The 57,671-nt window shown below is 54.7% G+C and carries 48 protein-coding genes (1 of these 48 running past the window's edge); 33 read left to right on the top strand and 15 right to left on the bottom strand.

Going from position 1 to position 57,671, the window contains the following annotated elements; all coding sequences use genetic code 11:
* Positions 1-59: the 3' portion of an NAD-dependent DNA ligase LigA gene (gene ligA / locus FDP13_RS11335; protein WP_143839469.1), read on the top strand. 1,993 nt of this gene lie to the left of the window's left edge; only the last 59 of its 2,052 coding nucleotides appear in the window; its start codon lies off the left edge, out of view; its stop codon occupies positions 57-59.
* A gap of 6 nt (positions 60-65) precedes the next feature.
* Positions 66-287, top strand: coding sequence for a DUF3820 family protein (locus tag FDP13_RS11330; protein WP_027711038.1), 222 nt, complete (start codon positions 66-68; stop codon positions 285-287).
* 224 nt (positions 288-511) lie between these two features.
* Here FDP13_RS11330 and FDP13_RS11325 read toward each other — a convergent pair whose 3' ends face one another.
* From FDP13_RS11325 to garD, 4 genes are all read right to left on the bottom strand, one after another.
* Positions 512-874, bottom strand: coding sequence for a FlxA-like family protein (locus tag FDP13_RS11325; RefSeq protein ID WP_033577763.1), 363 nt, complete (start codon positions 872-874; stop codon positions 512-514).
* A gap of 427 nt (positions 875-1,301) precedes the next feature.
* Positions 1,302-1,631 (bottom strand): FlxA-like family protein, encoded by a 330-nt coding sequence (locus FDP13_RS11320; protein ID WP_143839468.1) that lies wholly within the window; start codon positions 1,629-1,631, stop codon positions 1,302-1,304.
* A gap of 159 nt (positions 1,632-1,790) precedes the next feature.
* A complete protein-coding gene (locus FDP13_RS11315) occupies positions 1,791-3,326 on the bottom strand; it encodes a PAS domain-containing methyl-accepting chemotaxis protein (RefSeq protein ID WP_143839467.1) in 1,536 nt (511 codons plus the stop codon).
* Between the two features lie 545 nt (positions 3,327-3,871).
* Positions 3,872-5,461: a galactarate dehydratase gene (garD, locus tag FDP13_RS11310; RefSeq protein WP_370512555.1), complete on the bottom strand. Its 1,590-nt coding sequence runs from the start codon at positions 5,459-5,461 to the stop codon at positions 3,872-3,874.
* A 724-nt stretch (positions 5,462-6,185) separates the two neighbouring features.
* On the opposite strand from garD, the gene FDP13_RS11300 reads away from it, so the two are divergent.
* The 6 genes from FDP13_RS11300 to FDP13_RS11275 all read left to right on the top strand — a co-directional run bounded on the left by FDP13_RS11300 (position 6,186) and on the right by FDP13_RS11275 (position 13,323).
* Positions 6,186-7,538 (top strand): MFS transporter, encoded by a 1,353-nt coding sequence (locus tag FDP13_RS11300; RefSeq protein WP_033577766.1) that lies wholly within the window; start codon positions 6,186-6,188, stop codon positions 7,536-7,538.
* Positions 7,539-7,558: 20 nt separating this feature from the next.
* The gene (locus FDP13_RS11295) at positions 7,559-8,920 is read left to right on the top strand and encodes an enolase C-terminal domain-like protein (protein WP_033577767.1); all 1,362 of its coding nucleotides are present in this window, start codon (positions 7,559-7,561) and stop codon (positions 8,918-8,920) included.
* Positions 8,921-8,935: 15 nt separating this feature from the next.
* On the top strand, positions 8,936-10,276 hold the full coding sequence (gudD, locus tag FDP13_RS11290) for a glucarate dehydratase (protein ID WP_033577768.1): 1,341 nt from the start codon (positions 8,936-8,938) through the stop codon (positions 10,274-10,276).
* 70 nt (positions 10,277-10,346) lie between these two features.
* On the top strand, positions 10,347-11,117 hold the full coding sequence (garL, locus tag FDP13_RS11285) for a 2-dehydro-3-deoxyglucarate aldolase (protein WP_027711045.1): 771 nt from the start codon (positions 10,347-10,349) through the stop codon (positions 11,115-11,117).
* Between the two features lie 68 nt (positions 11,118-11,185).
* Entirely contained in the window at positions 11,186-12,076 is an 891-nt protein-coding gene (gene garR, locus FDP13_RS11280; protein ID WP_033577773.1) for a 2-hydroxy-3-oxopropionate reductase, read from the top strand.
* 104 nt (positions 12,077-12,180) lie between these two features.
* Positions 12,181-13,323 (top strand): glycerate kinase, encoded by a 1,143-nt coding sequence (locus FDP13_RS11275; protein WP_027711047.1) that lies wholly within the window; start codon positions 12,181-12,183, stop codon positions 13,321-13,323.
* 110 nt (positions 13,324-13,433) lie between these two features.
* Here the strand turns inward: FDP13_RS11275 and barA are convergent, their stop codons facing one another.
* The gene (barA, locus tag FDP13_RS11270; RefSeq protein WP_143839466.1) at positions 13,434-16,220 is read right to left on the bottom strand and encodes a two-component sensor histidine kinase BarA; all 2,787 of its coding nucleotides are present in this window, start codon (positions 16,218-16,220) and stop codon (positions 13,434-13,436) included.
* Between the two features lie 60 nt (positions 16,221-16,280).
* On the opposite strand from barA, the gene rlmD reads away from it, so the two are divergent.
* The 7 genes from rlmD (at position 16,281) to FDP13_RS11235 (ending at position 27,317) form a co-directional block, all read left to right on the top strand.
* Positions 16,281-17,615, top strand: coding sequence for a 23S rRNA (uracil(1939)-C(5))-methyltransferase RlmD (gene rlmD / locus FDP13_RS11265; protein WP_033577771.1), 1,335 nt, complete (start codon positions 16,281-16,283; stop codon positions 17,613-17,615).
* A gap of 9 nt (positions 17,616-17,624) precedes the next feature.
* Positions 17,625-19,862 carry a GTP diphosphokinase gene (relA, locus tag FDP13_RS11260; protein ID WP_012768573.1) on the top strand — a complete coding sequence of 746 codons (2,238 nt, stop codon included), beginning with the start codon at positions 17,625-17,627 and terminating at the stop codon, positions 19,860-19,862.
* Positions 19,863-19,929: 67 nt separating this feature from the next.
* Complete coding sequence (gene mazG / locus FDP13_RS11255) at positions 19,930-20,727, top strand: nucleoside triphosphate pyrophosphohydrolase (protein ID WP_012768574.1); 798 nt, start codon at positions 19,930-19,932, stop codon at positions 20,725-20,727.
* 226 nt (positions 20,728-20,953) lie between these two features.
* Positions 20,954-22,591, top strand: a complete 1,638-nt coding sequence (gene pyrG / locus FDP13_RS11250) for a glutamine hydrolyzing CTP synthase (RefSeq protein ID WP_012768575.1) — start codon at positions 20,954-20,956, stop codon at positions 22,589-22,591.
* A gap of 97 nt (positions 22,592-22,688) precedes the next feature.
* Positions 22,689-23,987 carry a phosphopyruvate hydratase gene (gene eno, locus FDP13_RS11245; protein WP_012768576.1) on the top strand — a complete coding sequence of 433 codons (1,299 nt, stop codon included), beginning with the start codon at positions 22,689-22,691 and terminating at the stop codon, positions 23,985-23,987.
* Between the two features lie 522 nt (positions 23,988-24,509).
* On the top strand, positions 24,510-26,084 hold the full coding sequence (locus tag FDP13_RS11240) for an MFS transporter (RefSeq protein ID WP_012768577.1): 1,575 nt from the start codon (positions 24,510-24,512) through the stop codon (positions 26,082-26,084).
* A gap of 93 nt (positions 26,085-26,177) precedes the next feature.
* Positions 26,178-27,317 (top strand): glycoside hydrolase family 105 protein, encoded by a 1,140-nt coding sequence (locus tag FDP13_RS11235; RefSeq protein ID WP_027711054.1) that lies wholly within the window; start codon positions 26,178-26,180, stop codon positions 27,315-27,317.
* 69 nt (positions 27,318-27,386) lie between these two features.
* Here FDP13_RS11235 and FDP13_RS11230 read toward each other — a convergent pair whose 3' ends face one another.
* Positions 27,387-28,361 carry an MBL fold metallo-hydrolase gene (locus FDP13_RS11230; RefSeq protein WP_033577772.1) on the bottom strand — a complete coding sequence of 325 codons (975 nt, stop codon included), beginning with the start codon at positions 28,359-28,361 and terminating at the stop codon, positions 27,387-27,389.
* A 559-nt stretch (positions 28,362-28,920) separates the two neighbouring features.
* Between FDP13_RS11230 and queE the strand changes: the two genes are divergently transcribed.
* On the top strand, positions 28,921-29,592 hold the full coding sequence (gene queE / locus FDP13_RS11220) for a 7-carboxy-7-deazaguanine synthase QueE (protein ID WP_012768580.1): 672 nt from the start codon (positions 28,921-28,923) through the stop codon (positions 29,590-29,592).
* Positions 29,593-29,628: 36 nt separating this feature from the next.
* Here the strand turns inward: queE and queD are convergent, their stop codons facing one another.
* Positions 29,629-29,997, bottom strand: coding sequence for a 6-carboxytetrahydropterin synthase QueD (gene queD, locus FDP13_RS11215; RefSeq protein WP_033577332.1), 369 nt, complete (start codon positions 29,995-29,997; stop codon positions 29,629-29,631).
* A gap of 129 nt (positions 29,998-30,126) precedes the next feature.
* A complete protein-coding gene (locus FDP13_RS11210) occupies positions 30,127-31,461 on the bottom strand; it encodes a glycoside hydrolase family 28 protein (protein WP_143839465.1) in 1,335 nt (444 codons plus the stop codon).
* Positions 31,462-31,997: 536 nt separating this feature from the next.
* Between FDP13_RS11210 and FDP13_RS11205 the strand changes: the two genes are divergently transcribed.
* Positions 31,998-33,287 carry an ABC transporter substrate-binding protein gene (locus tag FDP13_RS11205; RefSeq protein WP_012768583.1) on the top strand — a complete coding sequence of 430 codons (1,290 nt, stop codon included), beginning with the start codon at positions 31,998-32,000 and terminating at the stop codon, positions 33,285-33,287.
* Between the two features lie 17 nt (positions 33,288-33,304).
* Here the strand turns inward: FDP13_RS11205 and FDP13_RS11200 are convergent, their stop codons facing one another.
* Positions 33,305-35,014 (bottom strand): hypothetical protein, encoded by a 1,710-nt coding sequence (locus tag FDP13_RS11200; protein ID WP_143839464.1) that lies wholly within the window; start codon positions 35,012-35,014, stop codon positions 33,305-33,307.
* Between the two features lie 400 nt (positions 35,015-35,414).
* On the opposite strand from FDP13_RS11200, the gene cysJ reads away from it, so the two are divergent.
* From cysJ to rpoS, 15 genes are all read left to right on the top strand, one after another.
* Positions 35,415-37,238, top strand: coding sequence for an NADPH-dependent assimilatory sulfite reductase flavoprotein subunit (cysJ, locus tag FDP13_RS11195; RefSeq protein ID WP_143839463.1), 1,824 nt, complete (start codon positions 35,415-35,417; stop codon positions 37,236-37,238).
* Positions 37,238-38,953 carry an assimilatory sulfite reductase (NADPH) hemoprotein subunit gene (gene cysI / locus FDP13_RS11190; RefSeq protein ID WP_033577328.1) on the top strand — a complete coding sequence of 572 codons (1,716 nt, stop codon included), beginning with the start codon at positions 37,238-37,240 and terminating at the stop codon, positions 38,951-38,953. Before cysJ ends, cysI begins: the two co-directional genes overlap by 1 nt.
* Before the next feature lie 12 nt (positions 38,954-38,965).
* Entirely contained in the window at positions 38,966-39,697 is a 732-nt protein-coding gene (locus FDP13_RS11185) for a phosphoadenylyl-sulfate reductase (RefSeq protein WP_143839462.1), read from the top strand.
* A gap of 329 nt (positions 39,698-40,026) precedes the next feature.
* A complete protein-coding gene (cysG, locus tag FDP13_RS11180) occupies positions 40,027-41,448 on the top strand; it encodes a siroheme synthase CysG (protein ID WP_143839461.1) in 1,422 nt (473 codons plus the stop codon).
* Between the two features lie 10 nt (positions 41,449-41,458).
* Positions 41,459-42,367 (top strand): sulfate adenylyltransferase subunit CysD, encoded by a 909-nt coding sequence (gene cysD / locus FDP13_RS11175; protein WP_012768589.1) that lies wholly within the window; start codon positions 41,459-41,461, stop codon positions 42,365-42,367.
* An 11-nt stretch (positions 42,368-42,378) separates the two neighbouring features.
* On the top strand, positions 42,379-43,806 hold the full coding sequence (gene cysN / locus FDP13_RS11170) for a sulfate adenylyltransferase subunit CysN (RefSeq protein ID WP_027711064.1): 1,428 nt from the start codon (positions 42,379-42,381) through the stop codon (positions 43,804-43,806).
* Position 43,807: 1 nt separating this feature from the next.
* On the top strand, positions 43,808-44,422 hold the full coding sequence (cysC, locus tag FDP13_RS11165) for an adenylyl-sulfate kinase (RefSeq protein ID WP_012768591.1): 615 nt from the start codon (positions 43,808-43,810) through the stop codon (positions 44,420-44,422).
* Between the two features lie 160 nt (positions 44,423-44,582).
* Positions 44,583-44,933 (top strand): DUF3561 family protein, encoded by a 351-nt coding sequence (locus tag FDP13_RS11160; RefSeq protein WP_012768592.1) that lies wholly within the window; start codon positions 44,583-44,585, stop codon positions 44,931-44,933.
* Between the two features lie 220 nt (positions 44,934-45,153).
* The gene (gene ftsB / locus FDP13_RS11155) at positions 45,154-45,507 is read left to right on the top strand and encodes a cell division protein FtsB (protein WP_033577323.1); all 354 of its coding nucleotides are present in this window, start codon (positions 45,154-45,156) and stop codon (positions 45,505-45,507) included.
* Between the two features lie 2 nt (positions 45,508-45,509).
* Positions 45,510-46,217: a 2-C-methyl-D-erythritol 4-phosphate cytidylyltransferase gene (gene ispD, locus FDP13_RS11150; protein ID WP_033577322.1), complete on the top strand. Its 708-nt coding sequence runs from the start codon at positions 45,510-45,512 to the stop codon at positions 46,215-46,217.
* Between the two features lie 24 nt (positions 46,218-46,241).
* Positions 46,242-46,739, top strand: coding sequence for a 2-C-methyl-D-erythritol 2,4-cyclodiphosphate synthase (gene ispF, locus FDP13_RS11145; protein ID WP_012768595.1), 498 nt, complete (start codon positions 46,242-46,244; stop codon positions 46,737-46,739).
* Complete coding sequence (truD, locus tag FDP13_RS11140; protein ID WP_143839460.1) at positions 46,733-47,791, top strand: tRNA pseudouridine(13) synthase TruD; 1,059 nt, start codon at positions 46,733-46,735, stop codon at positions 47,789-47,791. Before ispF ends, truD begins: the two co-directional genes overlap by 7 nt.
* Before the next feature lie 116 nt (positions 47,792-47,907).
* Positions 47,908-48,534 (top strand): protein-L-isoaspartate(D-aspartate) O-methyltransferase, encoded by a 627-nt coding sequence (locus tag FDP13_RS11135; protein WP_012768597.1) that lies wholly within the window; start codon positions 47,908-47,910, stop codon positions 48,532-48,534.
* Between the two features lie 321 nt (positions 48,535-48,855).
* A complete protein-coding gene (gene nlpD, locus FDP13_RS11130) occupies positions 48,856-50,070 on the top strand; it encodes a murein hydrolase activator NlpD (protein ID WP_012768598.1) in 1,215 nt (404 codons plus the stop codon).
* 53 nt (positions 50,071-50,123) lie between these two features.
* The gene (gene rpoS / locus FDP13_RS11125) at positions 50,124-51,116 is read left to right on the top strand and encodes an RNA polymerase sigma factor RpoS (RefSeq protein ID WP_012768599.1); all 993 of its coding nucleotides are present in this window, start codon (positions 50,124-50,126) and stop codon (positions 51,114-51,116) included.
* A 76-nt stretch (positions 51,117-51,192) separates the two neighbouring features.
* On the opposite strand, the gene proS is transcribed toward rpoS, so the two are convergent.
* The 6 genes from proS to metN all read right to left on the bottom strand — a co-directional run bounded on the left by proS (position 51,193) and on the right by metN (position 56,808).
* Positions 51,193-52,911 carry a proline--tRNA ligase gene (proS, locus tag FDP13_RS11120; RefSeq protein WP_143839459.1) on the bottom strand — a complete coding sequence of 573 codons (1,719 nt, stop codon included), beginning with the start codon at positions 52,909-52,911 and terminating at the stop codon, positions 51,193-51,195.
* 115 nt (positions 52,912-53,026) lie between these two features.
* Positions 53,027-53,734: a tRNA (N6-threonylcarbamoyladenosine(37)-N6)-methyltransferase TrmO gene (gene tsaA, locus FDP13_RS11115; protein WP_012768601.1), complete on the bottom strand. Its 708-nt coding sequence runs from the start codon at positions 53,732-53,734 to the stop codon at positions 53,027-53,029.
* Positions 53,731-54,138, bottom strand: coding sequence for an Rcs stress response system protein RcsF (gene rcsF, locus FDP13_RS11110; protein WP_012768602.1), 408 nt, complete (start codon positions 54,136-54,138; stop codon positions 53,731-53,733). The genes tsaA and rcsF overlap by 4 nt, the downstream gene beginning before the upstream one ends.
* 114 nt (positions 54,139-54,252) lie before the next feature.
* The gene (locus FDP13_RS11105; protein ID WP_012768603.1) at positions 54,253-55,068 is read right to left on the bottom strand and encodes a MetQ/NlpA family lipoprotein; all 816 of its coding nucleotides are present in this window, start codon (positions 55,066-55,068) and stop codon (positions 54,253-54,255) included.
* A gap of 62 nt (positions 55,069-55,130) precedes the next feature.
* A complete protein-coding gene (locus tag FDP13_RS11100; protein WP_012768604.1) occupies positions 55,131-55,784 on the bottom strand; it encodes a methionine ABC transporter permease MetI in 654 nt (217 codons plus the stop codon).
* On the bottom strand, positions 55,777-56,808 hold the full coding sequence (gene metN, locus FDP13_RS11095) for a methionine ABC transporter ATP-binding protein MetN (RefSeq protein ID WP_012768605.1): 1,032 nt from the start codon (positions 56,806-56,808) through the stop codon (positions 55,777-55,779). The genes FDP13_RS11100 and metN overlap by 8 nt, the downstream gene beginning before the upstream one ends.
* A 180-nt stretch (positions 56,809-56,988) precedes the next feature.
* Between metN and gmhB the strand changes: the two genes are divergently transcribed.
* Positions 56,989-57,555, top strand: a complete 567-nt coding sequence (gene gmhB / locus FDP13_RS11090) for a D-glycero-beta-D-manno-heptose 1,7-bisphosphate 7-phosphatase (RefSeq protein WP_033577318.1) — start codon at positions 56,989-56,991, stop codon at positions 57,553-57,555.
* Positions 57,556-57,671 lie beyond the last annotated feature (116 nt).

The following is a 57,671-nucleotide window of genomic DNA, read 5'->3' as shown; positions in this document are numbered from 1 at the left end:
CGCAAGAGCTGGGTATTGACGTCATTGATGAAGCGGAGATGATGCGTCTGCTGGGGTGAGTCCGTATGGAAAAAGAGGATCTGCTGGCAATCGCCAATACGCCGATGCCGTTCGGCAAATATAAAGGCCGAATGCTCATTGATTTGCCGGAAGAGTATCTTTTATGGTTCGCCCGCAAGGGCGAATTTCCGGCAGGGCGGTTAGGCGAGTTGATGCAGATTACGCTTGCGATCAAGATGGAAGGGCTGCAAGGCTTGGTGAAGCCTCTGCGTCGCTCCTCATCCTGATCCTTTGTTATCTGCGCATACTGTAGTTTTGGCGTGAGTTTTGGCGCGTTGCCGGGCAAGCGCTGATGTTCGGCGACCGCACAGGTTCCTGCTTTCCGGCGTCTCTGGCCTCAATCATTCGCGTTACCCGCCGGACGTGTTTCCTGAAAACAAAAAAGCATCATTAATCAGAATGATAAATGATGCTTTCGTTCATGCCAGGCGATAATCAGCCGAATACAGGATTAGATGTAAATATTGACGCTGTTCTCGTCCGTCGGCATATTGACGCCTTCCTGAGGCTGGCTCGACGACAGAGCGGAAGAGGCTTCCGACAGCTGATTCTGCTGTGATTTTTGCTGCTGCAACTGCTGGATTTGTGCCTGAAGCTGCTGAATTTGCGCCTGAATCATAGCTTGCTGTTGTGTAATTATTTGACGCTCTTGATCGGTCGTCGCTTCTTTCGCTTGCTGGGTCAACTGAAGTGATTGCTTGGTCAGCGCTTGAATTTCCTCGCGTAACTGGGAAATCTGCTGATTAATACCGGTGCTACTGCTGCCTGATGATGCCGAGGCGGCTGCTGTTGCTGAGCCTATAGAGCTTGCCATAAATTCCTCCTGAAAATAGCCATAATAGCTACGCTGTTATCGGCGTCACGCTGCAATGGCTTTAATGAGCTTTTCACTTTCTTGACAAATTCGTCTTGATAGTAACATGTCGAAACTAACTGAGCGACCGACCATTAGCGGGTATTCTCCAGCCTGGCGGGCACTGAGCACAGATAAATGCGTTATGCCGCGACTTGATAGGGATAGCGCCCTTTATGCATCAAGTTTCATATTCATCATTGGGCTATTTTATCATTGGGCCATGCCCGACAGGCTACCGTTGGTGACATTCACATGAGTAAATGCCGATTTATCATTCATCCCAATCACTTATCCAACTTGTTGAGCATTCACCACTAGCCGGAAAAGCAAAACCCGCTGAGTTGGCAGCGGGCTGGGTTATCGTGTCATTTCTCTGGCAGACCGATCAGATATAAATATCGATCGCATGTTCGGCCGAGGGGCGATTAACGCCTTCAACCGGCCTGACCATCGGTTTGCTTTCCTGCGGCGGCACCTGCTGGCTTTGCAACTGAGCAATCTGGCCTTGCATGACAACAATCTGAGCTTGCATTGATTGTTGTTGCCCGTTAATCGTCGTTTCCTGCTGTTTTTTGGTACTTTCGCCCGATGTCTCGGCGGCTTTCAGGTTTTGCAGATTACGTTCGGAAACCTTTTGTTCAGTATTGGTTTCGACGCTGGTGGATGCTGGCACCGGCATCACTGCAAACGCAGAGCTGGTAATTGGACTCAGCATACATCCTCCTGATTAGGTCGTCTTTGCAGGGGGATGTCCCTGCTATCTCTATTATCGGCACCTGGCGCGATTCTATGAGTAAGTATTAACCAAAAAGTCAGCTCTGGCTACTCTTTGCACAGGATACAGAGGTAAAGAATTGTATCTTTATGCCTGACATCATTTCCCGTAGACATTAATTGCATCGGTTAATCGCAGCGCCTGTTGGCTGAGGCTGGTGGCGAATTCGGCTGACTGATCGACCATGCTGGTGTTGCCGGCGGTCATCTGCTCAATCTGGGCGATAGAACCATTGATCAGTGTTAACGCTTCGGTTTGTTCCCGGGTGGCGTTGCTGATCTCGCCTATCATCGCGGCGACCTGCTGCACATCATTGATAATGTCCTGAATATGCAGCCCGGCGTTGTCCACCAGTGCGCTACCGGTTTCAACGCTGGCCATGTTGGCATCGATCAATGTCTTGATTTCGCGCGCGGCGGAAGCGGAATGCTGCGCCAGATTGCGAACTTCCGCCGCCACAACCGCAAAACCGCGTCCTTCTACGCCGGCGCGCGCAGCTTCTACCGCCGCATTCAGCGCCAGAATGTTGGTCTGAAAAGCAATACTGTCGATGACGCCGATGATGTCGACGATTTTGCGGCTGGCATTTGAGATAGCCTCCATCATACCCACGGCTTCGGCCATGATATCGCCGCCTTTACGGGCGGCATGACTGGCATTTTGCGCCATCAGCGTCGCTTGGGTAGCGGTATCGGCGCTTTGGTGTACCGCTACCGTAATCTGTTCGATAGCCGCCGCCGTTTGCTGCAGATTGGCGGCGGTTTCCTCGGTACGCGTGCTCAGGTCGCCGTTGCCGTCGGCCAATTGCTGACTGACGCTGTTGATACCCGCCACCTGCGTACTGACATCGTTGACCAATGAATGCAGATTCAGACCGAATTGGTTGACGACCCGCAGTAACAGACCGATGTCGTCTACCCGGTTGAGATGGACACCGTCCGCCCGACGGCCGGACACGACTTGTTGTGCCTGACGGAGAATCAAACGCAACGGACGGGCGATTTGCTGTTGCAGAAATTGGTCCAGCAGCACCATGAGCAGCAGCGTTGCGATAATAGACGGTATTGTACCGATGCCCAATAACGTGAGGGCCAGAGGCATCAGCCCGCCAAGCAGCACCGCCAGCCGTAACCGCCAGCGTACCGATAAGCGCTGAAATAACGATAATATCGAGAAGGGCCCGGTGCGGACCACCAGCCCTTTATAAAACCGGATATGGCGCGCCTGCTTTTTCTGTACCGCTTCATACAGCGGTTCGGCGGCACGAATTTCTTCCGCCTTGGGGGTATTGCGAACCGAAATATAGCCGGTCAACCGATTGTGATGATAAACCGGTGTGACGTTGGCGCGAACCCAATAGTGATCGCCGTTCTTGCGGCGGTTTTTTACCAGCCCTGTCCAACTGTCCCCTTGTTGCAAGGTGTACCACATATCGGCGAACGCTTCGGTGGGCATATCAGGATGGCGCACAATATTATGCGATGTGCCTATCAGTTCATGTTCATCAAACCCACTGATATGGATAAACGCCGAATTGGCGTAAGTGATGTGGCTTTTAACATCTGTGGTCGACATTAATGTCGTGTTGTCATCCAACAGGTATTCCTGTTGTGTAATAGGTGTATTAACCCTCATTAGAAATCCCGATGCTATGTGTCAGTCATGCCATGTGTCAGTAATATGCCGTGAGAATAGAAGGGCTAACGTGCGGCACGTGAGCGCCTTTCCTTGCAACTCGAATTATTTAGGGTATGTCACGGCGATAAAGAGACGAAAAAAGGGCGCTTAAAATGATAAAGCATCCTTAAGTAATATTATTCCTTTTTTGTAGGGAGGAATTTATGCTTTGACCCTTTGAATTGTCAATCAAATCATTTTTTGAACAGCGATTTTTTTACCCGGTTTAACTTTATTAAATATTGCTCGATTTTTTATTAAAGTCATCATTACAATAAAAAACTTTTCATTAACATAAATAACGAAAAAGTGCTTTATGGAATAAAAGAAAATAGGCCCGATTATTTAAAGGGGATAATGGGCGGTAATGAAAAAAGTACGGTAATTTTTGTGGATGATGAATCAAATAATTTGCGTGTGATGGCGGGATGTTTATTTAAAATTTTCGCCATCGAATGTTTTATCCGATGGCGAATAAGTCGGTTTGTTAATGTGGAAATCGATCAGGTAACCGGCGCCGGGTTAAACACCGACAGGGCGTTATGCAGGCCCCATTGATCAGACCAGGTCTTTTTCTTACCACTGGCGATATCCAAAATAAAGTGGAATAACTCCCAGCCCACATCCTCAATACTGGCTTCGCCGGTGGCGATGGTGCCGGCATTGATGTCCATCAGGTCATGCCAGCGTTCCGCCAACGCCGAACGCGTCGCCATTTTGATAACCGGCACGGCTTTCAAACCGTAAGGCGTACCGCGTCCGGTGGTAAATACCTGCACCGTGATGCCGGAAGCCAACTGCTGAGTGCCGCACACAAAATCGCTGGCCGGAGTCGCTGCGTAAATCAAACCGCGTTTGGTCGGGCGCTGACCGGGCGACAGCACTTCAACAATCGCGCTGGTGCCGGATTTGGCGATGGAGCCCAACGCTTTTTCCACCACGTTGGCCAGGCCGCCTTTTTTGTTGCCGGGCGACGGGTTGGCGCTGCGATCGGTCTTGCCGCTGTCCAGATAATCGTCATACCAGGCCATCTCTTCCAGCAGGCGTTTACCGACGTCTTCATTAATGGCGCGCGGCGTCAGTAAATGGATGGCGTCGCGGACTTCGGTGACTTCGGAAAACATCACTGTGGCGCCGCAGCGTACCAACAAGTCGGAAGCAAATCCTACCGCCGGGTTGGCAGTCACGCCGGAAAAGGCGTCGCTGCCGCCGCACTGCATACCGACGACCAGCTCAGACGCCGGTATCGTTTCGCGCTGACGGCGGTTGAGACGCTGCAGATGTTTGTCCGCCATGCTCAGGATATCGTCCACCATCGATTTGAATCCGACATGGTGTTCATCTTGCAAACGCACAATGCTGGTATCATCAAGCGAAATGGCTTGTACGTCAGGTGTGCCTTGCAGCAGGCGTTCCGGCTGAAGTTTTTCGCAACCAAGGCCGACTACCAGCACTTCGCCGCCGAAATTCGGGTTTAACGCCAGATTGTGAATGGTGCGGATCGGCACGACCGCCGCCGGGGCATTGATCGCCACGCCACAGCCATAAAGATGGTTCAGCGCCACGACGCCGTCTACGTTGGGGTAGCGAGGCAACAGGTCGCGTTCTATCAGACTGACGACATAATCCACCACACCGGCAACACAGTGCACGCTGGTGGTGATGCCGAGCAGGTTTTTGGTGCCGACGCTACCATCCGGATTGCGGTAGCCTTCGAAGGTAAAACCTTCCAGCGGCGGCAACGCCGGCGGAACCCGGGTGGCCAACGGTAGCGTCTCCAGTGCCGGCGCGCTGGGTAATTCCACCAGCGATTCGTCGATCCAACTGCCGCGTGCGATGTCTCTGAGCGCGTAACCGATGATTTCACCGTAACGTACGATCGGCGCACCAAGAGCGATATCGCTCAACGCGACCTTGTGGCCTTGTGGCACATGCTCTTTCAGTTCCAGACCGCAACTGAATCGAGTACCGGCTTTCAGGCCGTTATTGTTGACGACAATGGCAACATTGTCAGACTCATGGACCTTGATATAAAGCGGCCGCTCACTGGCCACACTCGTTGTTGTATTATCTGACATGGCGCTAACCTTCATATGTTATACCCGTCATCAGCTTTGCTGAAACTTGAATGATTTAGGGTATTTAACGCTGGTTAAAATTATATACCCGTCATACTTCAAGTTGCAGGTTCGTTGGCTTTCCTCGCTCACCCCAGTCACTTACTGATGTAAGCTCCCGGGGATTCACTGCGTCGCCGCCTTCCTGCAACTCGAATTATTTTGGGTATAACGCGCGGTTTATTTTCGCTGTTACTGCTAATAATGACTTTGCTCGGCATCAGTATAGGTGAGCTTTCTACCGACAGGCATTATGCAATTGACCGACATCCTGATGCGCTGTGCTTAATTTCTCTGGCGAAGAAACAATATGCAGTGAGACTTGTCACATTATTCCGTCAGCCTGCCTTCCTCTGCATTCTTTCTGGTTTTTCTCATCGCTGCGTTTTGTGATCGAAATGGCAAAGAGCGATGTTTTCGTGAAATGACTCCCAATGTGTTAGGCGATTGCCATAATCCATGTTGTTTGGGGTGGTGATCGTTGGGCGCTTGTCCAGTGAGGCGCCTCTCTTCGCTCTTTATAATTGTTGCCAGAAGTCGAAGAGGTCTCGTGGTTTATTTTTGCTGTTCTGTTTTTCCTTTGCTCAGGTTTCAAACCATTACCGACTCTTGATTTCATTCTGGTAACTCAACCCTACATTGTATTGTGTGGTTATTCGGAATGAATGAGCTAACCGCTATCTGAAAGTAGGAGTTCATCATGAATACCGTCAGCACAGCAGCCGGCGTACTACAAAAGAAAACCAACGCCCGTTACTGGATTGTCGTGATGCTGTTTATCGTCACGTCATTCAACTATGGCGACCGCGCCACGATTTCCATCGCCGGCTCCGCCATGTCCAAAGATATTGGTCTTGATGCCGTCGGCATGGGCTATATCTTCTCTGCATTTTCATGGGCTTATGTAATAGGCCAAATCCCCGGTGGCTGGCTGCTTGACCGTTTTGGTTCCAAGCGCGTCTACTTCTGGAGCATTTTCACCTGGTCGCTGTTTACCCTGTTGCAAGGGTTCGTCGACATCTTCCACGGTTCGGCGATCGTCATTTCGTTGTTTATGCTGCGTTTTATGGTGGGGTTGTGTGAATCCCCGTCATTCCCCGGCAACAGCCGTATTGTGGCAGCCTGGTTCCCGGCGCAGGAACGCGGCACCGCCGTTTCCATCTTCAACTCTGCTCAGTACTTCGCCACCGTTATCTTCGCCCCGATCATGGGCTGGCTGACGCATGAAGTGGGTTGGGCGCACGTGTTCTGGTTCATGGGTGGTCTCGGTATCATCATCAGTTTCCTGTGGCTGAAAGTCATTCACGACCCGAAAGATCATCCGCGTGTGAACAAAGCTGAACTGGAATACATCGAAGCGGGCGGCGCGCTGGTCAACATGGATGCGGTAGCGGCGAAAAAAGAGGTCGCTCGCGGCGAGAAATGGCACCAGATTAAACAATTACTGAGCTCACGCATGATGATGGGCGTGTATCTCGGCCAATACTGCATCAATGCGCTGACCTACTTCTTTATTACCTGGTTCCCGGTGTATCTGGTTCAGGCACGCGGCATGTCGATTTTGAAAGCCGGGTTTGTGGCATCGATTCCGGCCATCTGTGGGTTTGTCGGCGGTGTGCTGGGCGGTGTGATTTCCGATTACCTGATGCGCCGTACCCAGTCTCTCACTATCGCCCGTAAGACGCCGATTGTGCTGGGAATGTTGCTCTCTATGTCGATGGTGATTTGTAACTACGTCACCACGGAGTGGGTGGTTATCGCAGTCATGGCGATGGCGTTCTTCGGTAAAGGCATCGGCGCGCTGGGTTGGGCGGTGATGGCGGATACGGCGCCGAAAGAAATCAGCGGCCTGAGCGGTGGTTTGTTCAATATGTTCGGCAATATCTCCGGCATCGTTACGCCTATCGCCATCGGCTACATCGTCGGTAGTACCGGTTCTTTCAACGGCGGCCTGATTTATGTTGGTGTTCATGCGCTGGTGGCGGTTCTGAGCTTCCTGTTCATTGTGCAGGACATCAAGCGTATCGAGCTGAAACCTTATAAACCCAACTGATGTAGGGTAAGGACGAGAACATGAGCAGTACGCAAGATACCCCTGTCATTACCGACATGAAAGTCATCCCTGTCGCAGGTTATGACAGCATGTTGCTCAATATTGGCGGTGCGCACGGGGCGTATTTCACCCGCAACATCGTGATTCTGAAAGACAACGCCGGTCACACCGGCGTTGGTGAAGCACCGGGCGGCGAGGTGATCTACAACACGCTGACGGCGATGACGTCACAGGTGGTCGGGTCTCAGGTAGCGCGCATGAACCACCTGGTACACCAGGTACACAAAGGCAACCAGTCTTCGGATTTCGACTCGTTCGGCAAAGGCGCCTGGACGTTCGAATTGCGGGTCAACGCTGTCGCCGCACTGGAAGCCGCCCTGCTGGACCTGCTGGGGCAGCACCTGAATGTGCCGGTGGCTGAGTTGCTGGGGCCGGGCAAACAGCGCGACGAAGTCACGGTACTGGGCTACCTGTTCTATATCGGCGATCGCACTAAAACCGATTTGCCCTATCTGGAAGGTGAGCAGGGTAAACATCCGTGGTATCACCTGCGCCATCAGAAGGCTATGGACAGCGAGGCCGTGGTGCGGTTAGCGGAAGCGGCGGCCGATCGTTACGGTTTCAAAGACTTCAAACTGAAAGGCGGCGTGTTGCCGGGCGAGCTGGAAATCGACGCTGTGAAAGCGTTGAAAAAGCGCTTCCCGGATGCCCGCATCACGGTAGACCCGAACGGCGCCTGGCTGCTTGATGAAGCGATCGGCTTGTGTAAAGGCCTCAATGATGTGCTGACTTACGCAGAAGACCCCTGCGGCGCGGAGCAAGGTTTCTCCGGCCGTGAAGTGATGGCGGAGTTCCGTCGCGCTACTGGGCTGCCGGTCGCCACCAACATGATTGCCACCAACTGGCGTGAAATGAACCACGCCGTGATGCTGCAGGCGGTGGATATCCCGCTGGCAGATCCGCACTTCTGGACCATGCACGGCGCGGTGCGAGTGGCGCAACTGTGCGATGAGTGGGGGCTGACCTGGGGTTGTCACTCCAACAACCACTTCGATATTTCGCTGGCGATGTTCACCCATGTGGGCGCCGCGGTGCCGGGCAAACCGACCGCTATCGATACTCACTGGATCTGGCAAGAAGGCCAGCACCTGACCAAAGAGCCGCTACAAATCGTTAACGGCAAAATCAAGGTGCCGGACCGTCCAGGGCTGGGGATTGAACTGGATATGGAGCAGGTGATGAAAGCCCATGACCTGCACAAGAAACTGCCGAGCGGCGCGCGCAATGACGCCGCAGCGATGCAGTACCTGATCCCCGGCTGGCAATTTGATCGCAAACGCCCGGTATTCGGACGCGAGTTACCCAAGAATTCTACGTTTTAACAGAAGGAAATTACCATGACGTCGCAAAGTTCTACCCCGGTTATTACCAGTATGCAGGTGATCCCTGTCGCCGGGCACGACAGCATGTTGCTGAACCTCAGCGGGGCGCACGCGCCGTACTTCACCCGTAATATCGTGATCATTAACGACAACGCGGGTCATACCGGCGTGGGGGAAATCCCGGGCGGCGAGAAGATCCGCCAGACGCTGGAAGATGCCGCCGCGCTGGTGGTGGGTAAAACGTTAGGCGAATACAAAAATGTGATGAGGGCGGTACGCAATCAGTTTGCCGACCGCGATGCTTCCGGCCGTGGTCTGCAAACCTTCGACCTGCGCACCACTATTCACGTGGTGACCGGTATTGAAGCCGCGATGCTGGACCTGCTGGGGCAGTTCCTGAACGTACCGGTGGCGGCGTTGCTGGGCGACGGTCAACAGCGTGATGCGGTGGAAATGCTCGGTTATCTGTTCTATATCGGCGATCGCAACAAAACCGACCTGCCGTACCAGAGCCAGCCGAATGAAACATGCGATTGGTATCGTCTGCGCCACGAAGAAGCGCTGACGCCGGAGACGGTAGTGCGTCTGGCGGAAGCCGCGTACGAAAAATACGGCTTCAACGATTTCAAACTGAAAGGCGGCGTGCTGGCCGGCAGCGAAGAGGCCGAAGCGGTGACGGCGCTGGCCAAACGCTTCCCGCAGGCGCGCATTACGCTCGACCCGAACGGCGCCTGGTCGTTGGAAGAGGCGATTCGCCTGGGTAAACAACTGCGCGGCGTGCTGGCTTACGCCGAAGACCCGTGCGGTGCCGAGCAGGGTTTCTCCGGCCGTGAAGTGATGGCGGAATTCCGTCGCGCCACCGGCCTGCCTACCGCCACCAACATGATCGCCACCGACTGGCGTCAGATGGGGCACACTATTTCCCTGCAGTCGGTGGATATCCCGCTGGCGGACCCGCACTTCTGGACGATGGAAGGCTCGGTGCGTGTGGCGCAGATGTGCCATGAATGGGGCCTGACTTGGGGCTCGCATTCTAACAACCACTTTGATATTTCACTGGCGATGTTCACCCACGTGGCTGCCGCCGCACCGGGTCGCATCACCGCCATTGATACCCATTGGATTTGGCAGGAAGGCAACCAGCGTTTGACCAAAGAGCCGTTGCAGATTGTCGGCGGTATGGTTGAAGTACCGAAGAAACCGGGGCTGGGCGTCGAGCTGGATATGGAGCAGGTGATGAAAGCCCATGAGCTGTATAAAAACATGGGGTTGGGCGCGCGTAACGACGCCGTCGGTATGCAGTACCTGATCCCTAACTGGACGTTTGATAACAAACGTCCTTGCCTGGTCCGTTAATCCATCGCCGTTCGTTAATTAAGGTGCGCCGTCTCATCCGGGGCGGCGCGGTAAAGAGTAAGGACAAAACATGAAGACGCCACTGTTGCCTAACCAATTTCGCCAGGATTTACGTCAGGGAAATACCCTGATCGGTTGCTGGTGTGCGCTGGCTAATCCGATTTCCACCGAGGTATTGGGGCTGGCAGGGTTTGACTGGCTGGTACTGGACGGCGAGCACGCGCCGAACGACATCAACACCTTTATTCCGCAACTGATGGCGCTCAAAGGCAGCCACAGCGCGCCGGTGGTGCGTCCGCCTTGTAATGAGCCGGTAATTATCAAGCGTTTGCTGGATATCGGTTTCTATAACTTCCTGATTCCTTTTGTGGAAACCGAAGAAGAGGCCGTTCGCGCCGTTGCATCGACCCGTTATCCGCCGGCGGGGATTCGCGGCGTGTCGGTCGGTCACCGCAGTAACGCCTACGGCACCGAGCCGAACTACTTTGCCACCATTAACGACAATGTCACCGTGCTGGTGCAGATCGAAACGCAGGAAGGGGTGGACAATCTGGACGCGATTGCCGCCGTCGATGGCGTTGACGGTATTTTCGTCGGGCCGGGCGACTTGTCGGCGGCACTGGGGTATCTGGGCCAGCCGAATCACCCGGAAGTACAGAAAGTGATTCGTCACATTTTCGAGCGTGCGGCCGCCCACGGTAAACCGAGCGGTATTCTGGCGCCGGTAGAAGCGGATGCCCGTCGTTATCTGGAATGGGGCGCGCGTTTTGTTGCCGTCGGTAGCGATCTGGGCGTGTTCCGCGGCGCTACGCAGGCATTGTGCGAGAAATTCAAAAAGTAATTCGGATTAATCAGGGCCGCATCGGCCATCAACATATCTGACCATGTCACTGAATGGACAACGAGGTTATCGCAATGAAAATTGGTTTTATTGGACTGGGTATCATGGGAAAACCGATGAGCAAAAACCTGATTAAAGCGGGTTATTCATTGGTCGTACTGGATAGAAATAATGAAGCCGTCGCTGAAGTGACGGCGGCGGGCGCTACCTCGGCGGCAACGGCGAAAGCCATCGCCGAGCAGAGCGATATCATCATTACCATGCTGCCGAACTCACCTCACGTGAAAGAGGTGGTGCTGGGTGAGAACGGCGTGATCGAAGGCGCACGCAAAGGCACCATCCTTATCGACATGAGCTCCATCGCACCGTTGGCCAGCCGTGAAATTGCCGCCGCTCTGGCGGAAAAAGGCGTCGACATGCTGGATGCGCCGGTTAGCGGCGGTGAGCCGAAAGCCATTGACGGCACGCTGTCGGTGATGGTGGGCGGCGACAAAGCGATATTTGACCGCTGCTACGACGTGATGAAGGCAATGGCCGGCTCGGTGGTGCACACCGGTGATATCGGCGCGGGCAACGTCACCAAACTGGCGAACCAGGTCATCGTGGCGCTGAATATCGCAGCGATGTCGGAAGCGCTGGTACTGGCAACCAAAGCCGGTGTGAACCCGGATCTGGTGTATCAGGCGATTCGCGGCGGTCTGGCAGGCAGCACCGTGCTGGATGCGAAAGCGCCTATGGTGATGGACCGTAACTTCAAACCCGGTTTCCGCATCGATCTCCACATTAAAGATTTGGCTAACGCGTTGGATACGTCGCACGGCGTCGGCGCACAGCTGCCGTTGACCGCGGCGGTGATGGAAATGATGCAGGCGCTGAAAGCCGATGATTTAGGCGGCGCCGACCACAGCGCGCTGGCTCGCTATTACGAGAAGTTGGCCAAAGTGGAAGTCACTCGGTAGTTAACGGGGCGGCGTCGGTAACAGATTCGCCGCCGCCCGGTTGACGGAACATTTTTGACTAGCGCCGGTTCTGCAGCGCGGGTAGTTGATGACGCGAGTCGTTTATGAAAATAGTTATCGCACCGGATTCTTACAAAGAGAGCTTATCTGCCCAGGAAGTGGCGACGCAGATTGAAGCTGGTTTTCGGGAAGTGTTCCCTGAGGCGAGCTACGTAAAACTGCCGGTCGCCGACGGGGGAGAGGGAACCGTGGAGGCCATGGTGGCGGCAACCCGCGGTAAAATCGTCAAAGTGAACGTCACCGGTCCGCTGGGCGATGATATCGAAGCCTTTTTCGGACTGTCAGGTGATGAGAAAACGGCGTTTATCGAGATGGCGGCCGCCAGCGGGTTGGAACGGGTGCCGCCGCACCTGCGCAATCCGCTGTTGACCACCAGTTATGGCACCGGCGAGTTGATTCGTTGCGCGCTGGACCACGGCGTTCGCCACTGCATTATCGGCATCGGCGGCAGCGCCACCAATGATGGCGGCGCGGGCATGGTGCAGGCGTTGGGTGCGCAGTTGCTGGATGAGGCGAAGCAGCCGATCGGCTTCGGCGGCGCGGAACTGGCGCGGCTGGCGTACATTGATGTCCGCTCGCTGGACCCACGTATTCAACAGTGTCGGTTTGAGGTGGCGTGCGATGTCACCAATCCGCTCACCGGCAAACAAGGTGCATCGGCGGTGTTCGGGCCGCAGAAAGGCGCCAGCGAAGCGATGGTGGAACAGTTGGATCAGGCATTGCAGCACTATGCCGGCGTTATCCGCCATGATTTGGATATCGACGTGGAACAGGTGTCGGGCGCCGGTGCCGCCGGCGGTATGGGTGCGGCGTTGCTGGCATTCTGTGGCGCAGAATTACGGCGGGGCATCGAGATTGTCACTGAAGCGCTGGGGCTGGATGAACTGGTCAAAGATGCTTCGCTGGTGATCACCGGCGAAGGCCGTATCGATAGCCAGACTATTCACGGCAAAGTGCCGATTGGCGTGGCGTCGGTCGCCAAACGCTATCATAAACCGGTGATCGGCATTGCCGGCAGCCTGACGGCGGATGTGGGCGTGGTCCATGACCATGGGCTTGATGCGGTGTTCAGTGTGCTCTACACCATCTGTTCGCTGGAAGAAGCGTTGGATAACGCCGCCGACAACGTGCGGATGACGGCGCGTAATATCGCCGCCACCATCAAACTGGCGCAGGCGATCGCTTGAGTCAATCACCGGCCGTCGTCGCGACGGCTGATCAAACCGGCAGGCGTTGCCGTTGTATGCATCCGCCTGCCTGATGGCGCTCGCGTTTTCCGAAGCCGGCGGCGTGAGGTTCAGGTTGAGATTGCCAGCCGTTTGCGCGCGGCCTTTTCAACGTTTGCCATTTCATCCATCAATTCCAGCCATTCCGGCTCGAGCTCGTTCACGGACATGCCTTTACGCAGCGACTGTTCGAGGTAATGGCAAATCTGTTTGAGTCGCGGCACGCCGCTATAGCTGCAACTGCCATGCAACTTGTGAATGATGTCGACCAGATGGTCCGGTGGATTGCCATCCAGTACCGCATTGACCTGACGACGCACGTCGGGCAGGAACTCCAGCAACATCGCCAGCAGGTCGCGTGCCAGATCCGGTTTGCTGGCGGCTTGCCGTAACGCCAAATCCCAGTCCAGCGACAACGGCGACGGCGCGCTGATGGTCGGTGAAGCCGGCTCCGGCTGTTGATGTTGATGTTGATGTTGATGTTGCGGTTTGACGGCGTGTTTTAGCAACGTCTGGCGCAGCATCTGTTCGTCGATCGGTTTGGACAAATAATCATCCATACCGGATTGCAACAGCTCTTCACGCTCGCCGCTCATGGTATGCGCGGTGACCGCGACGATGGGCGTATGCGTATGTTGGGGTAAGCGGCGAATATGCTCGCTGGCTTGCAGCCCGTCCATGCCGGGCATCTGAATATCCATCAGGATGATATCCAAACGCGTTTCCTGTGCGCGGGCGATGGCGTCGGCGCCGTTCTCACACAAAATAATGTTTTCCACCTGCTCTTCCAGCAAGGCGCCAATCAGCTTCAGATTGGCCGGATTGTCGTCCACCGCCATCACATTGAGCGGCAAACGATTGAACGATGCCGTGGGAGGCGGCAGCGTATGCACCTCATTATCCTGGTTAAACAGGCTGTTATCCTGCAACAGCGACAGCAACCGGGGCGCCGTGATGGGTTTGCTCAGGCTGGCATGAATACCGAACGACATCAGTTGCTCCGCTTCCAGCTCCGCCATGCTGGGCAGCGCCAGAATCACGCTGGATGCCAGACGGCAGAAGTCGCGGATTTGCGGCGTAAAATCCAGCAGCGTATTGCGGAAGTGGATCGGCACGCCGATTAACAGGATATCGAAAGTCCGTTCCGGCAACTGTTCCAGCGTCGGGCTGTAGCTGACGGTGAGCGGCGTATGCACCAGAATGTCCAGCGTCGCCTGGGCCGCCGCCGGGTTGGTTTCCACGTAGGCCAGATGTTTGCCCTGCAAACGATCAAAGTGATAATCAGGTTCCAGCATGTGCGGGTTCAACTGCAGGTTGACGGTACACCAGAAGGTGGTGCCCTGATTCGGCTTGCTGTGAAAACTGATATCACCGCCCATTTCCCGCACCAGCCGCTGGGTGATCACCAACCCCAGACCGGTGCCGCCGTGCTGGCGCGAAATGCTGGTATCCGCCTGGCGGAACGCCTGAAACAGCTGGGTTTGTTGCGCTTCGGCGATACCGATGCCGGTATCCTTAATCTGGATTTCCAGCAGCACCTGCAGATTTTCCTGCTTGCGCTTTTCGATGCGAATATCAATGTTGCCTTGCTCGGTAAATTTGATGGCGTTGCCCAACAGGTTGGTGACGATTTGCTGTAAACGCAGCGGATCGCCGACAAACTGCTCCGGCACGTCATGCTGAATGTTCAGCGTGAGCTCCAGCCCTTTTTCATGGGCGGTATGCGCCAGCAGCATAATCACTTCATCCAGCGTGTTATGCAGCGAGAACGGAATATTCTCCAGCACCAATTTCCCGGCTTCCAGCTTGGAGAAATCCAGCACGTCATTGATGATGTTGAGCAGATTATTGGCAGATCGCTCAATGGTTTGCAGATAATCCTTCTGGGTCGTCGTCAGTTGGGTTTTCAACGTCTGGCGGGTGAAACCGATGACGCCGTTAAGCGGCGTGCGCAGTTCGTGGGACATGTTGGCCAGAAATTCGGATTTGATGCGCGCCGCTTCCTGCGCCCGTTTTTTAGCCAGATCCAACTCGACGTTCTGGATCTCCATTTGCTCGAGCGTTTCGCGCAGATCATAGGTGGCTTGATCGATATTTTGCTGCATCTCCTCGTGATACGCGGTGAGCGACATCGCCATCGAGTTGATGCCGTTTTTCAGCATGTCCAGTTCGCCCAGCATATAGCCTTCCACCCGGCTGTCCAACTGACCGCGTCGGATACGATCCACCGTTTCCACCATGTTGCGGATGGGCGTGGTGACGTCGCGCATCAGGCGATAAGCCAGCAACATCGCCACTCCCATACAAAACAGCAGCAGCATCGCGGCCATGAACATCTCGCGGTATTGCTGCAACCGGATGCTGTTCAAATCCAGTTCGACCGCGACATACCCCATCGGCGCCTGCCGGCTGATCAAGGTACTGGCGGAGAGATCGCCCTCGTTTTCGATAGGCATCTGCAACACCAGGCACTCCCCTTCGTTTCGAAGCTGTAGCATGGTCGGTATAGGGGTGCCCGGCGGCACTTGCAGCAAAAACTGGCCGTGAGGGCTGTTGGTGTTGCTGGTGACGATCAACTGGTTGCGGGCATCAAATACGCTGATGGCGCGTACAATACCGGAATGATGACGATGCAGCATATTGACCAGTTGCCGCAACGACTCCGGCTGGCGCTGGGTCAACGCATAGGCGCTGTTGGCCGCCAGCGGTTTGATGATGCTGGCGCCGGCATCGGCCAACTGTTCCTGCAACTGGTTGTAACGGTGGATGACGAAAAAGCTACTGAGCAACAACCCGATCAGCATGGTTGGGGCCAGAATCAGGATCATCATCCGTGCGCGCAGACTGTATTTGGTCATGGGGTTCCAATGTGTGACAATTAAGGCCGACTATTCCATTAAATCAATGACAGCACACTTATGGCGCAATTCTACTCTCCAAACCGGCGCGTGACGACCCGGCAAACCCTTACCGTGACGGTGAATGATCTCGATCCATTCGGACAGGGAGTAGCCCGTCATCAGGGAAAAACGGTGTTCATTCCCGGCGTATTACCGGGAGAGCAGGCCGAAGTGCAGTTGACGCAAGATAAACGCCAGTTTGCTCACGCCGTACTGCGACGTTTGTTGACCACCAGCGACGAGCGCGTGACGCCGCGTTGCCCGCATTTTTCCGTGTGCGGCGGTTGCCAGCAGCAGCATGTCGATCAGTCATTACAGCATCGCAGCAAAGCCGCTGCGTTAAAACACCTGATGAAACGCGAAACCGGCGAAAACGTGCCGGAACCGGAAGTGATCGCCGGGGCCGCCTACGGCTACCGCCGTCGCGCGCGGCTTGCATTATACTATCAGGCGAAAACGCGCCGGTTGCAGATGGGCTACCGGCAGGCGGGATCGCACGATTTGGTGGATATCAGCGCCTGCCCGATTCTGCGACCGGAGTTGGAGGCGCTGCTGGCGCCGTTGCGCGATTGTCTTCGGCAGTTGCAGGCGGTACGACGGCTGGGGCACGTAGAATTGGTACTGGCTGAGCAGGGGCCACTGGTCATTTTGCGTCATCTGGATCCGTTGTGTGAGGCGGATCGGCAAGCGCTGACGGCGTTTGCGGCGGCACAAGGGGTGGCGTTGTTTGCTGCGCCGGAAGCGGACGCGCTGTCCTGTCTGTACGGCGATGCGCCGTCTTATCGTATCGCCGGGTTGTCGCTGGCGTTCAGCCCGCGGGATTTCATTCAGGTCAATGATGAGATCAATCAGCGGATGGTGGAGCAGGCGTTGGCCTGGCTGGACCCGCAGCCGCAGGACCGAGTGCTCGATCTGTTTTGTGGGATGGGGAATTTCACGTTGCCGCTGGCGGAGCGTGCCGGCCGCGTGGTCGGGGTTGAAGGTGTGGCGGCGCTGGTGGACAAAGGGCGGGAAAACGCAACGCGTAACGGCCTGACGCAGGTCACATTTTATCATCATAATCTGGAAGAGGACGTCACCCGGCAACCATGGGCGTCGATGGGATTTGATAAAGTATTGCTGGACCCGGCCCGTGCCGGCGCGCCGGGCGTGATGCCGCAGATTGTGAAACTGGCTCCCCGGCGGGTGGTGTATATATCCTGTAATCCCACTACGCTGGCGCGGGACAGTAAGCTATTGATGGCTGCCGGTTATCGTCTGGCCCGGCTGACCATGTTGGATATGTTTCCACATACCGGACATCTTGAGTCAATGGCACTGTTTTTGCTTGGTTCCGATGGCTCGGTAAAGTAGGGAGAAATTATGGTTGCGGTAAGAAGTGCGCATTTGAATACCGAAGGCAAGTTCGTGCCGGACGCGTGGATTGCCTCCCTGGGTATCGCCAGTAAAACATCGTGCGAACGCCTCGCCGACACCTGGCGCTACTGCGAAGAAAAAACAGAAGGCCACCCGGATGCGATGCTGCTGTTGTGGCGCGGCATCGAGATGGTGGAAATTCTCTCCACCCTGAGTATGGATAACGACAGTATGCGCGCGGCGATGCTGTTCCCGTTGGCGGATGCCAATGTGGTGGAAGAGGATACGCTGCGGGAAACCTTCGGCAAGAATATCGTCAATCTGGTGCATGGCGTGCGCGATATGGATGCGATTCGCCAGCTTAAAGCCACCCAGCACGATTCGATGGCTTCCGAGCAGGTGGACAATATCCGCCGTATGCTGCTGGCGATGGTGGAAGACTTTCGCTGCGTGGTGATCAAGCTCGCCGAGCGCATCGCCCACCTGCGTGAAGTGAAGGATGCGCCGGAAGAAGAACGTGTACTGGCGGCCAAAGAGTGTACCAATATCTATGCGCCGCTGGCGAATCGGCTGGGCATCGGCCAGCTCAAGTGGGAGCTGGAGGATTTCTGCTTCCGCTATCTGCATCCGGATGAGTACAAACGCATTGCCAAACTGCTGCACGAGCGGCGTATCGACCGTGAGCAGTACATCGACGACTTCGTTAAAAACCTGCGCGCTTCGATGCAAACGGAAGGGCTTAAGGCCGAGATCTACGGCCGCCCCAAACATATCTACAGCATCTGGCGCAAGATGCAGAAAAAATCGCTGTCGTTCGATGAGTTGTTCGACGTGCGGGCGGTGCGCATCGTGGTAGAGCGTTTGCAGGATTGTTACGCCGCGCTCGGTATCGTGCATACCCATTATCGCCACCTGCCGGATGAATTCGACGACTATGTCGCCAACCCTAAACCCAACGGCTATCAGTCGATCCACACCGTGGTGCTGGGGCCGGGCGGCAAGACGCTGGAAATTCAGATTCGTACCCGGCAGATGCATGAAGATGCCGAGTTGGGCGTCGCCGCGCACTGGAAATACAAGGAAGGCGCCGCCACCAGCGGGCGTTCCGGTTACGAAGGGCGTATTGCCTGGCTGCGTAAATTGCTGGCCTGGCAGGAAGAAATGGCCGACTCGGACGAAATGCTCGACGAGGTACGCAGCCAGGTATTCGACGACCGCGTTTACGTATTTACCCCCAAAGGCGATGTGGTGGATTTGCCGACCGGCTCCACGCCGTTGGATTTTGCCTACCATATTCACAGCGACATCGGTCACCGTTGCATCGGCGCCAAAGTGGGCGGGCGTATCGTGCCCTTCACTTATCAGTTGCAAATGGGCGACCAGATTGAAGTCATCACCCAGAAGCAGCCGAACCCAAGCCGCGACTGGTTGAATCCTAACCTGGGGTATATCACCACCAGCCGCGGGCGGTCTAAAATCCATAACTGGTTCCGCAAGCAGGACAGAGACAAGAATATTCTGGCGGGTAAACAGATTCTGGATGATGAGCTGGCGCATCTCGGCGTGAGCCTGAAGATGGCGGAAAAACTGCTGTTGCCGCGTTACAACATCAATTCGATGGATGAATTGCTGGCGGGCATCGGCGGCGGCGATATCCGCCTCAATCAGTTGGTGAATTTCCTGCAGTCGAAGGTTAATCAGCCGAGTGCGGAAGAGCAGGATCGCGAAGCGCTGCGCCAGTTGACGCAGAAATCTCAGCAGCCGGCTCAGCGCGTCAGCGCTAAAGACAACGGCCGGGTAGTGGTGGAAGGGGTCGGCAACCTGATGCATCACATCGCGCGCTGCTGCCAGCCGATTCCGGGTGACGATATTATCGGCTTCATCACCCGCGGACGCGGTATTTCCATCCACCGTGCCGACTGCGAACAGCTCGACGACCTGCGCAGTCACGCGCCGGAGCGCATTGTCGAAGCGGTATGGGGCGAAAGCTACTCCAGCGGCTATTCGCTGGTAGTCAGGGTGACCGCCAACGATCGCAGTGGCCTGCTGCGTGATATCACCACCATTCTGGCTAACGAAAAGGTCAATGTGTTGGGGGTTTCAAGCCGCAGCGACGTGAAACAGCAGCTCGCCACCATCGACATGGACATCGAGATCTACAACCTGCAGGTGCTGGGCCGGGTGCTGGCCAAGCTGAATCAACTGCCGGATGTGATTGACGCCCGGCGGTTGCAGGGCAATTGATTGATACTGTTTTTACTACCGTAAGGCGGGCCGGTCCCGCCTTTGCCATTTTATTATCAGGATTACCATGAATTCATCTGCCATCGAACGTTTACTCCGCATCATGCAGCAACTGCGCGACCCGGAAAACGGTTGCCCGTGGGATCGCGAACAGACGTTTGACACTATCGCTCCTTACACGCTGGAAGAAACCTACGAAGTGCTCGACGCCATCAGCCGTAAGGATTTCGACGACCTGCGCAGTGAACTGGGCGACTTGCTGTTTCAGGTGGTGTTCTACGCCCGTATGGCGCAAGAGCAAGGGCTGTTTGATTTCTCGGATGTGTGCGACGCCATCAGCGACAAGCTGGAGCGCCGCCATCCGCATATCTTCGGCGATGCTACCCTGTCGAGCAGCGAGGCGGTGTTGGCGAACTGGGAACAGACCAAGGCGCAGGAGCGGGCGGAAAAAGATCGTCATTCACAACTGGACGATATCCCGCAGTCGTTGCCCGCGTTGATGCAGGCGCACAAAATTCAGCAGCGCTGCGCCGCCGTCGGTTTCGACTGGACCACGCTCGGGCCGGTGGTAGACAAACTGTACGAAGAAATTGACGAGGTAATGGCTGAAGTGCAGCAGGCGGTGATCGACCCGGAAAAGCTGGGCGAGGAGATAGGCGACATGCTGTTTGCCGCAGTCAATTTATCTCGTCATCTTGGGCATAAAGCGGAAATCGCGCTGCAACAGGCCAATCGCAAATTCACGCGGCGTTTCCAGCAGGTGGAACAACGAATTACCGGGCAAGGGAAAACTCTCGCCGAGGCGACGCTTGAAGAGATGGAAACCGCCTGGCAACAGGTAAAAGCATCAGAAAAAAAGAACTGAATTCATTTTCTGAATGAAAACCGAGTTTTATACGGTTTTTTGTACTATCCGGCTGATTTTAAAACCGGTCATCGTCTCTCGCACGGGCGAGAAGTACCGCATCAGCCGGAGCCTGTCAACGTCACAAAGGGTAAAACGATCATTTGTGGCGCTTCCCAGGTTCAGGTATACTACTTTCCCGTCCTGGTCTTTCCATCGTCCTTAAACCTAAACTTTCAGGTTCAGCATGACAACTAATTATATTTTTGTGACCGGCGGGGTCGTATCCTCTCTGGGTAAAGGCATTGCCGCAGCCTCCCTCGCGGCTATTCTTGAAGCCCGTGGCCTCAACGTGACCATCATGAAACTGGACCCGTATATCAATGTGGATCCGGGCACGATGAGCCCGACGCAGCACGGCGAAGTGTTCGTTACCGAAGATGGCGCCGAAACCGATCTCGACTTGGGTCACTATGAGCGTTTTATTCGCACAAAGATGACGCGCCGCAATAACTTCACCACCGGACGCATTTATTCTGACGTTCTGCGTAAGGAGCGTCGGGGCGATTATCTGGGGGCGACCATTCAGGTTATCCCGCATATCACCAACGCCATTAAAGAACGCATTATCGAAGGCGGCGAAGGCCACGATGTAGTGCTGGTGGAAATCGGCGGTACGGTCGGCGATATCGAGTCACTGCCGTTCCTTGAAGCGATTCGCCAGATGGCGGTGGAAGTGGGCCGTGAGCACACGCTGTTTATGCACCTGACATTGGTGCCGTATATGGCGGCGGCCGGTGAAGTGAAAACCAAGCCGACTCAGCACTCCGTGAAAGAATTGCTGTCCATCGGCATCCAGCCTGATGTGTTGATCTGCCGTTCCGACCGCACGGTGCCGGCTAACGAACGCGCGAAAATCGCGCTGTTCTGCAATGTGCCGGAAAAAGCGGTTATCTCGCTGAAGGACATTGATTCCATTTATAAAATTCCAGCGCTATTGAAATCTCAGGGTCTGGACGATTATATTTGTAAACGATTCAGCTTAAACTGTCCGGAAGCAAACCTGTCAGAATGGGAACAGGTGATTTACGAAGAAGCCAACCCGGGCGGCGAAGTGACCATCGGCATGATCGGCAAGTATGTGGAACTGCCGGATGCCTACAAATCAGTGATTGAAGCGCTGAAACACGGCGGTCTGAAGAACCGCCTGACGGTTAACATCAAGCTTATCGATTCGCAGGACGTGGAAACGCGCGGCGTCGATGTGCTGAAAGGTTTGGACGCGATTCTGGTGCCGGGTGGGTTCGGTTACCGCGGGGTGGAAGGGAAAATCATGGCGGCGCGCTATGCCCGTGAGAATAACATCCCGTACCTTGGCATCTGTCTGGGAATGCAGGTGGCGCTGATGGAGTTCGCCCGCAATGTCGCCGGTATGGAAGGCGCTAACTCCACCGAGTTTGTACCAGACTGTAAGTACCCGGTGGTGGCGCTGATTACCGAATGGCGTGACGCCGACGGTAATATCGAGGTGCGCAGCGAAGACGGCGACCTTGGCGGCACCATGCGTGTAGGCGGGCAGCAGTGCCATCTGACCGAAGGCAGCCTGGTGCGTCAGATGTACGGTGAACCGACGATTATTGAGCGTCATCGTCATCGTTACGAAGTCAACAATATGCTGTTGAAACAGATTGAAGCGGCGGGATTACGTGTTGCTGGTGTTTCCGCCGACCGTAAGCTGGTGGAGATTGTCGAGCTTCCTGATCATCCGTGGTATGTGGCTTGTCAGTTCCATCCGGAGTTTACCTCCACACCGCGTGACGGGCACCCGCTGTTCGCCGGCTTTGTGAAAGCCGCCGGGGCGTACCAGAAACGCCAGGTGAAGTAAGGTTTTACCGATGAAGTGAGTTTTGCAGCAACGCGCGGTCCTCTGATCGCGCGTTGCCGTCTGAGGTTTTAGTTTAACTTGTACTGAGGAAAATCTGATGTCCAAAATCGTTAAAGTCATTGGCCGTGAAATCATCGACTCCCGCGGAAACCCGACCGTTGAAGCGGAAGTGCATCTGGAAGGTGGTTTCGTTGGTCTGGCTGCCGCACCGTCAGGCGCATCTACCGGTTCTCGCGAAGCGCTGGAACTGCGTGACGGCGACAAATCCCGTTTCCTGGGCAAAGGCGTGACTAAAGCCGTTGCCGCGGTAAACGGCCCGATCGCACAGGCTATTCTGGGCAAAGACGCCAAGGATCAGGCTGCTATCGACAAGATCATGATCGATCTGGACGGTACTGAGAACAAATCCAACTTCGGCGCCAACGCCATTCTGGCTGTTTCTCTGGCTAGCGCCAAAGCCGCTGCGGCGTCTAAAGGCCTGCCGCTGTACGCGCACATCGCCGAACTGAACGGCACTCCGGGCAAATACTCTATGCCGCTGCCGATGATGAACATCATCAACGGTGGTGAGCACGCCGACAACAACGTCGATATCCAGGAATTCATGATTCAGCCGGTTGGCGCTTCAAGCATTAAAGAAGCTATCCGTATGGGTTCTGAAGTATTCCACAACCTGGCGAAAGTGCTGAAGTCTAAAGGCATGAACACCGCTGTGGGCGACGAAGGCGGCTATGCGCCGAACCTGGGTTCCAACGCCGAAGCGCTGGCTGTTATCGCTGAAGCCGTGAAAGCCGCTGGTTATGTGCTGGGCAAAGACATCACCCTGGCGATGGACTGCGCTGCATCTGAATTCTACAAAGACGGTAAATACGTTCTGGCCGGCGAAGGCAACAAAGCGTTCACCTCTGAAGAATTCACTCACTTCCTGGAAGACCTGACCAAACAGTACCCGATCGTTTCCATCGAAGACGGTTTGGACGAATCTGACTGGGCTGGTTTTGCTTACCAGACCAAAGTGCTGGGCGACAAAATCCAGCTGGTTGGCGACGATCTGTTCGTTACCAACACCAAGATCCTGAAAGAAGGTATCGAAAAAGGTATCGCCAACTCCATCCTGATCAAGTTCAACCAGATCGGTTCTCTGACCGAAACGCTGGCGGCTATCAAGATGGCGAAAGATGCGGGCTACACTGCCGTTATTTCTCACCGTTCCGGCGAAACCGAAGACGCTACCATCGCCGACCTGGCGGTAGGTACTGCGGCTGGCCAGATCAAGACCGGTTCCATGAGCCGTTCTGACCGTGTTGCCAAGTACAACCAGCTGATTCGTATCGAAGAAGCGCTGGGCGCCGCTGCACCGTTCAACGGTCTGAAAGAAGTGAAAGGCCAGGCGTAAGCGCCTGCCGTCCGGCGAGTTGCTCGCCGGAAATCACTGCTGCAATCCGGAAGCTTTTTCGCTTCCGGATTTTTTTTGCCTGCTATGCCTGCCGCGGAATCATACCGAGCGTGAGACGACACGGCATACACCATCCCTCTGTTATTTATTCACTATTTGCCTGTTTACCGCAGCCAGGTTACTGGCGTGCGAGCCTGCTCGCAGGCTTTTTCACGGCATACGCTTACGGGCATAGCAAATAATGAACCTGATCCCAAATCTTGTTTTCCCCACATGCGGCCTGCATCGCTACCCGCTAGAGTAATTCCGGACTACAGGTTCCACTGACTCGAAACCGCATTTCGATAAGAATTTTGAAGCCGATCGGTTGGTTCTTCCCGCGGATGCCAGTAGCGCAGAGGGGGTGGCAAACGTGCAAAGGTTTTTGCCTTGCCGTCTCGCTACTTTAACGCTACGGCGGCAGCGATATTTTTTGGTCCGCCGCAACACCTTCATAAATACAATCAATGAGGAAGGATGGCGATGAAAACACGTAAGATTGGGCTGGCGAATTATCTGGCCTACGGTTCCGGCGATTTTCTCGGGGCCGGCACCACGGCGCTCACCGCCGGCTGGTTGCTTTACTTTTACACCACGTTTTGCGGTCTGACGCCTATCGAGGCGACCTTTATTTTTGCCATGGCCAGGGTTCTGGATGCAGTGGTCAGCCCATTGATGGGATTCCTGACCGATAATTTCGGCTCTACCTGGCTGGGCAAACGATTCGGACGCCGCAAGTTCTTTATTCTGCTCGGTATTCCCTGTGTGTTCAGCTACAGCCTGATGTGGGTCGGCCACATGGATTACTGGTACTACCTGATTACCTACCTGCTGTTTGACGTCATCTACACCATGATACTGGTGCCTTATGAAACACTGGTGCCGGAAATGACCGATGACTTCAAACAGAAAACCAAATTCTCCGGTGCACGTATCGCACTGGCGCAGTTGTCGGCTATTCTGGCGGCATTTTTGCCGGGGATTCTGCTGGCGCATTTCGGCAAAGATAACGCCGTATCGTTTTTCTACTCCAGCCTGGTGTTCTCGGTGATTTGCGCCTGTGTGTTGACGATGGTGTATTTATTCACCTGGGAACGGCCGCGCGATCAGATGTCCGAAGCCTCATTGCGTGCGGAAAAAGAGCGCCAGTCGCTGACGCTGGGGCAAAGTTTGAAACGCCTCAACATCGAACTGCTGTCGACACTGCGCATTCGCATCTTCCGCCAGCATTTGGGGATGTATCTTGGGGGATATATCGCGCAGGACGTCTTTAACGCGGTGTTCACGTACTATGTGGTGTTCGTGCTGATGCAAAGCCCGACGGTGGCATCCAACCTGATGGGGACGATGGCGATCCTGCAGTTCATCTCGGTGATTGCGATGATCCCGTTGTGTATCAAGTTTGGTCCGGCGCCGTCTTACCGTATGGTGGTGTGCCTGTTTGGCATCAGTGCGCTTTCCTATGGTTTCCTGTACTACAGCGGGATGCACTCCGTGTTCTCGTTACTGCTGCTGGTGTCTGGTTTGGCGGGTCTGGGTCGCGGCGGCATCAACTATGTTCCCTGGAATACCTATACCTACATTGCCGATGTGGATGAAGTCATTACTGCACAACGCCGAGAAGGGATTTTCGCCGGCATCATGACGCTGACCCGTAAAGCCTCACAGGCGGGCGCGGTCATGCTGGTAGGTATTGTTCTGCAACTGTCCGGTTTTGTCTCTGGTCAGAGTGTGCAGGCGCCGGGCGTTAGCCACACTATTCTGATGGTGCTGAGTATTGGGACGGTCTGCGTGTTGGCGCTGGGCTTCCTGGTCTCTTTGCGCTTTAAACTGAATCTGCAAACGCATGAAGTGCTGCGCCAGGAAACGGCGAAGATGCGTGATGCCGGCCGTATCGTACCGGAAAAAATCACACCGGAAGCCCGCGCTACAGTGGAAATGCTGGCCGGTATGCCTTACGAATCGCTGTGGGGCAACAACAATATTGGTTATCTCAACCGTCACAAGGCGCCTGCCCGGTCAATGAGCAGTGAAACGCCTCACCACGGTGTGCACTGAGTGCACCGCGAGAGGTTGACGCGTGATGGGTAGAAGCGTGATGGGTAGAAGTCATCGATTGATGTGTAATGAAACTGGATCTGGATATCTGTTATGACCATTTTTCCTGTAAAGCATAGTGCGCTGCTGCGCCAGCCCGAATACTTCATCTCCCGGGATGAGTTAAAAGCGTTGATTTGCCGGGTGACCGACAATCTTGTCAATATCGAGGATAAAACCGGTGAGTTCCTGCTGCGGTTGGATGATGGCCGGGTGATCGATACCAAAGGCTGGGCCGGCTGGGAATGGACGCATGGCATTGGGTTGTACGGCATCTATCAGTACTATCGCCAAACCGGCGACGATAAGATGCGTGCCATCATTGATGACTGGTTTACTGCCCGGCTGGAAGAGGGCACGCCGACCAAAAACGTCAACACGGTATGCCCGTTTTTGACGCTGGCCTATCGCTATGAAGAAACCGGCGACAGCCGTTGGGTGCCGTATCTTGAACGCTGGGCAGAGTGGGTGATGTACGACATGCCGCGTACCCACAAGAACGGGTTGCAGCATATCGTCTACAACAGCGAAAACACCGATCAATTGTGGGACGACACGTTGATGATGAGCGTGTTGCCGCTGGCGAAAATCGGCAAGTTGCTCAACCGCCCCGAGTTTGTGGAAGAAGCCACTTATCAGTTCCTGCTGCACGTGCAGTACCTGATGGATCGTCAAAGCGGCCTGTGGTTCCACGGCTGGACTTTCGACGGCAACCACAGTTTTGCCCAGGCGCGTTGGGCGCGCGGCAACAGTTGGCTGACGATTGTCATCCCTGAATTTATTGAATTGCTGGATTTGCCTGAACATAACGCGACGCGTCGTTTTCTGATTCAGGTGCTGGAAAGCCAGGTTGAGGCGCTGGCGAAGTATCAGGATGATAGCGGCCTGTGGCATACACTGTTGGATGATCCTAATTCTTATCTTGAAAGCTCTGCGACGGCCGGGTTTGCCTACGGCATCCTCAAGGCGGTACGTAAGCGCTACATCGATCGCAGCTACGCTGAGGTGGCGGAAAAAGCGATGCGCGGCGTAGTGGCGAATATCAGTGAGAATGGGGAGTTGCTCAATGTGTCCTTCGGCACAGCGATGGGCAAGGATCTGGATTACTACCGCCAGATTCCGTTGACCTCAATGCCGTATGGTCAGGCGATGGCGATTCTGTGTCTGTCTGAGTACTTACGCGTGTATCTGTAAACGCGTGGAAAGGCAAGGTGATAGAACGGGCTTCCAGTGGAAGCCCGTTTTTTTGAGTGGAGCGATAACTCACAAGCCAGACAAGCTGTAATTGACCGGCAGCCAGCGATAACCGTTGGTTTTACCGTTTTCACCCTGTTGCACGGCGACGTGGCCGATGCCGGGGAACGGCAGGTGTGCGCCGGCGACCCAATAACCTTGTTTCACCGTCTCTTTCAATAACGCATCACGCGTGCGAACCGCCTGCTCGCTGTCGGAATCAAAGGCGATGGCGGTGTCCGGCAGCGGCATTTGCACTGCTTCCGCGTGCACGATATCCCCCCACAGCAGCATTTTCTGCCCGTCGCTGTTTACCAGAAAAGCAGTATGACCGGGAGTATGGCCCGGCGTAGGCACCGCGGTAATACTGGCCGGCAGAGATTGGTGATCGGTGAATGTCTTCAGTTTGTCGGCTTCGCGGATGTGGCGGAATACTTCCTGCACACGTTCAAATCCGGCTTTTTTGTCCTGCGGTGCTTTTTTCAGATTATCCGGACTCAGCCAGAAATCCGTGTCTTTCTGATTCACATAAATGGTGGCATTGGGGTACACCAGCTTGCCGTCGCTGACCAGGCCGCCGAAATGGTCGGCGTGCAGGTGAGTCACCAGGACGGTATCGACTTGTTCCGGTTTGTACCCGGCTGCCTTCAGGTTGGCCAATGTTTTGCCGGTGGTTTTACCGCCCAGCGCGCCGGTGCCGCTATCGACCAGAATCAGGTTCTTACCGGTATTGATTAAAAAGGCATTAATCGAGGTTTCTACCTGGGGTTTCAGGTAGCTGGCTTCCAGCAGGCTGATAATCTTTTCCCGCGGGGTACGGGTGAGCAATTTGTCCATCGGCATGGTATTGGTGCCGTCGGACAACGCCGTGATTTCATACTGCCCGACCATAACGCGATAATAGCCGGGCTGGGTTTTGACTGGAGCGACGGCTTCAGCATGAGCGAGTGCAGGAGCCAGAGATAATGACAAACAGAAAACAGCCAGGGGTTTTAATAACGTCATCTTACATTTCCTTATTTGAATAGCGGTCTGTTATTTGAATAAAGGTCTGCGATTTGAATAGCCATGTGACCGTATCATGCGTGGCTTATACTCGTCATACTTCAAGTTGCAGGTGTGTTGGCTGCGTGACTCGGCCCATCAATGGGCCTCGCCCTCCGGGCCGCTGCAAGCAGCGTTCAAATCTGCTCCCGGCAGATTTGTCGTTCACCCGAATCACTTACCTGAGTAAGCTCATCGGGATGAAATGAGAGACATCCTATCTCTCACCAGAGGCCAGCCGTTGGCTGGTCAAATTCGTTCCCGACGAATTTGTCACTCTCTTGCCGCGTGACAAGGCTCATTATGAGCCTTGCCCTGACGGGCCAACGCGTTGCGTTGTTCAACACGCAATGCGTGTTGTCCTGCAACTCGAATTATTTTGGGTATATTGATTATTAACCGGAAGACGTACAGGCACAAATCCCCGGTTGCCGTTCTGAGGGTATCGCACCCGGCGGTTTGGCATAGCAACCACTATCAGCGATAATAGCGGTTTAGCCAGAAGGAATACTCAAACACGATGCGTTACCCGATTAACGAAATGTTCCAGACCCTGCAGGGCGAAGGTTTTTTTACCGGCGTCCCGGCGGTATTTATCCGTCTACAGGGATGTCCGGTGGGGTGTAGCTGGTGTGACACCAAACATACCTGGGAACGGTTGCCGGATCGGCAGATCCCGCTGGCGGATATTCTGGTGAAAAGCGGGGAGAGCGATGCCTGGAGCCATTCCAGCAGTGAGGAGCTGTTGCAGCAAATGAGGCTACAGGGATACAGCGCCAAACACATCGTGATTACCGGCGGAGAGCCTTGCATCCATGATCTGACGCCGTTGACGCAAGCGCTGGAGCAGCAGGGGTTCAGCACTCAGATTGAAACCAGCGGTACGCATGAGGTGCGCTGCTCGTCGGCCTGTTGGGTAACGGTTTCTCCTAAGGTGAATATGCGCGGCGGTCTGGCGGTGCTGGATCAGGCTTTGCGGCGGGCAGATGAAATCAAGCATCCGGTGGCGCGTGAGCGGGATATCGAGGCGTTGGATGCGTTGCTGGCAAGGCTGGATGACGATAAGCCGCGGGTTGTGGCCTTACAGCCGATTAGCCAGAAGGACGACGCCACTCGGCTGTGCATTGAAACCTGCATCGCCCGCAACTGGCGCTTATCGATGCAGACTCACAAATACCTCAATATTGCCTGACGGCGCGGTTATCTGAGCGCGGCGCTGGCCGCCGACTCAGTCGTTTTCGCCGCGGTAGACGCAACCTGCGGTGCAGGTTTCCTTAACGGTCACCGCGCTCAGCAAAGGCAGCGTCGGTTTAAGTTGCTGCCAGATCCAGTGCGCCAGTACTTCGCTGGTGGGGTTTTCCAGTCCTGGAATATCATTCAGATAGTGATGATCCAACTGCTCCCAGGTGGGTTTAAACGCCGCTTTTAACTCGGCGAAATCCATCACCCAGCCGGTATAGGGATCGACCTCACCGGTAATCTCCAGACGCACCATGAAGGAATGGCCATGCAGGCGTCCGCATTTATGACCATCGGGTACATGGGGAAGTCGGTGTGCGGCTTCGAACTGGAAGTCTTTAAACAGTGTGGTTGGCATGGTGATGCTCTCATGTCATTCAAAAAACCGTCGCATACTACCGGAAAGTGCGGTGTGACGCACGTATCCTGACAACCAGACTGTCCTTTTGGTCAGTATCCGGGGCCGGCGACCTGCTCCGTCGATCGGTTATTCCGCGAGTTCAACAATCGCATCGGGGCTCCAGCCAACGGGTAACGGCGATGGGCGTTGCAGCGTCATCTTGTGCCAGGTTAAGTCGTTCACGCCGCGTGCGAATAGCGCCGGTAGGCCGGTCGGGTAGGTTTCTACCCCATAAGCGCGCCCGGTATCCGGGTTGACCAGATAAGCATTGTCCAGCCCCATGCCGGTCGGCCGGGCCGGGTTGCAAGGGGGACGAACGTCGTACAACCCTTGTTCCGGCGAATGGCTTGGGCGCTGTTCAAGCGTGATGTCATCGAAGTGAATATGACGGATATAACCAGCCGGCGTACTGTGTAAATTGATCGCGCCTTCGCTGATGCCGGACAACCGCACGAAGCGCACGTCCTCTACAACCCCCGGTTCAATCGCCGGATCGCGGTAGCGTACTGAGATAAATATGGGGTCAGCTTTACCCCAGTGACAAGGCGGTGCCGCGACGCATTCGAAAGTGATATCGCTAAAGCAGATGCGCCGAAAGGCGCCGCCATCGCGGGAAATCAAACCAATGCCACGATTGGAGTCGTAGATGGCGCAGTGGCTAACGGTTAAATCTTCAATATCGGCGAAGGTTTCGGTACCGATTTTTAGCGCGCAACTGCGTGAACGCAGCCGACAATGACTGACGGTCATGCGCTGGGCTTTATATTGCATAGCGGGCGGTTTGGCGGTGGTTTTGATGCAGAGTGCGTCATCGGCTGCGCTCAAATGGCAGTTGCGTACGGTAACATCCTGACAGCTGTCGAGGTTAAGCGCGTCGGTGTTGGCCATCGTCATGTCATTATCCACCGTCAGACGCTCGACGTTGACCTGGCGGCAACTGACCAGATGGACGGTCCACATCGGTGCATTTTCGATAGTAACGCCTTGTATTTTAACCTGTTCGCAATCTTCCAGCACCAGAATGCGCGGGCGGTGCCGTGCCGGCAGTCGATAACCTTGTTCGTCGGGTTGCGCCGAAAAATAAGCATCGGCGTTGCCGATAATTTTCCCTTGCCCGCTCAGGGTGATATTGCGCTGTTGCCGGGCATACAAAAAAGCGCGGTCAGACAGCTCAGCCACGCTGACGGTTGTATTTTGGGCAAAATCGTCATAGTCAGCACTGGCGATCAATTCTGCGCCCGCATCCAGTTGCAGGCAGAAATTGGAAGGCAGATGCAATCCTCCCAGTAAATAACGCCCCGGTTCCACCACCAGCGTACCGCCGCCTTGTGCCGCCAGCTCATCGATCGCTTGCTGGAATAACGCCGTATCGGGGGTAATGCCATCAGCCGCGGGGTGATAGGCGCGAATAAATAGCCTCATGGTTTTGGTCCTGTAGCAAGAGGAAGACGATGTTATTCCAGCATGGTTTCTGATCACAGACAGCGTTGACACGACGGGAAATTACCAAGGGTTAGAACCTCTTCACAGCTTGCCTGATGCCATCCGCCGGAATGTGAGCGTGATAACGTCATACCCGTCATGCCTGACGCGTGATGTGTGTTTCATCACATTTTTACCCCTTTGGGCAGATTCACGCAGCATCACCTGCGGATTGTGTTTTTATTCTGTTAAATAAATGTGAACCAGATCGCGTAGTCGATCCATCGTGGGCTGCGGGCTGTGAAGTAAGGGGGCCGTCATGCGCCGGGGGAGGGGGCCGCTTCCATGAAATGCGTAGTGTCGGCAGCAGACTAGACACATTTTTTCAGCCGGCCCCGCATAACCCGCATCCGGAGTGCTCCCGGCACTGGTGAAGGCAAAAACAATCTGCCTATCTTGTTTGCCTGCGGGAGGTGCTTTGTACCTGCCTGATTACCCTTCCGCCCTGAAATAACAATACAAAGAGGATCGGGGACATGATGAGATTATTAACAGGACTGATATTGTTGGCATTGACCTTACTGGGACAGGCTCAGGCGGCGGAAACGGCGACATTGCGCCTATCCTGGTGGGGCGGCAACAGCCGCCATCAGGCTACGCTGGCCGCCATTGAGGCGTTTCAGAAAAAATACCCGGGAATTACGGTCAAAGCGGAGTATACCGGTTGGGATGGGTATCTTTCGCGCCTGACGACGCAAATCGCCAGCGGTGAAGAACCGGATGTTGTGCAAATTAACTGGAACTGGATCCCGATTTTTTCCCGCAACGGCACCGGTTTCTACGATTTAAATAAACTCAACGATACGCTGAAATTACAGGATTTTCCGGCCGATGCGCTCACGACGGTTGACGGTAAAGTCAATGCTCTCTCTGCGTCGCTGAACGGGTTGGTGATGTATTACAACGTCGATACCTGGAAAAAAGCCGGGCTGGCGTACCCGACCACTTGGGAAGAGCTGTTCCAGGCCGGTAAGGTGTTCAGGGATAAACTCGGCGACAACTATTTTCCGCTGGCATCTCCGGCGCAGGATAGTGGCGAGGGGTTGCTGGAGCTGATTAACACCTACATGACCCAGAAATTCAACGTGGGCATGATTGACGAGCAGAATAAACGTTTCAACTACACGGAAGCACAGTGGCTGGAGGCATTCCGCTTCTACAAACGACTGGTGGATGACCATGTCATCCCGTCGGCGAAATACTACAACGCATTTGGCAAAGCCGGCGTGTTCGAAACCCGGCCGTGGATCAACGGCGAGTATGGCGGGGCGCAACTGTGGGCTTCCGTCGTGAAGAAATACGCTGAACCGCTGGCTCCGCCGGCCAGGCTGGAACTGGGTCCGTATATCATGACGCCGGGTTCCGATAATCCGGGGCAATTTTTCAAACCGTCGATGCTGTTTGCCATCAGCAAAAATAGCAGACACCCGAAAGAAGCGGCCCTGCTGCTTAACTTCCTGATGAATGAACCGCAAGGCAGCCTCTTGATGGGCACCGAGCGTGGCGTACCGCTCAGCCGGGTTGCGCGGCAGACGTTGCAGGACAATCAAAAGCTGGATACGCAGGATCTGGCGGTGAAGGGGTTGATGCAGGCGCTGGAAAAACCGATGCAAACCCCGGTGTCTTCCTATATCGAAGACCCACAACTGGCCAGCCTGATTTTGCAGACGGTCGAACAACTGGATTACGGCAACAAGACGGTGGAAGTCTCGGCGAAGACTTTTAGTGATGCCGGTAATCGAATCCTAAAACGGGTCATCCGCTAATCGCAGGCTCAACGGCGTTACACCTCATGACGTGACGCCGTTTGGCGCCCACCGCCGGTCTCCTGTGCCAGTAGGGTCAACTGTTGTTGCAGGCTGTCTGCCAGTGTGCGTGGGCGGGCAGCATCAAACATGACGTGCATACTGACCGGGTAGTCGCGGTGTTGCAGGCAGAAATCGTCCATTTCATGCGCCACGCCGTAGAGCGCCTGAATGTTGGTTTTGGCGATTTCACGCAGCGTCCAGTTATTTTCTACCCGCTGGCAGTAGTGCAGGGTGAAAAAGGCTTTCTGTGCATGAACAAAGGCCCGGCAATAAAGTGCCAGACCACGCCACTCCTGTAACCAGCGTTGGCGCAGCGGTTCCGGCAGGTCATGCTCGCGGGCAAACTGCATGGCAGCCTGCTGGCTTTGGTCGGCTAACTGCCAGGCGGCGTCTTTCTCCCGCACGATCTGGTACAGGTTTTGCGAAGCCAGTTCGGTGTCGTTATGAACGAAGGTGATATCGCGCCCGGAACCGGGTAACCAGTGGTTGCGATTAAGCTGACCGTACAGGCTCCAGACCGCCTGGCCGTAACTGGACGGCAACAGGCTATGGCGATGAAAGACATGGTGGCGCGCGTACAGCGACAAGGACAACGCCTGTTGCGCCTGCTCCAGCAGGGTACGCATCGTGTGGCAGAGAGTCTCGTCCGGCTGCCATTGCCAACATTCCGCCAGCCAGCGGCGGAACAGCGCGCTCTCATTGACTGGCGACGCATTATTGTTAAGCAGGCGTGCGCAGGCGAACAGCGTGAATTCGCTGAGCGACCCCAACACGCTGTGGTTATCAACGCCGTCCCAACTAATGCGGCAGATTGCGCTGACGATGGCCGGGTTCTTTTCCCGGCACCACAGCAATCGTCCTTGAACTTCGGTGTAACGCAGGAACGGCAGATTACCCCAGCCGACTTCTTCACCCGCCAGATCCAACTCCACCCAAACTTCCCGATTATCCAGCTCCAGCAGTGCCGGGTTATTGGGGAATTCCGGCCAGAAGCGTTCCGGCGTCATCTTGATAGAGGCGGCGACGGTAGTCGGCAGGCTACGAATGGCATCCAGCACATGAGACATATCGTAATGATTGGCTGGAAAAGCGCGCAACACCAGATGGCGCTGATGCGCGTGAATAACCCGGGCGACGGCGGCAAATAATTGCCGGTAGATCGGCTCGCTGTCGGTGGTGGGCGGTGTGATACCGTGCGCGATCTCTTCGCCGGGCGGCGGCGCAAAACGTATCAGGCTATCGCTGTTGGACACCGCCAGCATTAACCCGTTTAGCCGGGGAATTTGCAGCATCAACTGCTCTACTTTCGCCGCCAGATAATCACACCAGAAGTGGATATCGATATGGAGCCGGCGCGCATCGTCCAATAAATGCGGGTGTTGCAACAGCAAGTCGGTGGGGAACGTCAGCTCCTTGCATTGCAGGTACAGCGCTAACCCTTGATCGCGACAATAAGCGGCAACCTGATTGAGATAGACGCAGCGCGAGCGTTGCTGGCTGCTGATGCGATCGTCAAAACGTGTTGGTTGATACGCCGGTGGCGTCACCAGTTTATCCAGTAGATCCGCCTGCCCCAGCACCAGCGTATTGAAACCGTAACGACGGGCGTATTCCACCAGCGCGGTTACCTGCGGCCAGTGCCAGATATCCTGGGTATTCAGTTCCAGTGCGCGACGCTGCCACATGCTCGGTATGCTCCCTGGGTCACGAATGGCGAGTATATTCTGAGGATCCGCCGTGTTGCTGCTGGTCAGGCTCCAACGGCATCTTGCCTGACGCGCCGACGCGGTGTGCGGTTTAACACGCGATTGCGCCGTCCTGCCCTCTCGAATTACTTAGGGTATAGCGGAAAATAAACATCAAAATAATCAATGCAGTAAATTGTGATCCATAACACTTAAAGCAATAAGTGTTATCAAAAAAACTATTTAGTCGTTTTGGTTATTAAATATTTCCATCATGTCTTTAATTGTTCAGATAGGGATGGTTACCTTATATCCTATCTCGCTTTCTATTTCATGAAATTGGCTATAGCGGCAACCCGGCATTAGCGTCCGTGGCCAGAACAAGGATACCGACACCACAATGACAACTCCGGCTTCTCCGACTCCGCAGCTCCCGTTGAGCGTGGAGCAACTTTCGCGTCTTCAGGCCGCGACCGGTGATCTTTCACCGACGCAACTGGCCTGGCTGTCCGGCTATTTCTGGGGCGTGGTTCAACAACAGCCCGGCGTGCTTGCCGCACCGGCCGCCGTGACGTCAACGGCAGACGCCGCGCCGCCGGCAACCATCACGCTGATTTCCGCCTCTCAGACCGGCAACGCCCGCCGAGTGGCGGAGCAGGTTCGTGACGAGCTGTCGGCCGCCGGCTTGCCGGTGACGCTGGTTAATGCCGGCGACTACAAATTCAAGCAGGTAGCACAGGAAAAACTGCTGTTGATCGTCACCTCGACGCAGGGTGAGGGCGAACCGCCGGAAGAGGCGGTGGCGCTGCATAAATTCCTGTTCTCGAAGAAAGCACCGGCACTGACGGGGGTGACATTTGCGGTATTTGGCCTGGGCGATACGTCTTACGAGTTCTTCAGCAAGGCCGGTAAGGACTTTGACGGTCGTCTGGCTGAGTTGGGAGCTGAACGCCTGCTGGATCGCGTCGATGCCGATGTCGAGTTTCAACCGTTGGCGGAACAGTGGCGTCGTCAGGTGGTCGAGGCGTTGAAGGTGCGTTTTGCCGGCCAGACGGCGGTGGCGGTGCAGAGCGTCGCCAGCGGCAAGGCCAACGCGACGGGCACTGCCAGCCCGTACCATAAGGATGCGCCCTATACCGCTTCGTTATTGACCAATCAGAAAATTACCGGTCGCAACTCCGAGAAAGATGTCCGTCATATCGAGATCGATTTGGGGGATTCCGGCCTGCATTATCAGCCGGGCGATGCGCTGGGCGTCTGGTATGAGAACTCCCCGGCGTTGGTGCAGGAACTGTTGGCGCTGTTGTGGCTGAAAGGCGATGAGCCAGTGGTGGTCGGCGGCGAAACCCTGCCGTTGGCCGAAGCGCTGCAACGTCGTTTTGAACTGACGCAGAATACGGCGCCGATCGTCGCCAACTATGCGGCGTTGTCGCGTAACGAGGCGCTGCTTGGGCTGGTGGCGGATAAATCCGCCCTGCAACAGTACGCCCAACGTACGCCGCTGGTGGATATGGTGCGTGAAGCGCCGACGGAACTGACGCCGGAGCAGCTCACCGGCTTATTGCGCCCGCTGACGCCTCGCCTCTATTCCATCGCTTCCTCACCAGAGGACGTCGGCAGCGAAGTCCATATTACTGTTGGTGTCGTGCGTTATGAATATGAAGGCCGTGCGCGTAGCGGCGGCGCATCGGGCTATCTGGCGGATCGTCTGGAAGAGGATGGCGACGTTCGCGTATTCATTGAACACAATGATAATTTCCGCCTGCCGGCTAACCCGGAAACACCGGTTATCATGATTGGCCCCGGCACCGGTATCGCGCCGTTCCGTGCGTTTATGCAGCAGCGAGAAGCCGAGGGTGCCGGCGGTAAAAACTGGTTGTTCTTCGGCAATCCTCACTTTACCGAAGATTTCCTCTATCAGGTGGAATGGCAACGTTACGTGAAAGACGGGCTGTTGACGCAGATTGATCTCGCCTGGTCGCGCGATCAGGCTCATAAGATCTACGTGCAGGACAAGATCCGTGAAAAAGGCGCGGAAGTCTGGCGCTGGATTCAGGACGGCGCCCATATTTATGTGTGCGGCGATGCCAACCGCATGGCAAAAGACGTCGAACAGGCGTTGCTGGCCGTTGCGGTTGAACATGGCGGTATGGATGCCGAACAGGCGGATGAGTTTTTAAGCGAGCTGCGTCTTGAGCGGCGTTATCAGAGAGATGTGTACTAATGAGCGAAAGATATTCTGGTCCGCTGGTGGTCGAAGGCAAGCTGGCGGATGCCGAACGCATGAAGCAGGAAAGCAATTACCTGCGCGGCACCATTACGGACGATTTGAACGACGGTCTGACCGGCGGCTTTAACGGCGATAACTTCCTGCTGATTCGTTTTCACGGCATGTACCAGCAGGATGACCGCGATATTCGTGCCGAACGCGCCGAACAGAAGCTGGAGCCGCGTCACGCCATGATGCTGCGCTGCCGTCTGCCGGGCGGCGTCATGACGCCGCAGCAATGGCTTGCTATCGACAGGTTTGCCGGCGAAAAAACGCTCTACGGCAGCATTCGTATCACTAACCGCCAGACGTTTCAGTTTCATGGCATTCTGAAAGGCGACCTGAAGTCCGCCCACCAACTGTTGCATGAGGTGGGGCTGGATGCGTTGGCCACCGCCAATGACGTTAACCGCAACGTGTTGTGTACGTCTAATCCGGTGGAGTCGGAACTGCACCAGCAGGCGTATGAGTGGGCGAAGAAAATCTCCGAACACTTGCTGCCGCGTACTCGTGCTTACGCCGAAGTGTGGCTGGATAAGGAAAAGGTCGCGACCACCGATGAAGAGCCGATTCTGGGGCCGACCTATCTGCCGCGTAAGTTTAAGACGACGGTGGTGATTCCGCCGCAGAACGATGTGGATCTGCACGCCAACGATTTAAACTTTGTCGCCATCTCAGATAACGGCCAACTGGTGGGATTTAACGTGCTGGTGGGCGGCGGTCTTTCCATCGCGCATGGCGACAAGACCACTTATCCGCGCACAGCCAGCGAGTTGGGGTACATTCCATTAGCGCAGACGCTGGCGGTGGCCGAAGCGGTGGTCACCACCCAGCGTGATTGGGGCAACCGTACCAATCGTAAAAACGCCAAGACTAAATACACGCTGGAGCGGGTAGGCGTCGACACCTTTAAACAGGAAGTCGAGCGTCGCGCCGGTATTACCTTTGAAACCGTGCGGCCGTATGTGTTTACCGGTCGGGGCGATCGCATCGGCTGGGTGAAAGGGATCGATAATAAATGGCACCTGACCCTGTTCATTGAGAATGGCCGCCTTCTGGATTACCCGGGGCGCCCGTTGAAAACCGGCGTGGCGGAAATCGCCAAAATCCATAAAGGGGATTTCCGGCTTACCGCTAACCAGAACCTGATCGTGGCCGGTGTTGCGACGCGCGATAAAGCCAAAATCGAGGCGCTGGCGCGTCAGTACGGCCTGATCGATGATAGCGTCACCGAACAGCGACAGAACTCCATGGCCTGCGTATCGCTGCCGACTTGCCCGCTGGCGATGGCGGAAGCGGAGCGCTTCCTGCCGGAGTTCGTTACCCAGGTGGAAGGCATTATGCACAAGCACGGTGTGGGCGATGATCACATCGTGTTGCGTGTGACGGGATGCCCCAACGGTTGCGGACGGGCGATGCTGGCGGAAATCGGCCTGGTGGGGAAAGCCATCGGCCGTTACAACCTGCATATCGGCGGTAATCGTGAGGGGACCCGCATTCCGCGCATGTACCGCGAGAACATTACCGAAAAAGAGATCCTGACGGAGATCGACCAACTGGTCGCACGCTGGGCCGGTGAACGTCACAGCGGCGAAGGCTTCGGCGATTTTGCTATCCGTGTCGGTATCGTTAAGCCGGTACTGGACCCCGCTATTGATTTTTACGACTGATAGGAGACGCTGATGTCAATGCTGAATCTGGAGTTGCTGCGCGACTTGCCCCAACCGGAGCAGACCGCTGCGCTGGCGGAGATTAATCAACAGCTGGAAAGTCTGTCTGCCGAGGCGCGAGTAAGCTGGGCACTGGAAAATTTGCCCGGTGAGTTCGTGTTATCTTCCAGTTTCGGCATTCAGGCCGCGGTGTGTCTGCATTTGGTTACCCGGCAACGCTCGGATATTCCGGTCATCCTCACCGATACCGGCTATCTGTTTGCGGAAACCTATCAGTTCATCGATCAATTGACCGAACAACTGAGCCTTAACCTGCGGGTTTACCGTGCCGCATTGTCTCCTGCCTGGCAGGAGGCGCGCTACGGTAAACTGTGGGAGCAAGGGGTGGAAGGGATTGAACAGTACAACCAGATCAATAAAGTCGAACCGATGAACCGGGCGTTGCAAGAGTTACAGGCCGGCACCTGGTTTGCCGGGCTGCGTCGTGAGCAATCGGGCAGTCGCGGAGCGTTGCCGGTGCTGGCGGTTCAGCGTGGCGTATTTAAGTTTTTGCCGATCATCGATTGGGATAACCGTACGGTGTACCAATACCTGAAAGCCAACGGACTGAGCTACCACCCGCTATGGGAACAAGGTTATTTGTCGGTCGGCGATACCCACACCACCCGTAAATGGGAACCGGGTATGAGCGAGGAAGAAACCCGTTTCTTCGGCCTGAAACGCGAATGCGGGCTGCATGGGTGATTCTTCAGAAAACGTGCATAAGGCTCAAACGGTTTACCAATCATGTCGCTATCGAGTGACTTGTTGTTGAATGCTGCTGGTAGCTTAGCTCGCTACCAGTGCATGATATTGCGACATGCTCTACGAGCGATGTTCCCGTCTGCCAATGCAGACTCAGGCGAACGCGAAGTGTAAAAATCGTCATGAAAACCGTTATTAAGCGTTTTTATTCTTTCACGCGCAGTTTGTTATTCCATTACGGAACTAATCATACTAATTCGGCATTTCATAACCTTTCTCTTCACGTTTTATAGTCGCGTTATAAATTTTTTAGCTTAGTAAAGGCATCTGTGAACTATCTCCCTCTATTCGCCGATCTTCGCAAACGCCCCGTGCTGGTGGTTGGCGGCGGTGAAGTGGCGACTCGCAAAATTGATTTGTTGCAACGGGCCGGGGCGGATGTCCGGGTGGCGGCACGGTCGTTATGTGAGCCGCTTCATGCGCGATATCAGGCCGGGCAACTGGCATGGGTAGCGCAGGATTTTTCGCCAGCGCTGTTGGATAACGTATTTCTGGTGATAGCGGCGACGGACGACGGGGCGTTGAATGCCACGGTCTTCGAGGAAGCGGATCGGCGCCAGTTGCTGGTTAACGTGGTGGATGACCAGCCCAAATGCTCATTTATTTTCCCGTCGCTGATTGACCGCTCGCCGTTGGTGGTGGCGATTTCGTCCGGCGGTCAGGCACCGGTACTGGCGCGCTTATTGCGTGAAAAGCTGGAAGCGTTGTTGCCTGCCCGCTTGGGGCAGATGGCGGAGCTGGCTGGAAAATGGCGTGGTCGCATTAAGCAGCGGCTGGCATCGGTAACGGAGCGACGTCGTTTTTGGGAGCGTATTTTTAGCGGCCGCTTTTCCAGTCTGGTTGCCGCCGGTCAACTGGCTCAGGCCGAACAGGAACTGGCGCAACAACTGGATCAGCCTGATGTCCGACAGGGCGAGGTCGCGCTGGTCGGCGCAGGTCCCGGCGATGCCGGTTTGCTGACATTACGCGGTTTGCAGGTTATCCAGCAGGCGGATGTAGTGCTTTACGATCATCTGGTCAGTAATGATGTGCTGGATCTGGTGCGTCGTGATGCGGAGCGGATTTGTGTCGGCAAGCGCGCCAGCGCGCACCTGCTGCCGCAAGAGGACATTAATGCGCTGTTGGTGAAGCTGGCGCAGGAAGGGAAACGGGTGGTGCGGCTAAAGGGCGGCGATCCCTTTATTTTTGGGCGCGGTGGAGAAGAATTGCAGCAAGTGGCGCAGGCGGGGATTCCGTTTCAGGTGGTGCCGGGTATTACTGCCGCCGCAGGCGCTACGGCGTATGCCGGTATTCCGCTGACGCACCGGGATTACGCACAGAGCGTGATATTCATCACCGGGCATTGTCGGCCGGATGGCGACGCGCTGGATTGGTCGACGCTGGCGCGTGGCCGGCAGACATTGGCTATCTATATGGGGACGGTGAAATCGGCGGAAATCAGCCAACAGCTGATCGCACATGGCCGGGCGCCGGATACACCGGTCGCGGTCATCGGTCGCGGTACGCGGCAGGATCAGGTGGTGCTGACCGGAACACTGGCGGAGCTGGAATCTCTGGCACAACAGGCTCCGACGCCGGCACTGTTGGTGATTGGCGAAGTGGTGAATTTGCATCAACACATCGCCTGGTTTGGTGAACAAGCGCGGATGACGCCGACTGATGGGCGTTCGGCCGTGGTGAATCTGGCTTAAGGTTAAGGTTATGGACGAGAAAAGACTCACGCATTTAAAACAGCTTGAAGCAGAAAGTATTCACATCATTCGCGAGGTGGCGGCCGAATTCAGTAACCCGGTGATGTTGTATTCCATCGGCAAAGATTCTTCCGTGATGCTGCACCTTGCTCGCAAGGCGTTTTTTCCAGGGACGCTGCCGTTTCCGCTGCTGCATGTCGATACCGGCTGGAAATTCCGCGAAATGTACGAATTCCGTGATCGTACCGCCAAAGCCTATGGCTGCGAGTTGCTGGTGCACCAGAACCCGGAAGGCGTCGCGATGGGAATCAACCCGTTTGTACATGGCAGCGCTAAACATACCGACATCATGAAAACCGAAGGGTTGAAACAGGCGCTGGACAAGTACGGTTTTGATGCGGCGTTTGGCGGAGCCCGCCGTGACGAGGAAAAATCTCGCGCGAAAGAGCGAATTTACTCTTTCCGCGATCGCGCTCATCGCTGGGACCCGAAAAATCAGCGCCCGGAGCTATGGAACAACTATAACGGCCAGATTAACAAAGGGGAAAGCATCCGCGTGTTCCCGCTGTCCAACTGGACCGAACTGGATATCTGGCAGTATATCTATCTGGAAAATATCGATATTGTGCCGCTGTATCTGGCTGCCGAACGTCCGGTGCTTGAGCGCGACGGTATGCTGTTGATGGTGGATGATGACCGCATCGACCTGCAACCGGGCGAAGTGATTGCCAAGCGCATGGTGCGTTTTCGTACGCTCGGCTGCTGGCCGCTGACCGGCGCGGTGGAGTCACAGGCGCAGACGTTGCCGGAAATTATTGAAGAGATGTTGGTATCCACTACCAGCGAGCGTCAGGGACGGGTTATTGACCGCGATCAGGCCGGCTCCATGGAGCTGAAAAAGCGTCAAGGGTACTTCTGAGGAATCGTCAAATGAATCATAGTATTGCAAAACAGATTGCCGAGCAGGGCGGGGTTGAAGCGTATCTTCATGCACAGCAGAACAAAAGCCTGCTGCGTTTTCTGACCTGCGGCAGCGTTGACGATGGTAAAAGCACCCTAATTGGCCGACTGCTGCACGATACTCGCCAGATTTACGAAGATCAGCTCTCGACGCTGCACAATGACAGTAAACGTCTCGGTACGCAGGGCGAAAAGCTTGATTTGGCATTGCTGGTGGATGGCTTGCAGGCCGAGCGTGAGCAAGGCATCACTATTGATGTGGCTTACCGCTATTTTTCCACTGAGAAACGCAAGTTCATCATCGCGGATACGCCGGGGCACGAGCAGTACACCCGGAATATGGCGACCGGCGCGTCTACCTGCGAGCTGGCGATTCTGTTGATCGATGCGCGCAAAGGCGTATTGGATCAGACTCGCCGCCACAGTTTTATTGCGACGCTGTTGGGCATTCGCCATCTGGTGGTGGCGGTCAACAAGATGGATCTGGTGGCGTACCAGCAGGCGGTCTTTGACCAGTTCAAACGCGATTATCTGGATTTCGCCGACCAGTTACCGGCGGATCTGGATATCACTTTTGTGCCGATTTCCGCTCTCGATGGCGATAACGTGGCGACGCCAAGCTCGACCATGAGTTGGTATCATGGCCCGACGTTGCTGGAGGTGCTGGAAACAGTCAATGTTTCTGCCCGCAGCCTGAGCCAGCCGATGCGTTTCCCGGTGCAGTATGTTAACCGCCCGAATCTGGATTTTCGTGGTTATGCCGGTACGGTGGCGTCAGGCACGGTACGGGTCGGACAGCGAGTGAAGGTGCTGCCGTCCGGGGTGGAATCCAGCGTGAGTCGTATCGTCACCTTTGATGGCGACTTACAGCAAGCGCAGGCTGGCGAAGCGGTAACGCTGGTATTATCCAGCGAGGTCGACATCAGCCGCGGCGATTTGCTGGTCGGCAGCGAGGAAACACTGCAATCGGTGCGCAGCGCGAAAGTCGATGTAGTCTGGATGGCGGAGCAACCGCTGGTGGCGGGGCGCAGTTACGACATTAAGATTGCAGGCAAGAAAACCCGAGCCCGGGTAGAAAACGTCGATTATCAAGTGGACATCAATACGTTGACTCAGCGTGTGACCGAATCGCTGCCGCTTAACGGCATTGGTCTGGTCGAGCTGGTCTTTGATGAACCGCTGGTGCTGGATAAGTATCAGCATAACCCTGTTACCGGCGGTATGATTTTTATCGACCGTTTGAGCAATGTGACGGTAGGCGCTGGATTGGTACGTGAGCCACTCGGGCAGGAGATACCGGACGCCGGCGATTACAGTGCGTTTGAGTTGGAACTGAATGCATTGATTCGTCGCCATTTCCCGCATTGGGGCGCGCGTGACCTGTTGGGAGGGAAATAACGTGGCGCACACGCATTCTCAACCGGTCGATGACAATGTGGTATGGCATGATCATGCCGTCACGCGTGAAGACCGTGAACGGCAGCATGGGCATCGGGGCGTGGTGGTATGGTTCACCGGGTTGTCGGGCTCAGGCAAATCTACCCTGGCCGGCGCGCTGGAACAGGCGTTGTTTGCTCGGGGTGTCAGCACCTATCTGCTGGATGGCGACAACGTTCGGCATGGTTTGTGCCGGGATTTGGGATTCAGCGATGACGACCGGCGTGAGAACATCCGCCGGGTAGGTGAAGTTGCCCGGTTGATGGTCGATGCGGGGCTGGTTGTATTAACGGCGTTTATCTCTCCGCATCGTGCTGAACGACAGATGGTCCGCGAACTGCTTGATCAGGGACAGTTTCTTGAAGTGTTCGTCGATACGCCGCTGGCTATTTGTGAAGCCCGCGACCCTAAAGGTCTCTACCGGAAAGCACGGGCCGGAGAACTACGTAATTTCACCGGTATCGATGCGGTTTATGAGTCGCCGGAGCAGCCTGAATTGCATCTTGACGGCCAACAATTGGTAACAAATTTAGTCGACGAATTATTAGATATGTTGCATGGTCGAGCTATCATCTAAGCCTCAGCTTGCCCTTTGCCGACACCGTAAGGCCGTATTGCATCGTGCGTATTTGCATGAGTGATATGTTGAGCGCCGTCGGTTGTCGGTGAAGGTGAAGGTGGTGAAGGTATAGTTTTCTGGCCAACGGTTACCCTGTCATGGGTAAGCAGGAACGATGATGCAGAGCGTGACGCCATTATCTGATAGCAGTACACAAACCGGTCATGATGATGAGGAGGAAGAAGAGATTTCCTCTGCTTCTTACAGCCCGTTGGTGGGCGCAGTGGCTGGTTTTTGCTTTTACTGGCTGGCTTTTTCCCTTCCTTTCATGTTCTACGGTTTGAATTCCACGCTGTTGCTAATGCTCTATACCTGGCCTTTCTTTTTGGCATTGATGCCGCTGTCGGTACTGATCGGGATGTTGTTTCGCGTTTTGTTGCCGAATCATGCGGTGTGGATGATGCTCTGCTGTGCAGTCAGTATTCCAGGCTTGTTCTGGCTGGTATTCCTGCTTATCACCGGGTGGTAGCGGCGCAGGCAACCGCGACCCGGCATAACATCGATTTCAGACTGTTTACGTCCTTGATAAAACCATGTCTATGAGTGAATAACTTTATCCGTCGCGAGTTAAATCCGCCGTTATCCGGCTCTATCCGTTTTTTCCCGTCATTAGGTAGAGGCCGCTTGTTGGCGGAGGTGGAGTCCTGACAAAAGTTATGGGATGATTAGGCGGCTTTTCAGGGGGCTGGATGGGAAAACTTTCGCTATTATTGTTGATTATCCTCGGTTGGTTGCAGTATTCGCTCTGGCTGGGGAAAAATGGTGTTCATGACTATGTGCGGGTGAAGGATGACGTGGCGGTGCAGCAGGCCAACAACGTCAAACTGAAATCCCGTAACGAACAGCTGTTCGCGGAAATCGACGATCTCAACGGTGGTCAGGAAGCCATTGAGGAACGGGCACGCAACGAGTTGGGCATGACCAAACCGGGTGAAAGTTTTTATCGTTTGGTGGCCGATCAGGCGGATCGCCGTGCCGGCGCCCACTCATCACCTGCATCGCCTTCCCCCACGTCTTCCACTTCATCATCGATGTCTCGCTAGGTATGTCTACCCCAAATCATGCGTTGGCTGAGGTGGTCGCTGTTCTGCCGGCGGCTGGTAACGGCAGCCGGATGCAGAGCGACCGCCCCAAACAGTATCTTTCCATCGGTAATAAAACCATTCTCGAACATACGGTTGCGGCGTTGTTGCGCCACCCGCGTATTCATCGGGTTGTTATCGCCATCAGTGCCGATGATCCTTATTTTTCGGCATTGCCGCTGGCTTCGGATCCCCGTATTCAGGTGGTGACCGGCGGTCGGCAGCGCGCCGACTCGGTGTTGGCCGGGTTGCAGCATGTACGGCAGGCTGATTGGGTGTTGGTTCATGATGCCGCACGACCTTGTTTACATCAGGATGACCTGTCGCGGCTGCTGCTGCTGACCGGTCAGAGTGAAGTGGGCGGCATTTTGGCGGCGCCGGTACGTGATACCATGAAGCGAAGCCGTGATGGGCGGATTGACCATACGGTGGAACGAGAAGCGCTGTGGCACGCTCTGACGCCGCAATTATTCCCGCTGGCGCTGCTGCGGGAGTCTCTGGAGCGCGCGTTGTGTGAGGGGGCAACCATCACCGATGAAGCCTCCGCGCTGGAATATTGCGGCTATCGACCGCAGATTGTTCCGGGGCGTGCAGACAATATCAAAGTCACACGCCCGGAAGATCTGGCTCTGGCGGAGTTTTATTTGACCCGCAGCCCGGATCATGATTAACACGATAATAAAGGAGCCTGAGTGATGCGTATCGGTCACGGTTTTGATGTGCATAAATTTGGCGGCGAAGGCCCGCTGGTGATCGGTGGGGTACGTATTCCCTATGAGCGCGGTTTACTGGCGCATTCCGATGGTGATGTTGTGCTACATGCCGTCACTGACGCACTGCTGGGCGCCGCGGCGATGGGCGATATCGGAAAACTGTTTCCCGACACCGACCCGGCATATCGCGGCATCGACAGTCGCGAGCTTTTGCGTGAGGCCTGGCGTCGCATCACCGATAAAGGCTACCAACTGGGTAATCTCGATGTCACTATCATTGCTCAGGCGCCCAAAATGGCGCCGCATATCCCGCAAATGCGCGTCAACATTGCCGAAGATCTGCAATCACATATGGATGACGTCAATGTTAAAGCCACCACGACGGAGCAGTTAGGTTTCACCGGGCGTGGCGAGGGGATTGCCTGTGAAGCGGTGGTGTTACTGGTGCGGAGTGACGCCGCCGGAGTTGTGGCATGGTGATGGCGTGTGAATCACTGTTTTGGCTGCATGGTGAACCTGTCGCTACGGGAATACTCAAGGCATCGCCGGATGATTTCTTCGTTGCCGAAGATTTGGGGTTTACCGCAGACGGTGACGGTGAACATGTGCTGGTGCGCCTGCGCAAACGAGGATGCAATACGGTTTTTGTGGCGGAAGCGCTGGCGAAGTTCGCCGGGATCCCGGCACGTTCCGTCAGTTATGCCGGATTGAAGGATCGTCATGCCGTGACCGAACAGTGGTTTTGTCTTCATTTGCCGGGAAAAGTGGACCCTGAATGGTCGGCATTTGCACTGGAAGGGTGTGAAATCCTTGAAGCGCAGCGCCATCGCCGTAAACTGCGTATTGGCGCGTTACGCGGCAACCATTTCAGCTTGGTGCTGCGTGAGATTAGCAACCGGCCTGATGTTGAAAACCGTCTGGCCTTAATTGCAGCCAGAGGCGTGCCTAATTATTTCGGTAGTCAGCGTTTTGGTCATGATGGCAATAATCTGGAACAGGCCCGGCGTTGGGCGAGTAACGAGATTCGTGTTAAAGAACGTAGTAAGCGAAGCTTCTATCTTTCCGCTGTTCGTAGTGAGCTCTTTAACCAGATAGCCAGTGCCCGTCTGGCGACGTATGGCGCAACGCAGGTCTTAACGGGCGATGCGCTGCAACTGACTGGTCGCGGTAGTTGGTTCGTGGTTAAACCGGACGACGTACAAGCGAGCGCAGATGTACAATCGCGTGTAAATGCCGGCGAGTTACAGATTACCGCTGCATTACCCGGGCAGGGGGAACCAGGCGTGCAAGCACAGGCACTGGCGTTTGAGCAGTTGTGTCTGCAGGAGCAATCGCTGTTGCTGTCATTGCTGACGCGCGAACGGGTTGAGAGCGCACGCCGCGCCATCATGATGTATCCGCAAGAGATGCGCTGGTCATGGCAGGATGACGCTACGCTTGCGTTACACTTTTGGTTGCCTGCCGGATGCTTTGCTACCAGCGTGGTGCGAGAGTTACTGCTTCCTGTTGCGCAGGAAAACACCGAGTCATAATGGTCGGTTTTTCGGTTTCAAATGCGTAAGTTATCCTGAAATGGACGGTCGGTTTTCTTTGCTATCGGAGGACGGAGCGAGTTGATGAGCAGGGCTAACGCTGGAGCTGGCAAGGGATGGTGAACAAACGCGTACAAACACTGCTGACACAGCTTCGCCAGCAGGGTATTCAGGATGAACGTCTGTTGCAGGCGATGGCTTCGGTTCCTCGTGAGCGTTTTGTTGACGAGGCTTTCGAGCATAAAGCCTATGATAATGTCGCGTTGCCGATTGGCTCCGGACAAACCATTTCCCAACCTTATACCGTTGCCAGAATGACCGAATTACTGCGGCTGACGACAGAATCCCGCGTGCTGGAAATCGGCACCGGTTCCGGTTATCAGACCGCGATACTGGCGCATCTGGTGAGGCATGTCTTTTCGGTTGAGCGCATTAAGGGCCTGCAATGGCAGGCTAAACGGCGTCTCAAGCAGTTGGATCTGCACAATGTCTCCACTCGCCATGGCGACGGCTGGCAAGGCTGGTCGTCTAAAGGTCCGTTCGATGCGATCATTGTCACCGCCGCACCGCCTGAGATCCCCTCAGCCCTGATGGCGCAACTGGATGAGGGCGGCATTATGGTGTTGCCGGTGGGCGAGCAGCAGCAAACATTGCAGGTGGTTGTGCACCGCAATAGCGAATTTATTATCCAGACAGTAGAAACGGTTCGGTTTGTTCCGCTGGTCAAAGGGGAATTGGCTTGATACCGTTGCACTCGCATTAACGTATTCAGCAGTAAAAACGTCTGTCTTTAAAATTTCAATACAACTGTCTTATGGTGATAACGGATTGATATTGATAGGCTGTGTCCCGTCGTTGTCCGTGTCTTAACCCTGTTGGTACGGCATGGCCGCCAGACAGCACTGTGCGGGTATCGCCTGTTTGTATCGACGACCAACATGAACGGTGGCTATTGTTTATTGCTCCGTTGCGCATGATCGCCAGCCTTCATCAGGGTATCCCGAGCGAGTCACGTCGGGGCCGGACAGATTTCGTCATTTTTGGTTATAGGGGGAATTTGGCGCATGGGAAGCCAAATCGTTAACTGGCGTCAGATCGCTGTGTGTTCGGTTATTACTCTGGGACTGGCTGGTTGTGCAAACGACAATAATCAGTCAGCCCCGATCAGCAGCGTAGGAGGTAACGGCGGAGGAAGCCGTTCAGGCAGTACGACCACCTATTCACCACCGCCGCGTATCTCCAGCATGGGAAGCGTCAACAATAATACGCAGCCCGTTCCTTCAGCGAGCGCCGGTCAAACGGCGAGCGGGGCGCCAATCACTACTCATGAAGGGAAAATCGTCTATAACCGCAGTTATAACAGCATCCCCAAAGGGAGTTATACCGGCAATAACTACACGGTAAAACGTGGTGATACGTTGTTCTATATCGCCTGGATTACCGGTAATGATTATCGCGAGCTGGCGCAACGCAACAACATTCAGGAGCCGTATAGTCTGAATGTCGGTCAGTCGCTGAGCCTCGGCAGTAATATGAACTCCGGGGGGAACACGCAAGGTATGGCGATTGCCAGTGCGCCGGCGGTGTCCACTCCTGTCGCCGGCAACCCGGCCAACAGCGGCCATATGTTGCCTGAGAATGCCGCCAAAGCCTCTGGCGGCGGTCGTATGTTGTCGGGCAATAATAATGCAAACAGCAGCGGCCATATGCTGCCGGCCAACGCCGCCGCGGCTGGCGCCGTATCGGCATCGTCCCCGACACAAATGCAAACTGCGCAGGTTGATTCTCAACCAACTAATGCGTATTCTGAGGATTCGGGTAAACAGAATGCGGGCGGTAAGATGCTGCCTGCGGCAGGGGCGGCAGCTACGCTTCCTGCTACCGAACCGACGCAAACCAATACGGCAATTGCCAGTTGGCGTTGGCCTACAGATGGGAAAGTCATAGATAGTTTCTCAGCCTCAGAGGGGGGAAATAAAGGGATTGATATCGCCGGCTCACGTGGGCAATCCGTCGTCGCTACCGCTTCCGGGCGCGTGGTGTATGCGGGTAACGCGTTACGCGGTTACGGTAATCTGATAATCATCAAACATAATGATGATTACCTGAGCGCCTATGCCCATAACGAAACCATGCTGGTCCGGGAACAACAAGAGGTAAAGGCGGGTCAACAAATCGCTACCATGGGTAGCACCGGAACCAGTTCAGTACGCTTGCATTTTGAAATTCGTTACAAGGGGAAATCCGTAAACCCGCTGCGTTTCCTTCCGCAGCGATAAATCGGGCAGAGTATTTCGGTATTCTGCCATGGGATCACGGGTAGGAGCCACTTATGAGCCAAAATACGCTGAAAGTTAACGAGTTACATGAAGATGCTGAATTTGATGAGAATGGAGTCGACGTTTTTGACGACAAAGCGCTGGCAGAGGAAGAAACCGGCGATAGCGATCTACTCGATGAGGAATTGCTCTCGCAAGGAACTGCACAGCGTGTGCTGGATGCTACTCAGCTCTATTTGGGAGAGATCGGCTACTCACCTCTTCTGACGGCGGAAGAAGAAGTCTATTTTGCCCGTCGGGCGCTACGCGGCGATCTCTCCTCTCGCCGCCGTATGATTGAGAGTAACCTGCGGCTGGTGGTGAAGATCGCCCGCCGCTACAACAATCGAGGACTGGCGTTGCTGGACTTGATTGAAGAAGGGAACCTCGGCCTGATCCGTGCCGTTGAGAAATTTGACCCTGAACGTGGGTTCCGTTTTTCAACATATGCCACTTGGTGGATCCGTCAGACCATTGAACGGGCCATCATGAACCAGACGCGTACTATTCGTTTACCTATCCATATCGTTAAAGAACTCAATGTCTACCTGCGTACTGCGCGTGAGCTTTCTCACAAGCTTGACCACGAGCCGAGTGCGGAAGAGATTGCCGAACGGTTGGATAAACCGGTGGATGACGTAAACCGTATGCTGCGTCTTAACGAGCGCATCACATCGGTAGATACGCCGCTGGGAGGCGATTCGGAAAAAGCGTTGCTGGATATTCTGGCCGATGAGAAGGATAACGGCCCGGAAGACACCACTCAGGATAACGATATGAAACAGAATATCGTTAAGTGGTTGTTTGAACTGAACGCTAAACAGCGCGAAGTACTGGCACGCCGTTTCGGTCTGTTGGGATATGAGGCGGCGACGCTGGAAGATGTCGGTCGTGAAATAGGTCTGACCCGCGAACGGGTTCGCCAGATTCAGGTAGAAGGCTTGCGTCGTCTGCGTGAAATTCTGCAGGTACAAGGTCTGGATATCGAAGAACTGTTCCGCGAGTAACTCGTACAATAATTAACATGGCACAAAAAAATGGTGGGTTGCCCCACCATTTTTTATATCTGCGATACGGCCTGTGTTATCGGGCGCACTGAGATAACAAGAATTCGACGATATCGCCGGCTTTGATCATCTCTTTTTCGCCTTTACGACGGTGTTTGTATTCGATCTCGTCATTATCCAAATTGCGATCGCCGATCACGATGGTGTGCGGAATACCGATCAGCTCCATGTCCGCAAACATCACCCCAGGGCGTTCCTTACGATCATCCAGTAACACATCGATGCCGTTAGCGCGTAACTGCTGGTAAATCCCTTCGGCCACTTCCTGCACGCGGAAGGATTTATGCATGTTCATCGGCAGAATCGCGACCTGGAACGGCGTAATCGCATCAGGCCAGATAATGCCGCGATCGTCGTGGTTCTGTTCAATGGCGGCGGCAATCACACGTGTGACGCCGATACCGTAGCACCCCATAGTCAGAGTCTGGTTACGACCGTCTTCACCTTGTACCGTGGCTTTCAACGCTTCGGAATATTTTTTACCCAACTGGAAGATGTGGCCTACTTCGATACCGCGTTTGATGAGCAGCGTGCCTTTACCGTCCGGGCTGCGATCGCCTTCTACCACATTACGGATATCCGCAACCTGCGGTAGCGCGACGTCACGTTCCCAGTTGATGCCGAAATAATGTTTTCCATCGATATTGGCACCGGCGCTGAAATCGCTCATTACCGCCACGGTCCGGTCGATGATAACCGGCACCGGCATGTTGACCGGTCCCAGAGAGCCTGGGCCTGCTTTCACAACCGCACGGATTTCATCCTCAGTCGCAAAAGTCAGTGGGCTGGCAACCAACTCCAGTTTTTCCGCTTTGACTTCGTTCAGCTCGTGATCGCCGCGTACCAGCAGGGCAACCAGTTTATGGCCGCTTTCTTCGGTCGCTTTCACCAGCAACGTCTTCACGGTTTTTTCCACCGGCAGGTTGAACTGTGCGACCAGCTCGGCAATCGTTTTGGCGTTAGGGGTATCCACCAGCGTCATGGGTTGGGCCGGCGCGTTTAAGCTATGTTCAGGAGCGACAGCTTCCGCCAACTCAATATTGGCTGCGTAATCCGATGCCGTGGAGAACACGATATCATCTTCGCCACTGCTGGCCAGTACCTGGAATTCGTGCGATGCATTGCCGCCGATTGAACCGGTATCCGCCTGTACCGGGCGGAAATCCAGGTCCATACGGCTGAAAATCTTGCTGTAAGCGGCGAACATCGCATCATACGTCACCTGCAGGGATTCCTGCGTGGTATGGAACGAATAGGCATCTTTCATCAGGAATTCGCGGGCACGCATGACACCAAAACGCGGACGAACCTCATCACGGAACTTGGTCTGGATCTGATAGAAATTCAGCGGCAACTGCTTGTATGAGCTGATTTCGTTACGGATCAAATCAGTAATCACTTCTTCATGCGTTGGGCCGAGCACAAAAGGGCGGTCGCCACGGTCAACAAAGCGCAGCAGTTCCGGGCCATATTGTTCCCAGCGGCCGCTTTCCTGCCATAAATCGGCGGGTTGAACCACCGGCATTGAAATTTCGATGGCACCGGCGTTATTCATTTCTTCACGCACGATGTTTTCGACTTTTTTCAGCACCCGCAAACCGGTCGGCAGCCAGGTATAAAGGCCGGAAGCCAGTTTACGAATCATCCCGGCACGCAGCATCAACTGATGGCTGATGACTTCGGCATCGGCAGGCGTCTCCTTCAGCGTGGAGAGCATGTATTGACTTGTACGCATGATTTTGAGTTCCGTCAGAACAAATAAATAGCATTAACCACAACGGTGGTTCAGGCAGAAAAAGTGGTTTAGTTTACCAGTGCGGGCCGTTCCCCAAAAGGCGCTGCCGTGTTTTTTAACCGATATCGAGGCTGATGACTTCCGTTTGCCCGTTGATTACGCGCCATTTGACATTGAATTCCAGTAGCCGGGCGGCATAAACCTTGGCGTCGTCTTCCCCTTTGCGATAAGCCGGTCGGGGGTCCTGGGCCAAAACCTGAGTAATGAAACGTTGTAAATTAGGGTGACATTGTTGTTGTTCCATCAACTGTTGCTCCGCTAACGCGGAAAAACAGACGGGCATATCGGCGGCAGGGGCTAACTGTGCGAAACCCGCACGAGCTTGAGGGTGACTTTCCGCAAACGGTAAATACGGTTTGATGTCGACGATGGGGGTACCATCCACCAGATCCAGACTGCCCAGCTCCAGTATCACGCTATCTTTCACCGTATGTATTGCCTTCAGTTCAACCAGCGACATACCTATCGGATTCGGGCGAAACGTCGAGCGGGTGGCGAATACGCCCATACGCGTATTGCCGCCTAAACGGGGAGGTCTGACGGTCGGCCGCCAGCCTGCGGAAGCAGTTTGGTGAAAAATGAACAACAACCACAGGTGGCTGAAGTCTTCAAGCCCACGTACGGCTTCGGGTTGGTTGTAAGGTGAGAGAAGATGCAATTCTCCACCGCCATCCTTAATCAGACCGGGCTGCCGTGGAACGGCAAATTTTTCTTTGTAAGGTGAACGGATAACGCCGATCTGATTAAAGCAAAATTGACTCATTGCGCGGAAACTTTCAGTGCGGTGCCCTGACAAACGGCCTGACGGTAGCATCCCGCCACATTGCTGACGACTTGGCAGTCATGCAACAGTACGGCATTGGCTTTCATGGCGGTAGCACGGTTCTGCATCTTTCTGCGGGCGGATGGAATACTGGGAGGCGTATCCTGCGCGCTGGATTGACAGGAGGAGCCCGATACTTCACCCATATCACGGAATGGTTTGCCTACCAGTTCTTCTGCACTTTTATACAGCACCGCTGGTGCCGGATGCGCAACCGGCTTCGGCTTCGGCGGCGGTTCAACAGCTACCGGGGGCTGAGGTTGCGGGGCCGGTGCCGCAGGTTTGTGCAGCAGGGAACATCCTGTTAGCGAAAACGCTAGCAGTAGAACAGGTACAGCACGCATAAATTTTCCTCTGGCTTGGATAAAGTGCGGTTATTGAAGCAAGCTATACAGAAAATAACAAGACGGGCAGATGCCCGTCTTTACTCTCTTTTGTGCAATAAAGTAAGTATTAACTTACCAGCCTTTCACCGCACCACCGTTAAATACCTTCAGCGCAGCCTGATTTACCTCGTCAGACTGGTAAGCCTTGACGAATTTTTTCACATTTTCTGCGTCTTTGTTGTCTTCACGAGCAACCAGCAGGTTAACGTACGGCGAGTCTTTTTCTTCCACAAACAAACCGTCTTTGGTCGGCGTCAGGTTAATCTGACTGGCGTAAGTGGTATTGATGATGGCCAGAGCAATCTGATCGTCGTCCAGAGAGCGTGGTAACTGCGGCGCTTCCAGCTCGACCAGTTTCAGGTTTTTCTGGTTTTCAGTGACATCCAGCACGGTTGGCAGCAGGCCAACGTTGTCTTTCAGTTTGATCAGGCCAACTTTCTGCAGCAGCAGCAGCGAACGTCCCAGATTCGTCGGGTCGTTAGGCAGGGCGACTTGGGCGCCGTTCTGCAACTCGGTCAGCGATTTGATTTTCTTGGAGTAACCCGCGATCGGATACACGAACGTGTTGCCGACGGAAACCAGCTTGTAGCCGCGATCTTTGATTTGCTGGTCGAGATACGGTTTGTGCTGGAAGGCATTCAGGTCGATATCGCCTTTGCTCAGCGCTTCGTTCGGCAGCACATAATCATTAAAGGTTACCAGCTCAACATCCAGGCCATATTTTTCTTTGGCGACTTTCTGCGCAATTTCAGCTACCTGCTGCTCGGCACCAACGATAACGCCCACTTTAATATGGTTAGGGTTCTTCTGCTCCTGACCGCATCCTGCCAGCGCCAGTGCACCAATTAACGCCCCAACCGCTGCGAGAGATTTCAATTTAATTGCCATTTTTTACCTCTATGTAATGTTTTAACCTGCACTGAAGAATGATAGTCGCGATGATAAACCCATTATTTATGGGTAACCGCGCGTACTGCTCTGTCGCCAAAGAATTGAATCAGATAAACCAGCACTACCAGCAGAACCAGTACGGTATTCATCACGGTGGCGTTATAACCGACATAGCCGTACTGATAACCAATTTGTCCTAAACCACCGGCACCGACGGCTCCGCCCATGGCTGAATAGCCTACCAGCGTAATCAATGTAATAGTGGCGGCATTGATAAGGCCGGGAAGAGCCTCTGGCAGTAGAATTTTGCGGATAATCTGCAACGGCGTGGCGCCCATGGCGCGTGCTGCTTCGATTAAACCGGTTGGGATCTCCAGCAGGGCATTTTCTACCATGCGGGCGATAAATGGTGCTGCACCCACCGTCAACGGTACGATGGCTGCCTGTAAGCCAATCGCGGTTCCGACAATGATGCGGGTAAATGGAATCATCCACACCAATAAAATAATGAAGGGAATTGAGCGGAAGATGTTTACCAACGCGGAAATACTGCTGTAGAGCTTGGGATTAGCGATAATCTGCCCGGGCCGGGTGATATACAACAGCACGCCGATAGGCAACCCCAGCACAAAGCCGAAAAAGCCTGACACGAAAGTCATTACCACGGTTTCCCATACACCGCGGGCAAGCAACCAGATCATGGCTTCAGACATAACCCAATACCTCAATATTCACGTGATGTTGCTGCAGAAAGGCGATGGCTGCCTGAGTGTCGGTGTCTTGCCCGTGCATTTCGGCCAGCATGATGCCGAATTTAACGCCGCCGGCGTAATCCATCTGTGCACTGATAATATTGTTGTTGACGTTGAATTTGCGGGCTACTTCGGACAGTAGTGGTGCATCAACCGACTGACCGGTAAATTCCATGCGTAATAGCGGTACGCTATCCTGGCGAGGTGACGTCGACAATCGTTGCTGATAGTCATCCGGAATATCCAGATGCAGGGTGGATTGAATGAACTTTTGCGCCAGTGGCGTTTTAGGGTGTGAGAACACTTCGCTGACGGTATCTTGCTCAATCAGTTTACCGTCGCTGATCACCGCCACCTGATCACAAATGCGTTTAACAACATCCATTTCGTGCGTAATTAGCAGAATGGTCAGCCCCAATCGGCGATTAATGTCTTTCAGTAATTCAAGAATCGAACGGGTGGTGGCTGGGTCCAGCGCACTGGTCGCTTCATCGCATAGCAAGACTTTTGGATTACTTGCCAGCGCGCGGGCAATCGCAACGCGCTGTTTTTGCCCGCCGGACAGGTTGGCCGGATAAGCGTCATGTTTGTCTGATAGCCCAACCAAATCCAGCAGTTGATGGACCCGCTGCTTGATTTCGGCAGCCGGGGTGTTGTCCAGTTCCAACGGCAACGCCACGTTGCCGAATACAGTGCGTGAAGACAACAAATTAAAGTGCTGGAAAATCATGCCGATTTGACGACGAGTACGTGTCAACTGGCTTTCCGACAGGCTCATCAGATCCTTGCCGTCAATAAGCACTTTCCCCTGGGTCGGTCTTTCCAGCAGATTCACGCAACGAATCAGCGTGCTTTTTCCTGCACCTGATGCGCCAATTACGCCATAAATCTGACCGGCAGGGACGCGTAATGTTACGTCGTCAAGCGCGGTGACGGCGCGGCTTTTTTGCTGAAAAACCTTTGTAATATTAATTAGTTCAATCATAAGCTTTATCAAAGATGCCGAGGGCCGGATTAGAACTCGTGATGTTCCGACCCAATGTGGAGGGGATGTTAAGGCGTCTAGACGTCTAAGTCAATCAAGAAGCTATCGGCATGGCATCATCTATTGATGATGAAAACATGCGATACTACGCACAATTTACGCCATCAGGAGCAAAGGTAAGTGGTAAATAGCGTTCCAGCAATTTTTCTCGACCGTGACGGTACTATTAATGTAGACCATGGGTATGTTTATGAAATCGATCAGTTTCAGTTTATCGATGGGGTGATTGAGGCCCTGCATGAGCTTAAAAAAATGGGTTTTGCTCTGGTGCTGGTAACTAACCAGTCAGGAATTGCCAGAGGGAAGTTCACTGAAGATCAGTTCATGCAACTGACTGAGTGGATGGATTGGTCGCTGGCCGATCGGGGCGTCGATCTGGATGGCATTTATTACTGTCCACATCATCCTGATGCCGGTGAAGGGGAATACCGTCAACAGTGCGATTGCCGTAAACCTCAGCCAGGCATGTTCATCTCTGCGCAACGTCATCTGCATATTGATATGGCGGCTTCCTATATGGTGGGCGACAAAATAGAAGATATGCAGGCGGCGCAGGCGGCAGGCGTCGGCACTAAAGTGTTGGTGAAAACGGGCAAGCCGGTGACTGAAGAAGGTGAAAAACTGGCTGATTGGGTCATTAATAGCCTGGCGGACTTGCCAAAAACGATAAAACAGCGCGCAAAATAATCGTAAGGGTGGAAAAATGCGCGAACGGAAAAAAAGATTGAAAAAGTGGTTGTGTAACCCGTTCGTATCCCTATAATGCGCATCCACTGACACGGCAACAGCGGCAACGCAGCGCG

Source organism: Dickeya sp. ws52 (assembly GCF_007210685.1).
GTDB classification, from domain to species: domain Bacteria; phylum Pseudomonadota; class Gammaproteobacteria; order Enterobacterales; family Enterobacteriaceae; genus Dickeya; species Dickeya chrysanthemi.
This window is presented reverse-complemented; position numbering and strand designations above follow the sequence as displayed.

Bases quoted from the DNA above. Each gene is read 5' to 3' on its own strand.
- FDP13_RS11330 (WP_027711038.1), top strand. From the start codon at position 66: ATGGAAAAAGAGGATCTGCTGGCAATCGCCAATACGCCGATGCCGTTC.
- FDP13_RS11325 (WP_033577763.1), bottom strand. From the start codon at position 874: ATGGCAAGCTCTATAGGCTCAGCAACAGCAGCCGCCTCGGCATCATCA.
- FDP13_RS11320 (WP_143839468.1), bottom strand. From the start codon at position 1,631: ATGCTGAGTCCAATTACCAGCTCTGCGTTTGCAGTGATGCCGGTGCCA.
- FDP13_RS11315 (WP_143839467.1), bottom strand. From the start codon at position 3,326: ATGAGGGTTAATACACCTATTACACAACAGGAATACCTGTTGGATGAC.
- garD (WP_370512555.1), bottom strand. From the start codon at position 5,461: ATGAAGGTTAGCGCCATGTCAGATAATACAACAACGAGTGTGGCCAGT.
- FDP13_RS11300 (WP_033577766.1), top strand. From the start codon at position 6,186: ATGAATACCGTCAGCACAGCAGCCGGCGTACTACAAAAGAAAACCAAC.
- FDP13_RS11295 (WP_033577767.1), top strand. From the start codon at position 7,559: ATGAGCAGTACGCAAGATACCCCTGTCATTACCGACATGAAAGTCATC.
- gudD (WP_033577768.1), top strand. From the start codon at position 8,936: ATGACGTCGCAAAGTTCTACCCCGGTTATTACCAGTATGCAGGTGATC.
- garL (WP_027711045.1), top strand. From the start codon at position 10,347: ATGAAGACGCCACTGTTGCCTAACCAATTTCGCCAGGATTTACGTCAG.
- FDP13_RS11275 (WP_027711047.1), top strand. From the start codon at position 12,181: ATGAAAATAGTTATCGCACCGGATTCTTACAAAGAGAGCTTATCTGCC.
- barA (WP_143839466.1), bottom strand. From the start codon at position 16,220: ATGACCAAATACAGTCTGCGCGCACGGATGATGATCCTGATTCTGGCC.
- rlmD (WP_033577771.1), top strand. From the start codon at position 16,281: ATGGCGCAATTCTACTCTCCAAACCGGCGCGTGACGACCCGGCAAACC.
- relA (WP_012768573.1), top strand. From the start codon at position 17,625: ATGGTTGCGGTAAGAAGTGCGCATTTGAATACCGAAGGCAAGTTCGTG.
- mazG (WP_012768574.1), top strand. From the start codon at position 19,930: ATGAATTCATCTGCCATCGAACGTTTACTCCGCATCATGCAGCAACTG.
- pyrG (WP_012768575.1), top strand. From the start codon at position 20,954: ATGACAACTAATTATATTTTTGTGACCGGCGGGGTCGTATCCTCTCTG.
- eno (WP_012768576.1), top strand. From the start codon at position 22,689: ATGTCCAAAATCGTTAAAGTCATTGGCCGTGAAATCATCGACTCCCGC.
- FDP13_RS11240 (WP_012768577.1), top strand. From the start codon at position 24,510: ATGAAAACACGTAAGATTGGGCTGGCGAATTATCTGGCCTACGGTTCC.
- FDP13_RS11235 (WP_027711054.1), top strand. From the start codon at position 26,178: ATGACCATTTTTCCTGTAAAGCATAGTGCGCTGCTGCGCCAGCCCGAA.
- FDP13_RS11230 (WP_033577772.1), bottom strand. From the start codon at position 28,361: ATGACGTTATTAAAACCCCTGGCTGTTTTCTGTTTGTCATTATCTCTG.
- queE (WP_012768580.1), top strand. From the start codon at position 28,921: ATGCGTTACCCGATTAACGAAATGTTCCAGACCCTGCAGGGCGAAGGT.
- queD (WP_033577332.1), bottom strand. From the start codon at position 29,997: ATGCCAACCACACTGTTTAAAGACTTCCAGTTCGAAGCCGCACACCGA.
- FDP13_RS11210 (WP_143839465.1), bottom strand. From the start codon at position 31,461: ATGAGGCTATTTATTCGCGCCTATCACCCCGCGGCTGATGGCATTACC.
- FDP13_RS11205 (WP_012768583.1), top strand. From the start codon at position 31,998: ATGATGAGATTATTAACAGGACTGATATTGTTGGCATTGACCTTACTG.
- FDP13_RS11200 (WP_143839464.1), bottom strand. From the start codon at position 35,014: ATGTGGCAGCGTCGCGCACTGGAACTGAATACCCAGGATATCTGGCAC.
- cysJ (WP_143839463.1), top strand. From the start codon at position 35,415: ATGACAACTCCGGCTTCTCCGACTCCGCAGCTCCCGTTGAGCGTGGAG.
- cysI (WP_033577328.1), top strand. From the start codon at position 37,238: ATGAGCGAAAGATATTCTGGTCCGCTGGTGGTCGAAGGCAAGCTGGCG.
- FDP13_RS11185 (WP_143839462.1), top strand. From the start codon at position 38,966: ATGTCAATGCTGAATCTGGAGTTGCTGCGCGACTTGCCCCAACCGGAG.
- cysD (WP_012768589.1), top strand. From the start codon at position 41,459: ATGGACGAGAAAAGACTCACGCATTTAAAACAGCTTGAAGCAGAAAGT.
- cysN (WP_027711064.1), top strand. From the start codon at position 42,379: ATGAATCATAGTATTGCAAAACAGATTGCCGAGCAGGGCGGGGTTGAA.
- FDP13_RS11160 (WP_012768592.1), top strand. From the start codon at position 44,583: ATGCAGAGCGTGACGCCATTATCTGATAGCAGTACACAAACCGGTCAT.
- ftsB (WP_033577323.1), top strand. From the start codon at position 45,154: ATGGGAAAACTTTCGCTATTATTGTTGATTATCCTCGGTTGGTTGCAG.
- ispD (WP_033577322.1), top strand. From the start codon at position 45,510: ATGTCTACCCCAAATCATGCGTTGGCTGAGGTGGTCGCTGTTCTGCCG.
- ispF (WP_012768595.1), top strand. From the start codon at position 46,242: ATGCGTATCGGTCACGGTTTTGATGTGCATAAATTTGGCGGCGAAGGC.
- truD (WP_143839460.1), top strand. From the start codon at position 46,733: ATGGTGATGGCGTGTGAATCACTGTTTTGGCTGCATGGTGAACCTGTC.
- FDP13_RS11135 (WP_012768597.1), top strand. From the start codon at position 47,908: ATGGTGAACAAACGCGTACAAACACTGCTGACACAGCTTCGCCAGCAG.
- nlpD (WP_012768598.1), top strand. From the start codon at position 48,856: ATGGGAAGCCAAATCGTTAACTGGCGTCAGATCGCTGTGTGTTCGGTT.
- rpoS (WP_012768599.1), top strand. From the start codon at position 50,124: ATGAGCCAAAATACGCTGAAAGTTAACGAGTTACATGAAGATGCTGAA.
- proS (WP_143839459.1), bottom strand. From the start codon at position 52,911: ATGCGTACAAGTCAATACATGCTCTCCACGCTGAAGGAGACGCCTGCC.
- tsaA (WP_012768601.1), bottom strand. From the start codon at position 53,734: ATGAGTCAATTTTGCTTTAATCAGATCGGCGTTATCCGTTCACCTTAC.
- rcsF (WP_012768602.1), bottom strand. From the start codon at position 54,138: ATGCGTGCTGTACCTGTTCTACTGCTAGCGTTTTCGCTAACAGGATGT.
- FDP13_RS11105 (WP_012768603.1), bottom strand. From the start codon at position 55,068: ATGGCAATTAAATTGAAATCTCTCGCAGCGGTTGGGGCGTTAATTGGT.
- FDP13_RS11100 (WP_012768604.1), bottom strand. From the start codon at position 55,784: ATGTCTGAAGCCATGATCTGGTTGCTTGCCCGCGGTGTATGGGAAACC.
- metN (WP_012768605.1), bottom strand. From the start codon at position 56,808: ATGATTGAACTAATTAATATTACAAAGGTTTTTCAGCAAAAAAGCCGC.